The 57,671-nt window shown below is 60.4% G+C and carries 46 protein-coding genes and 2 pseudogenes (1 of these 48 running past the window's edge); 28 read left to right on the forward strand and 20 right to left on the reverse strand.

The genetic code is table 11. The features are described from left to right. Nucleotides 1–267: 267 nt before the first annotated feature. From ACM6IO_RS00010 to ACM6IO_RS00030, 5 genes are all read right to left on the reverse strand, one after another. Complete coding sequence (locus ACM6IO_RS00010) at nt 268–495, reverse strand: MbtH family protein (protein WP_008033724.1); 228 nt, start codon at nt 493–495, stop codon at nt 268–270. An 82-nt stretch (nt 496–577) separates the two neighbouring features. After that, the gene (locus ACM6IO_RS00015) at nt 578–1,990 is read right to left on the reverse strand and encodes an aspartate aminotransferase family protein (RefSeq protein WP_414910691.1); all 1,413 of its coding nucleotides are present in this window, start codon (nt 1,988–1,990) and stop codon (nt 578–580) included. A 77-nt stretch (nt 1,991–2,067) separates the two neighbouring features. Continuing rightward, nucleotides 2,068–2,553 carry a GNAT family N-acetyltransferase gene (locus ACM6IO_RS00020; protein WP_414910692.1) on the reverse strand — a complete coding sequence of 162 codons (486 nt, stop codon included), beginning with the start codon at nt 2,551–2,553 and terminating at the stop codon, nt 2,068–2,070. Nucleotides 2,554–2,762: 209 nt separating this feature from the next. Further along, nucleotides 2,763–4,088, reverse strand: a complete 1,326-nt coding sequence (locus ACM6IO_RS00025) for an ATP-binding protein (RefSeq protein WP_032829109.1) — start codon at nt 4,086–4,088, stop codon at nt 2,763–2,765. After that, nucleotides 4,085–4,768, reverse strand: a complete 684-nt coding sequence (locus tag ACM6IO_RS00030) for a response regulator (RefSeq protein WP_008033711.1) — start codon at nt 4,766–4,768, stop codon at nt 4,085–4,087. The genes ACM6IO_RS00025 and ACM6IO_RS00030 overlap by 4 nt, the downstream gene beginning before the upstream one ends. 155 nt (nt 4,769–4,923) lie before the next feature. Here ACM6IO_RS00030 and dsbD point away from each other — a divergent pair, with 155 nt between their 5' ends. Genes dsbD through dsbG form a run of 3 tightly spaced genes read left to right on the forward strand, consistent with a single transcriptional unit; the run spans nt 4,924 to nt 8,272 of the window. Then, on the forward strand, nt 4,924–6,660 hold the full coding sequence (gene dsbD / locus ACM6IO_RS00035) for a protein-disulfide reductase DsbD (protein WP_414910693.1): 1,737 nt from the start codon (nt 4,924–4,926) through the stop codon (nt 6,658–6,660). Further along, nucleotides 6,660–7,526, forward strand: a complete 867-nt coding sequence (locus tag ACM6IO_RS00040) for a TlpA disulfide reductase family protein (protein ID WP_192227844.1) — start codon at nt 6,660–6,662, stop codon at nt 7,524–7,526. The genes dsbD and ACM6IO_RS00040 overlap by 1 nt, the downstream gene beginning before the upstream one ends. Continuing rightward, complete coding sequence (dsbG, locus tag ACM6IO_RS00045) at nt 7,502–8,272, forward strand: thiol:disulfide interchange protein DsbG (RefSeq protein ID WP_008033705.1); 771 nt, start codon at nt 7,502–7,504, stop codon at nt 8,270–8,272. Before ACM6IO_RS00040 ends, dsbG begins: the two co-directional genes overlap by 25 nt. 121 nt (nt 8,273–8,393) lie before the next feature. On the opposite strand, the gene ACM6IO_RS00050 is transcribed toward dsbG, so the two are convergent. Beyond that, a complete protein-coding gene (locus ACM6IO_RS00050; RefSeq protein WP_414910694.1) occupies nt 8,394–9,206 on the reverse strand; it encodes an alpha/beta fold hydrolase in 813 nt (270 codons plus the stop codon). 201 nt (nt 9,207–9,407) lie between these two features. Then, entirely contained in the window at nt 9,408–22,406 is a 12,999-nt protein-coding gene (locus ACM6IO_RS00055; RefSeq protein WP_414910695.1) for a non-ribosomal peptide synthetase, read from the reverse strand. Between the two features lie 385 nt (nt 22,407–22,791). On the opposite strand from ACM6IO_RS00055, the gene ACM6IO_RS00060 reads away from it, so the two are divergent. Then, complete coding sequence (locus ACM6IO_RS00060; protein WP_008030278.1) at nt 22,792–23,340, forward strand: RNA polymerase factor sigma-70; 549 nt, start codon at nt 22,792–22,794, stop codon at nt 23,338–23,340. 125 nt (nt 23,341–23,465) lie between these two features. On the opposite strand, the gene ACM6IO_RS00065 is transcribed toward ACM6IO_RS00060, so the two are convergent. The 4 genes from ACM6IO_RS00065 to ACM6IO_RS00080 all read right to left on the reverse strand — a co-directional run bounded on the left by ACM6IO_RS00065 (nt 23,466) and on the right by ACM6IO_RS00080 (nt 27,089). Continuing rightward, on the reverse strand, nt 23,466–24,470 hold the full coding sequence (locus ACM6IO_RS00065; RefSeq protein ID WP_414910696.1) for a GNAT family N-acetyltransferase: 1,005 nt from the start codon (nt 24,468–24,470) through the stop codon (nt 23,466–23,468). A gap of 79 nt (nt 24,471–24,549) precedes the next feature. Further along, complete coding sequence (locus ACM6IO_RS00070; protein WP_414910697.1) at nt 24,550–25,398, reverse strand: sugar-binding protein; 849 nt, start codon at nt 25,396–25,398, stop codon at nt 24,550–24,552. A 176-nt stretch (nt 25,399–25,574) separates the two neighbouring features. Then, nucleotides 25,575–26,369, reverse strand: coding sequence for a substrate-binding periplasmic protein (locus ACM6IO_RS00075; RefSeq protein WP_008044437.1), 795 nt, complete (start codon nt 26,367–26,369; stop codon nt 25,575–25,577). 93 nt (nt 26,370–26,462) lie between these two features. Beyond that, entirely contained in the window at nt 26,463–27,089 is a 627-nt protein-coding gene (locus ACM6IO_RS00080; protein ID WP_008030281.1) for a TetR/AcrR family transcriptional regulator, read from the reverse strand. Nucleotides 27,090–27,264: 175 nt separating this feature from the next. Between ACM6IO_RS00080 and ACM6IO_RS00085 the strand changes: the two genes are divergently transcribed. The 9 genes and pseudogenes from ACM6IO_RS00085 (at nt 27,265) to ACM6IO_RS00125 (ending at nt 36,605) form a co-directional block, all read left to right on the forward strand. Beyond that, a complete protein-coding gene (locus ACM6IO_RS00085; protein WP_414910698.1) occupies nt 27,265–29,055 on the forward strand; it encodes an acyclic terpene utilization AtuA family protein in 1,791 nt (596 codons plus the stop codon). A 12-nt stretch (nt 29,056–29,067) separates the two neighbouring features. Next, nucleotides 29,068–29,937: an SDR family oxidoreductase gene (locus ACM6IO_RS00090; RefSeq protein ID WP_008030284.1), complete on the forward strand. Its 870-nt coding sequence runs from the start codon at nt 29,068–29,070 to the stop codon at nt 29,935–29,937. A 3-nt stretch (nt 29,938–29,940) separates the two neighbouring features. Next, complete coding sequence (gene atuC / locus ACM6IO_RS00095; protein ID WP_223480528.1) at nt 29,941–31,557, forward strand: geranyl-CoA carboxylase subunit beta; 1,617 nt, start codon at nt 29,941–29,943, stop codon at nt 31,555–31,557. A 24-nt stretch (nt 31,558–31,581) separates the two neighbouring features. Next, entirely contained in the window at nt 31,582–32,739 is a 1,158-nt protein-coding gene (gene atuD, locus ACM6IO_RS00100) for a citronellyl-CoA dehydrogenase (RefSeq protein ID WP_192227852.1), read from the forward strand. After that, nucleotides 32,736–33,533 (forward strand): enoyl-CoA hydratase/isomerase family protein, encoded by a 798-nt coding sequence (locus ACM6IO_RS00105; RefSeq protein ID WP_414910699.1) that lies wholly within the window; start codon nt 32,736–32,738, stop codon nt 33,531–33,533. The genes atuD and ACM6IO_RS00105 overlap by 4 nt, the downstream gene beginning before the upstream one ends. A 142-nt stretch (nt 33,534–33,675) precedes the next feature. Beyond that, nucleotides 33,676–35,143, forward strand: a pseudogene (locus ACM6IO_RS00110) (acetyl/propionyl/methylcrotonyl-CoA carboxylase subunit alpha); the annotation flags it as partial. A gap of 143 nt (nt 35,144–35,286) precedes the next feature. Further along, nucleotides 35,287–35,637: pseudogene (locus ACM6IO_RS00115) on the forward strand (acetyl-CoA carboxylase biotin carboxyl carrier protein subunit); the annotation flags it as partial. Between the two features lie 71 nt (nt 35,638–35,708). Further along, nucleotides 35,709–36,251, forward strand: coding sequence for an exonuclease domain-containing protein (locus tag ACM6IO_RS00120; protein ID WP_008030291.1), 543 nt, complete (start codon nt 35,709–35,711; stop codon nt 36,249–36,251). A 69-nt stretch (nt 36,252–36,320) separates the two neighbouring features. After that, on the forward strand, nt 36,321–36,605 hold the full coding sequence (locus tag ACM6IO_RS00125) for a pyrimidine/purine nucleoside phosphorylase (RefSeq protein WP_008030293.1): 285 nt from the start codon (nt 36,321–36,323) through the stop codon (nt 36,603–36,605). Between the two features lie 70 nt (nt 36,606–36,675). On the opposite strand, the gene ACM6IO_RS00130 is transcribed toward ACM6IO_RS00125, so the two are convergent. Then, the gene (locus ACM6IO_RS00130; RefSeq protein WP_192227855.1) at nt 36,676–37,482 is read right to left on the reverse strand and encodes an MOSC domain-containing protein; all 807 of its coding nucleotides are present in this window, start codon (nt 37,480–37,482) and stop codon (nt 36,676–36,678) included. Between the two features lie 200 nt (nt 37,483–37,682). Then, a complete protein-coding gene (locus ACM6IO_RS00135) occupies nt 37,683–38,618 on the reverse strand; it encodes a chemotaxis protein CheV (protein WP_008044401.1) in 936 nt (311 codons plus the stop codon). Between the two features lie 463 nt (nt 38,619–39,081). On the opposite strand from ACM6IO_RS00135, the gene ACM6IO_RS00140 reads away from it, so the two are divergent. The 3 genes from ACM6IO_RS00140 (at nt 39,082) to ACM6IO_RS00150 (ending at nt 41,447) form a co-directional block, all read left to right on the forward strand. Beyond that, nucleotides 39,082–39,552: a hypothetical protein gene (locus ACM6IO_RS00140; RefSeq protein ID WP_008030299.1), complete on the forward strand. Its 471-nt coding sequence runs from the start codon at nt 39,082–39,084 to the stop codon at nt 39,550–39,552. Between the two features lie 345 nt (nt 39,553–39,897). Continuing rightward, nucleotides 39,898–40,791, forward strand: coding sequence for a sensor histidine kinase (locus ACM6IO_RS00145; protein WP_414910737.1), 894 nt, complete (start codon nt 39,898–39,900; stop codon nt 40,789–40,791). Beyond that, a complete protein-coding gene (locus ACM6IO_RS00150; RefSeq protein WP_253404499.1) occupies nt 40,788–41,447 on the forward strand; it encodes a response regulator transcription factor in 660 nt (219 codons plus the stop codon). The genes ACM6IO_RS00145 and ACM6IO_RS00150 overlap by 4 nt, the downstream gene beginning before the upstream one ends. Here the strand turns inward: ACM6IO_RS00150 and yegS are convergent. After that, nucleotides 41,431–42,348, reverse strand: coding sequence for a lipid kinase YegS (yegS, locus tag ACM6IO_RS00155; RefSeq protein WP_414910738.1), 918 nt, complete (start codon nt 42,346–42,348; stop codon nt 41,431–41,433). The genes ACM6IO_RS00150 and yegS overlap by 17 nt on opposite strands. A gap of 228 nt (nt 42,349–42,576) precedes the next feature. Here yegS and ACM6IO_RS00160 point away from each other — a divergent pair, with 228 nt between their 5' ends. Beyond that, nucleotides 42,577–42,885, forward strand: a complete 309-nt coding sequence (locus ACM6IO_RS00160) for a hypothetical protein (protein WP_192227856.1) — start codon at nt 42,577–42,579, stop codon at nt 42,883–42,885. Nucleotides 42,886–42,951: 66 nt separating this feature from the next. On the opposite strand, the gene glp is transcribed toward ACM6IO_RS00160, so the two are convergent. Together glp and moaB are read right to left on the reverse strand one after the other, a co-directional pair. After that, nucleotides 42,952–44,139 carry a gephyrin-like molybdotransferase Glp gene (gene glp, locus ACM6IO_RS00165; RefSeq protein WP_414910700.1) on the reverse strand — a complete coding sequence of 396 codons (1,188 nt, stop codon included), beginning with the start codon at nt 44,137–44,139 and terminating at the stop codon, nt 42,952–42,954. A 22-nt stretch (nt 44,140–44,161) separates the two neighbouring features. Further along, entirely contained in the window at nt 44,162–44,701 is a 540-nt protein-coding gene (gene moaB / locus ACM6IO_RS00170) for a molybdenum cofactor biosynthesis protein B (RefSeq protein WP_008030315.1), read from the reverse strand. An 81-nt stretch (nt 44,702–44,782) separates the two neighbouring features. On the opposite strand from moaB, the gene mobA reads away from it, so the two are divergent. Together mobA and ACM6IO_RS00180 are read left to right on the forward strand one after the other, a co-directional pair. Then, nucleotides 44,783–45,385, forward strand: a complete 603-nt coding sequence (gene mobA, locus ACM6IO_RS00175; RefSeq protein ID WP_192227858.1) for a molybdenum cofactor guanylyltransferase MobA — start codon at nt 44,783–44,785, stop codon at nt 45,383–45,385. Nucleotides 45,386–45,461: 76 nt separating this feature from the next. After that, nucleotides 45,462–45,683 carry a YgdI/YgdR family lipoprotein gene (locus tag ACM6IO_RS00180; RefSeq protein WP_008030318.1) on the forward strand — a complete coding sequence of 74 codons (222 nt, stop codon included), beginning with the start codon at nt 45,462–45,464 and terminating at the stop codon, nt 45,681–45,683. 70 nt (nt 45,684–45,753) lie between these two features. On the opposite strand, the gene ACM6IO_RS00185 is transcribed toward ACM6IO_RS00180, so the two are convergent. From ACM6IO_RS00185 to ACM6IO_RS00195, 3 genes are all read right to left on the reverse strand, one after another. Beyond that, entirely contained in the window at nt 45,754–46,644 is an 891-nt protein-coding gene (locus ACM6IO_RS00185) for a pseudouridine synthase (protein WP_032828803.1), read from the reverse strand. Nucleotides 46,645–46,715: 71 nt separating this feature from the next. Further along, nucleotides 46,716–47,036 (reverse strand): hypothetical protein, encoded by a 321-nt coding sequence (locus ACM6IO_RS00190; RefSeq protein WP_008030323.1) that lies wholly within the window; start codon nt 47,034–47,036, stop codon nt 46,716–46,718. 165 nt (nt 47,037–47,201) lie between these two features. After that, entirely contained in the window at nt 47,202–47,438 is a 237-nt protein-coding gene (locus tag ACM6IO_RS00195; protein ID WP_414910701.1) for a glutaredoxin family protein, read from the reverse strand. 210 nt (nt 47,439–47,648) lie between these two features. On the opposite strand from ACM6IO_RS00195, the gene ACM6IO_RS00200 reads away from it, so the two are divergent. Further along, nucleotides 47,649–49,361 carry a cation:proton antiporter gene (locus ACM6IO_RS00200; protein ID WP_414910702.1) on the forward strand — a complete coding sequence of 571 codons (1,713 nt, stop codon included), beginning with the start codon at nt 47,649–47,651 and terminating at the stop codon, nt 49,359–49,361. A 1-nt stretch (nt 49,362) separates the two neighbouring features. Here ACM6IO_RS00200 and ACM6IO_RS00205 read toward each other — a convergent pair whose 3' ends face one another. Continuing rightward, nucleotides 49,363–50,571 carry an ammonium transporter gene (locus ACM6IO_RS00205; RefSeq protein ID WP_192227862.1) on the reverse strand — a complete coding sequence of 403 codons (1,209 nt, stop codon included), beginning with the start codon at nt 50,569–50,571 and terminating at the stop codon, nt 49,363–49,365. Nucleotides 50,572–50,876: 305 nt separating this feature from the next. Between ACM6IO_RS00205 and ACM6IO_RS00210 the strand changes: the two genes are divergently transcribed. From ACM6IO_RS00210 to ACM6IO_RS00245, 8 genes are all read left to right on the forward strand, one after another. After that, entirely contained in the window at nt 50,877–51,191 is a 315-nt protein-coding gene (locus ACM6IO_RS00210; RefSeq protein WP_008030332.1) for a DUF883 family protein, read from the forward strand. 2 nt (nt 51,192–51,193) lie between these two features. Then, nucleotides 51,194–51,583 (forward strand): phage holin family protein, encoded by a 390-nt coding sequence (locus ACM6IO_RS00215; protein ID WP_192227863.1) that lies wholly within the window; start codon nt 51,194–51,196, stop codon nt 51,581–51,583. Continuing rightward, nucleotides 51,580–51,921, forward strand: a complete 342-nt coding sequence (locus ACM6IO_RS00220) for a hypothetical protein (RefSeq protein ID WP_008044376.1) — start codon at nt 51,580–51,582, stop codon at nt 51,919–51,921. The genes ACM6IO_RS00215 and ACM6IO_RS00220 overlap by 4 nt, the downstream gene beginning before the upstream one ends. A 124-nt stretch (nt 51,922–52,045) precedes the next feature. Continuing rightward, nucleotides 52,046–53,209: an EAL domain-containing protein gene (locus ACM6IO_RS00225; RefSeq protein ID WP_008044374.1), complete on the forward strand. Its 1,164-nt coding sequence runs from the start codon at nt 52,046–52,048 to the stop codon at nt 53,207–53,209. A 69-nt stretch (nt 53,210–53,278) separates the two neighbouring features. After that, nucleotides 53,279–54,607, forward strand: a complete 1,329-nt coding sequence (locus tag ACM6IO_RS00230) for a deoxyguanosinetriphosphate triphosphohydrolase (protein WP_192227865.1) — start codon at nt 53,279–53,281, stop codon at nt 54,605–54,607. Nucleotides 54,608–54,782: 175 nt separating this feature from the next. Beyond that, nucleotides 54,783–55,175, forward strand: coding sequence for a response regulator (locus ACM6IO_RS00235; protein ID WP_414910703.1), 393 nt, complete (start codon nt 54,783–54,785; stop codon nt 55,173–55,175). A gap of 250 nt (nt 55,176–55,425) precedes the next feature. Continuing rightward, on the forward strand, nt 55,426–56,052 hold the full coding sequence (locus ACM6IO_RS00240) for a response regulator transcription factor (protein ID WP_008030344.1): 627 nt from the start codon (nt 55,426–55,428) through the stop codon (nt 56,050–56,052). 8 nt (nt 56,053–56,060) lie between these two features. Further along, nucleotides 56,061–57,671: the 5' portion of a transporter substrate-binding domain-containing protein gene (locus ACM6IO_RS00245; RefSeq protein ID WP_414910704.1), read on the forward strand. 1,689 nt of this gene lie beyond the right edge of the window; the window shows 1,611 of its 3,300 coding nt (coding positions 1–1,611); the start codon lies at nt 56,061–56,063; its stop codon lies off the right edge, out of view.

The raw sequence follows: 57,671 nt of genomic DNA on the forward strand, positions 1-57,671 counted from the left end.
CCCTGAGCCTAGGCGAAGGGCCGTACGTCAGGGGCAAAGCCTTTTGGTTCCTTTTTGGCGTTTGAAAAAGGGACTCGCCGTAAGGGCGAAACCATTAGCGGCCGTTACCGCAGGAATGGATATGTACACCCTCAAAAAAGGCGCCTGATACACAGCCATCGCCAGCAAGCCGGCTCCTACAGGTTCCGCGCTCGACGTCACAACATACAGGCGCAAAAAAGCCCGCTGACCTTCTCGGTCCAGCGGGCTTCTTTTTGCGCGAAGACTTCAGTGAGCCACAGCCGCCTGCTCTTCCATCTTCTTGCGCAAACTCAGCGGACGCATATCGGTCCAGGTTTCTTCGATGTAAGCCAGGCATTCCTTTTTCAAGCCACTCTTGCCCACGGTGCGCCAGCCCTCCGGCACGGCCTTGTAGTCGGGCCAGATCGAGTACTGCTCTTCGTGGTTGACCACGACCTGAAAGAGGATGTCCTCGCGGTCGAATACTGACGTCATGGTGTCTCTCCATCGCTGTAAGGGTGGGCTGCACTGCGTGCGCAGCCGTTATGTAGAAAGAACGTTGCGGGGCCCGGAAAATTTAGAGGCTGGCAGTGGCCGCAACCATCGCCCGGCCAAAAATCTCCGCCACCCGATCGATTTCCGCAGCGGTAATCACCAGCGGCGGCAGGAAGCGCACCACGCCGCCATGCCGACCACCCAGCTCAAGAATCAACCCACGCTTGAGGCATTCACGCTGCACCAGCGGCGCCAGCCGCGCGAAGATCGGTGGATGCCCCTGCACATCCGGCACGCCGGTCGGGTCAACCAGTTCGACGCCAAGCATCAAGCCACGACCGCGAATATCGCCCAGCTGCGGGAAGTCCCGCTGAAGAATGCGCAGGTGTTCGCTCAAGCGCTCGCCCATGGCGGCAGCGTGTTCGCAAACCTTGTGTTCGGTCAGGTAACGCATCACCGCAGAGCCTGCCGCCATGGCCATTTGGTTACCACGGAAGGTCCCGGCATGCGCGCCCGGCAACCAGGTGTCGAGCCAGTCGCGATACACCACCACCGCCAGCGGCAAGCTGCCGCCGATGGCCTTGGACATCACCACCACGTCCGGAATGATCCCGGCGTGCTCGAAAGCAAACATCTTGCCGGTGCGGGCGAAACCGCTCTGGATTTCGTCGACGATCAACGCCACACCCGCCTTTTCGGTGATGCGACGCAGACCGCGCAACCAATCGAGATCGGCCGGGATCACCCCGCCCTCGCCCTGAACAGCCTCGACAATCACAGCGGCCGGCAATTGCACACCCGCCTCGGGATCGTTCAGCAGGTTTTCCAGGTAGTTCAGGTTGACCTGCACGCCTTGCGCGCCGCCGAGGCCGAACGGGCAACGGTAATCGTAGGGATACGGCATGAACTGCACGCCACTGCTGAGCAATGCGCCCAACGGTTTTTTCGGCCCCAGGCTGCCCATCAGGCTCAGCGCGCCCTGGCTCATGCCGTGATAACCGCCCTGGAACGACAGCACGGTGCTGCGGCCGGTGGCGGTGCGCACCAGTTTCAGCGCGGCTTCCACGGCATCGGTGCCCGTCGGGCCGCAGAACTGGATTTTCGCTTGCGCAGCCAGGGCTGGCGGCAGCAGGCCGAACAGGTCCTGGACGAATTGATCCTTGACCGGGGTGGTCAGGTCGAGGGTGTGCAACGGCAGTTCATCGGTCAGCACTTGCTGGATCGCTTCGATCACCACCGGATGGTTATGCCCCAGGGCCAGCGTTCCGGCACCGGCAAGGCAGTCGATGAAGCTGCGGCCTTCGACGTCTTCGACATAAATGCCCTTTGCGCGCTTGAGTGCCAGGGGAATGCGTCGCGGGTAGCTGCGGGCATTCGACTCCTGCTGGCTCTGGCGCGCCAGCAATGGCGATTCGTTGAACTGATAAAGCGTTTCGGCCGGCGCCGGAGCGATCCGGGCCGACTGATCTTCCATAAGGCTGGTAGCGACTGACATCTCTCGACCCCTCAATAAGGTTTTCCTGTTCTGGAAACGCATCAGGGCGCCGAGGATTTAGACCCTTGCCCGGCTTTCTATGAAGGCGGGGTCAGGCCTTTGTGCATGGGGATGGCGCGAAGCCCGGCTACGGTGAAGGTTTCAGCACAGGGCTGATAACCCAGATGCCGGTAAAAGGCTTCGCTGGTCCGGGTGCTGTTGAGTCGTACCTGAGCCAGCCCGTTACCGATCAGCCAGCCTTCAAGGTCGCGCACCAGCGCTTGCCCGACGCCACGACGAAACCATTCCGGCTGCACGTAACAGAAAGCAAGCTTGCCGCTGATCGCCGCCATCGCGACGCCGACCGGTTTGTCCTGCAACAGGGCGATGTTCAGGTACAACCGTTGGTCGGTCAGCCACGGTTGAATGTGTTCGACGGTTTTGTTGTGGGTCCAGGTGGCGACGGTTTGCGGGTCGTTGCGATGGTCGAGCGCGCAGCCGACGCGGATGGAACGCTCGACGATCCGGCTGATGATCCCGGCGTCGGCGGGGGTTGCCTTGCAGATGTGTAGGGGGTTTTCCATGGCGCTGTAACCTCAATCCATTGAGAAAAAGCTGCCGGGGACGATAGCGCTGGTGGCCGTCGGAACGCCAATGGCGAGACGTTACATTTGATGTGCAACACAGCGACCTGTAGGAGCCGGCTTGCTGGCGATGCATACACCTCGGTGAGTCAGGCAGACCCAGTCGATGCAATCGCCAGCAAGCCGGCTCCTACAGGGGATTGTGCTGGTCAGATTTGTTGCAACGGCATCGTCAGCTCGACCCGCAAGCCATCCGGCCGGCTGTCGAAATGCAGCGTGCAGCCACAACGCTGAACAATCGCCTGGACAATCGCCAACCCCAGACCGCAGCCGGTGCTCTGTCCGTTGCGCCAGAAGCGTTGGGTCAGGTGTTGCATATCGTCCTCGGCAATGCCCGGTCCATGGTCGCGCACGACGAACTGCACGCGGTTGCCGGTGGTTACCAGGCTCAGTTCTACCGCACCGTCGTTCGGGGTATGGCGCAGCGCGTTGTCCAGCAGGTTGCGCAACGCCGCGATCGACAGCACCGCCGGCATTTGCACCGGCGCGTGGGAGAGCTTCGGTGGCAGCTTGAATTTGATCCGCTGACGATCACCGCTGGCGGCATCCTGAATCGCCAGTTTCGCCACTTGCTCGGCGCTGCATTGCACACCGTCGTCGAACGACAGACTGCCCTCGACCCTTGCCAGCAACAACAATTGCTCAAGCGTGCGGTGCAGACGGTCGGCGCCCTCTTCGGCCCGCGCCAGGGACTGATCCCGTGCCGCGCCATCGGTCATGCGCGCCACTTGCAGGTGGGTTTTGATGGCCGTCAGCGGGCTGCGCAGTTCGTGGGCCGCGTCGCCGGTCAATCGGCGTTCGCGCTCGATGGTCTTGCCGATGCGCTGGAACAGCTGGTTCTGAGTGTCCAGCAACGGTTGCAACTCACTGGGCAGCGGCTGAATCTGCAAGGGTTCCAGCGAGTCGGCGCTGCGTCGCATCAAGGCATCGCGCATGCGGTTCAGCGGCGCCAGGCCCTGGCCGATCCCCAGCCACAGCAGGCACAGGCAACCCAGCAACGCCACGCCCACCGGCACCGAAGCGGCCAGCAGGATCGACATGTTGAGCGCTTCACGTTCGATTTGCCGATCCGCCGTGGTGATGCGCAGATCGCCACGGGCCAGGGTGAAACTGCGCCACGGTGCACCGTCGATCATCTGATCGTGGAAGCCCATTTTCTCGGCTTGCAGTGTTTGTTGTGGATCGGTGTGGCTGCGGGCGAGGATTTCGCCGCGCAGCGAGCTGACCTGACACGCCATCCCGCCCGGAATATTCAGTTGTTCCGCACTGAAATGGGTGCCCTCGCCCTTGGTCGGCAACGGCGGCAGTTGCTCCATCAGGCCCGCGACCATGCGCGCCGATGCCACCAGCCGCTGGTCGAGGGAAAACATCATCTGGTTGCGCAGGTCGCTGAGCATCCAGGCCGCTGCCAGGGCCCAGATCAGCGCAAATGCGGCGCCGAGCGTCAGGCTCAGGCGCAAACGCAGGCTCATCACTTTTTCACTTCCTCTCCATCATCGGCCGGCCCCAGGCGATAGCCCAGGCCACGCACGGTCTCGACAATGCCATTACCCAGTTTGCGCCGCAGGTGATGGATATGCACGTTGAGGGCGTTGCTTTCCAGTTCGTCGTTGAACCCATAGACGCTGTCTTTCAACTGCTCCGTGGACAGCACCCGGCCACGGTTGTGCAGCAAGGCTTGCAACAGTGACTGTTCGCGACGGGAAAGATCCACCGGCTGACCGCCAAGCATGGTTTCGCGGCTGCTCGGGTCGTACGTCAAGCGGCCGTGTTCGATCAGGTTGACGCTACGCCCCGCCACCCGTCGCAACAACGTGTGCAGGCGTGCGGCGAGTTCGCGCAGGTCGAACGGCTTGAGCAGGTAATCGTCGGCCCCCGCTTGCAGGCCGTCGACGCGGTCGGTCACCGAATCCCGCGCGGTGAGGATCAGCACCGGAATCTCCAGGCCATGATGGCGCAACTGCTGCAATAGCTTGAGCCCGTCTTCATCCGGCAGACCGAGGTCGAGCACCATCACGTCGAACTCGGCGACCTTGAGCATGGCCCGGGCCTTCGAGGCAGTGTTGACGTGCTCCACCGTCAGGCCCTGGGCAGTGAGGCCGGCGACAATGCCGCTGGCGATCAGCTCATCGTCTTCGCAAACCAGTACGTGCATGGTGAGACCTGTTGAAAAAAAGGTGATTAGGCCGGCGGCCGATTAAGCGGACATTATGCCGCAAGTGCCTTTGTCACAAGGCCGTCACGGTTAATCATCGGTTAATCGCCGCCCCACATTGTGCACCTCACTTGCACAGGGACAAGGCTTACCCAATGCGTCGATTGTTTTTGTTTTTTGCACTCTTGATCTCGGGTCTGGCCCAGGCAGGGACCAATCCGTTCGAAACCAAACCTGAATTCCTGCCAGTGGAAAAAGCGTTCGTCTTCACGTCCGAGCGCCTTGAGTCGGGTGAAACGCAACTCTATTGGCAGATCACCGACGGTTATTACCTTTATCAGAAACGCCTGAAGTTCGATGGATTGCCCGCTGAGCTGCACCCTGTGTTGCCCGAAGGCGAGTCGCACAGTGATGAATTCTTCGGTGAACAGCCGGTTTATCGCCAGGGCCTGGAGCTGAAGATCCCGGCGGGCGCGACCGGCCAGATCAAGGTCGGCTTCCAGGGCTGCGCCGATGCCGGATTGTGCTATCCGCCGCAAACCCAGGTCGTGGATCTGGGCGGCAGTGTTGTCGCTTCGGCGGCCGATGAAGCGCCGGATCAAGCCTTGGCCAGCAGCCTGCAACAACGGGCGTTGGGCTGGAGCTTGTTGGTGTTCTTCGGTTTGGGCCTGCTGCTGGCCTTCACCCCTTGCTCGTTGCCGATGTTGCCGATTTTGGCCGGTATGATCGTCGGCAGTGGCGCGACGCCTAAACGCGGATTTGCCTTGGCCACCAGCTATGTCGTGAGCATGGCGCTGGTGTACGCGGCGATGGGCGTTCTGGCGGCGTTGCTCGGTGCGAATTTGCAGGCACTGCTGCAAAACCCTTGGTTGCTGGGCAGTTTCGCCGCCGTGTTTGTGCTGCTCGCGTTGCCGATGTTTGGCTTCTTCGAGCTGCAACTACCGGTCGCCGTGCGCGATCGGCTGGAAAACGTCTCGCGCAATCAGCGCGGTGGCAGCCTGATCGGCGCGGGTGTGCTGGGCGCGCTGTCCGGTCTGCTGGTCGGTCCGTGCATGACCGCCCCGCTGGCCGGCGCCCTGCTCTACATCGCACAAAGCGGCAATGCGCTGCACGGCGGGTTGATTCTGTTTGCCATGGGCATCGGCATCGGTGTGCCGCTGTTGTTGCTGGTGACCGTCGGCAACCGCTTCCTGCCCAAACCCGGGGCCTGGATGAACCTGCTCAAAGGCGTGTTCGGCTTCCTGTTCCTCGCCACCGCGTTGTTGATGTTGCGGCCGGTACTGGATGAATCGCTGTGGATCGGTCTGTGCGGTGCGTTGTTGCTGATTGCCGCCTACAGCGCCTGGAAACAGTCGCAAGGTTTCGGGCGGGTCGCGCATCTGTTCGGAGCCAGCTCATTGCTGCTTGGCCTGTGGGGCAGTCTGTTGATGATCGGTGCGGCGGGCGGCGGTGATGACCTGTTGAAACCGCTGCAGGTCTATAGCGCTGCCAATGCGGGCAATGTCGCCCGCCCGGTCGGCCACGAGGCGTTCACCACAATCAAGGACCCGGCCGCTCTGCAACGGGAACTCGATGCCGCACAAGCTCAGGGCCAATGGGTGCTGCTGGACTACTACGCCGACTGGTGTGTGTCGTGCAAGGTCATGGAAAAACAGGTGTTCGGCCAACCCCGCGTGCTCGACGCCTTGAGCGATGTGCGCTTGCTACGGCTGGACGTCACCGCCGACAATGCCGCCAGCCGCGAACTGCTTGGCCGTTATAAAGTGCCGGGGCCACCGAGTTTTCTGTGGATCGGCGCCGATGGCATCGAACGTCGCAGCCAGCGCATCACCGGCGAGGTCGATGCCGACACCTTCCTGCAACGCTGGACCACCACCCGAGACGCCCGTTAATGCTGACTTTTACCCTCGGCACGTTTGCCATCGCGCTTAACCACCTGCTGCTGATCAGTGCCCTGGCGCTGGCGACGTTTGTCGGCTGGCGGGCGGCCAAGCGTGGCGGTGAAAATCCCGAGTCGGCGCTGTTCAGCCTGTTCCTGCTAGGCATGCTGGCGGCCCGAATCAGTTTCGTCGTGCTGTACTGGAAGCACTATCGCGACGATCCGTGGCAAGTCATCGACCTGCGCGACGGTGGTTTTCTCGCCTGGCCGGGTGTGATCGCGCTGCTGCTGGCCGCGGTGTATCGAGGCTGGCGTCAACCGGGTTTACGTCGCCCACTGGGCTTTGGCGTGGCCAGTGGCCTGGCTTTCTGGCTGCTCGCGACGTTTTCCCTGAGCATTTACGAACAAGGCACGCGCCTGCCGGACATCACCCTGCGCAATGCCGCCGGTGAAACGGTGCAACTGACGGATTACAAGGGCGGGCCGCTGGTGATCAATCTCTGGGCCACCTGGTGCCCGCCGTGTCGCCGGGAAATGCCGGTGCTGGAAAACGCTCAGCAACACCGCCCGGACCTGACCTTCCTGTTCGTCAATCAGGCGGAAAGCATGCAAAGCGTCAGTACCTTTCTGGAAACCCAGGGCCTGAGCCTGTCCAACGTACTGTTCGACGGCAGCGGTCGATTGGGTCAGGCCGTCGGTTCGATGGCATTGCCGACTACGCTGTTCTATAGCCCTGACGGTCGCTTGCTGGGCAGTCATCTGGGCGAACTGTCGGACGCCAGCCTGGCCCGCGCCCTGGAAAACTTTGACACCCCGAATCCGGCCACACCGTCCACTTCTTCAAGGAAACTGCCATGCCCCGCCTCCGCCACCTGCTGACGCTGACCCTGGGCGCCGCCCTGCTGCACCTGCCGTCGGTACAGGCTGCCGAAGAGTTGCCCGAAGCAATCAAGAAGATCGAAGCCAAGGGCGCGAAAATCGTCGGCCAGTTCGATGCGCCCGATGGCTTGCGCGGTTATGCCGCGCAGTACCAGAACCGTGGCATGGCGCTGTACCTGACGCCGGATGGCAAACATGTGTTGCTGGGCAATTTGTACGACGCCGACGGCAAAGACCTGAGCAGCGCGCCGTTGCAGAAACTGGTGTACGCGCCGATGGCCAAGGAAATCTGGGGCAAGATGGAAGCGAGCAACTGGATCGGTGACGGCAACAAGGATGCGCCGCGCGTGGTGTACCTGTTCAGCGATCCGAACTGCCCTTACTGCAACGTGTTCTGGGAACAGGCGCGCCCGTGGGTGAAGGCCGGCAAGGTGCAGTTGCGGCACATCATGGTCGGCATCATTCGTGAAGACAGTCCGGGCAAATCCGCGGCATTGCTGGCTGCCAAGGATCCGCAAAAAGCCCTGCAAGACCACGAAGGGGCTGGCAAGGCCAGTACGCTCAAGGCGCTGAAAGAAGTACCGCCGGCGATTCAGGCGAAACTGGCGGCGAACATGCAATTGATGGAAGACCTGGAGTTGCAGGCCACGCCGGCGATTTTCTACATGGACGACAAGGGCGAGCTGCAACAGCAGCAAGGCGCGCCGTCGCCGGACAAGCTGGTGAAGATTCTCGGGCCGAAGTGAATTCACCGGCCCCTTCGCGGGCAAGCCTCGCTCCTACAGAAGTTGTGTCGTTCACAATAATCGCGACCGACACAACTTCTGTAGGAGCGAGGCTTGCCCGCGAAGGCGTCAGCATGACCTATTAATTTCTTTCGGCCAAAAACGCCAACAACACCTCGGTCACAAATGCCGGATTCTCCAGATTGGAGATATGCCCCGCCTCCGGCACCAGCACATACGGACAACCGATCAACTCGGCCATTTCAATGGTTTCCGACGGTGGTCGCGGCTTGTCCTGATCACCACACATCACCAGCGTGGCCTCAGCCTCCAGCTCGCCCAGGCGCGGCAACACATCATCGCGCCCAAATGTGATCCGCCCCATCGGCACGATACTTTCGCGCAGACGCTCTGGCGGCAGCGCAGCCAGTTTTGCGCGAAAATCCTGATACAGCGCCGACTGCGGGTCGATGCCCGGACGGAAGAAAATCGGCACGACGATGTCGAGCAGTTGCGGTGCAATCACCCCGCTGTTTTCAATCTGTTTGAACAGCGAGAAATAGTATTGGCGGGTGGGTTCAGGTTCGACGCCGACGTAGGTGTCCATCAGCACCAGGCCGTTGATCCGCTGTGGAACCGACAGCGCCAGACGCACGCCCCACATGCCACCGACGGAAAGACCGACCAGCGTGACACGGTCGATGTGCAGATGATCGAGCAAGGCCAGCGCCTGCCGTGCAATGTCATCCAGTGATTGCGTGCCTTCGGGTAGCGAGCCTGACTCACCGTGGCCCCACAGGTCCAAGGCGATGACCCGGTATTGCTGCGACAGGGCGGCGATCTGCGGCGCCCACATGGTTTGGTCCCAGAGGTAGCTGCCGGCGAGTAGTACGGCGGGGCCGGTGCCTTGATCGATGTAGTGAAGGGGTTGTCCGTCAATCGTAACGAAGGGCATCAAACTGTCTCCTCTGCCAAAAAGGGAGCGGGCAGACTGAGCCGCCAGCGATCCAGAGTCAACTTTGTGGTGGCTGAAATGACGCCTTCGCGGGCAAGCCTCGCTCCTACAGGATTTGTGTCGATTGCAATTATTATGAACGACACAAATCCTGTAGGAGCGAGGCTTGCCCGCGAAGGGGCCCTTACAGACGCTAGAGAATTACAGACCCTCCAACTCCGCCATCAAGTCATTCAACCGATCGACCTTGTCCTCGGTGATATCACTCGCCGCCAACCCGTCGATGTACTCCGCCAATTCCTCCACCGTGCTGCACTCGAACATCGCCCGCAGCGGCACATCCCGTTGCAGGGCTTTCTGCACCCGCGACGCAATCTGCGTCGCCAGCAGCGAGTGCCCGCCCAACTCGAAGAAGTTGTCGCGCACACCGACCTTTTCGACCTTCAACACCTCGGCCCAGATACCCGCCAACGTCTGCTCCAGTTCATTGCGCGGCGCCTGATAATCCTGGCTCTGCAACTGGCCGATCTCCAGCGCCGGCAGTGCCTTGCGGTCCAGTTTACCGTTGGCATTGAGCGGCATCCGCTCCAGCCACAACCAGTGCAGCGGCACCATGTATTCCGGCAGCTCGGCGCGCAGGCGTTGCTTGATGCGTTCCAGGCGTTCAGTCGGATTAAGTGACGAATCAGTCGCGACCAAATAGCCGACCAGATGCTTGCCGTTCACGCCTTCCTGCACACCAACCGCCGCTTCGCGCACTTCCGGCTGCTCATGCAGACGCGCTTCGATTTCACCCAGTTCGATGCGGTAGCCGCGAATCTTCACTTGATGGTCGATACGCCCAACGTACTCCAGCACGCCATCACTGCGACGACGAGCGAGGTCGCCGGTGCGATACAAACGATCGCCCGGCGCGCCAAACGGATTCGGCACAAACACCTGCGTGGTACGCAACGGATCGCTGACATAACCGCGCCCGACACCGGTGCCGGCCACGCACAGTTCGCCCACCGCACCCAACGGCACCAGGTCCAGCGCGCCATCGAGCAGGTACAAACGGTTGTTGTCGGTCGGCGTACCAATCGGCAAGTAACTGCCGCGAGTCGAGGCCATGTCGACACGGAAGAACGCCACGTCGTCCGAACATTCCGCCGGCCCGTAAGCATTCACCAGCCCGATGTCCGGGTAGCGCAGCAACCATTGATGGGCGAGTTCCGGCGGCATCGCTTCACCGGTCGGCAGCATCCAGCGCAGGCCGTCGAGGCTCATGCGTTCCTGGGCGAGCATGCCCTGAATCAGCGACGGCACGCTTTCCAGCACGGTGATGCCCTGGGCCGACACATGCGCCAGCAAGCCTTGCGGATCGTGGGCGATGGTGTTCGGCACGATGTCCACCCGTGCACCGAACAACGGTGCGGCAAGGAACTGCCAGACCGAAATGTCGAAGCTTTGCGAAGCGGTCTGGGCGATCACATCGGCATCGCTGAGGTTCAGGTACGGCAGCTTGCTCAATTGGTTGTTGAGCATGCCGCGTTGTTCGACCATCACACCTTTGGGCAGGCCGGTCGAACCCGAGGTGTAGATCACGTAGGCAAGGTTGTCCGGGCCGCTGTAGATGCCCGGATTCGCCACCGACACTTCGCTCGCCTGCACCTCTTCCCACACCAGCAACCGTGGCCGATTGGCGCAACCGAATTCCTCCAGCAACGCCACCGCCTGTTCGCGACAGGCCTGGGTGCAGACCAGCAACGGCGTGCGGCTCAGGTCGATGATCCGGCTCAGGCGCTGACTTGGCAGCCCCGGATCCAGCGGCAGATAACCCGCACCGGCCTTGAAGCTGCCGATGATCATTCCGAGCAGATCGAGGTTACGTTCGGCCAGCAACGCCACCGGCTGATCCAGCCCGACACCGGCCGCGATCAACGCATGGCCGAGACGGTTGCTGCGCTGGTTCAGTTCGGCGTAGCTGTGTTGCTGATCGAGGCAACTGGCGGCGATCCGTTGCGGATGCTGCGCAACCTGCGCTTCAAACAACGCAACGTAGCTCTGCTCCAACGGGTAATCGTGTTCGCTCTGGTTGCAGCCGTGGATCAGGAAATCCTGTTCCTCGGCACCCAGCAGCGGCAAGTCCGCCATGTCGCCATGGAAACCTTCGACCAGTGCCAGCAACAGGCGCTTGAACTCACCGAGCATCCGCTCAACGGTCGACTCATCGAAATAACGCTGGTCGTAAGACAGGTGCAAACCCAGGTCATCACCCGGATAGCACACCGCCGTCAGCGGGAAGTTGGTGTGGGTGCGGCCCGAATCCGAGGTCGCGTTGAGGCTCTGCGCACGGTCCAGTACCGAGACTTCCACCGGCGCGTTTTCAAACACGAACAGGCTGTCGAACAGCGGTTGGCCCTTCGGCAATTCGCTGTTTTCCTGAATGCTCACCAGCGGCAGGTATTCGTACTCGCGCAGTTGCATGTTGCTGTCGAGCAAGCCGCTCAGCCACCGGCGAACACTGCAACGCTGGTCGTCTTCCGGCATCTTCACCCGCAGCGCGATGCTGTTGATGAACAGCCCGACGGTGCGTTGCATCTCCGGCATTTCCACCGGGCGCCCGGCCACCGTGACGCCGAACAGCACGTCACGATCACCGCTCAAGCGCCGCAGCACCAGGGCCCACGCCGCTTGGGCAAAGGTGTTGATGGTCAACTGATGGGCCTGCGCCAGTTCACGCAGTTGCGCACCGTCGCGGGCATCGAGTCGGGTGTAGCGGTCGCCGACGATCATGCCGCCGCTGTCGCCGGCATGTTCACGCAGGAACGGCCGGTCGCTCGGGATCGGCGTGGTCCGTTCGAAGCCTTGCAGGTTGGTTTTCCACCACTGCCGCGCTTCGGCCAGGCTCTGGCGTTGCAGCCAGCCGATGTAGTCGCGGTAGCGCGGCGGCACAGCCAGTTGGGCTTCGCGACCTTCACCCAACGCGGTGTAGATCTCAAAGAAATCGTTCATCAGCAACGAGCGGCACCAGGCATCAATGAGGATGTGGTGGTTGCTCATCATGAACCAGTAGCGCGCTTCGCCAACCTTGATCAAACGCAGGTGGAACGGTGCCTGATTCAGCAGATCGAACCCGGCTTCACGCTCGCTTTTCAGCAACGCCTGCAACTTGGGCTCTTGCTCGGCCTCGGCGATTGCCGTCCAGTCGAGGGACTCGATCGGCGTGCTGCCCGGCTTGTGGATAACCTGCAGCATGTCTTCGCCAACGTTCCAGCAGAACGATGCACGCAAGGCTTCGTGACGGGCGATCACCGCTTGCCAGGCCTCGGCAAAACGTTGCGGATCGAGCGCACTGTTGATGCGGTAGCGGTCCTGCATGTAATAGAGGCCGGTGCCCGGTTCGAGCAAGGTGTGCAGCAGCATGCCTTCCTGCATCGGGGTCAGCGGGTAGACGTCTTCGATGGCGGCGGCCGGAATCGGCAGTGCATCGAGTTGCGGCTGGGTCAGCTTCGCCAACGGGAAGTCCGACGGCGTCAGGCCGCCCGCCTCGTCACGCAGGCAATGCACGATCAGGCTCTGCAATTCGCCGAGGTAGGCGTCCGCCAGTTCACTGATGGTTTGCGGATCGTGGCGCTCGGCGCTGAAGGTCCAGCGCAGCACCAATTCACCGCCGTAGACCTGACTGTCAACGCTCAACTCGTTAGGCAGCGGCGCTTTCGGATCGTGGGCGGCACCGACCGGCTCATCCAGTGGACGGAACAACGCGTCCGCGCCAAAGCTCTGGTCGAACTGGCCGAGGTAGTTGAAGGTGATCGGCGCCACCGGCAACGCGGCCATGGCTTCGCGGCACAGGTCGTCGGCGAGGTAACGCAACACGCCATAGCCCAGACCCTTGTGCGGCACGCCGCGCAGTTGTTCCTTGATCGCCTTGATCGAGGCGCCCTGGCCGGCGGCTCCTTCGATGTTCTGCGGGGTCAGGCGCAGCGGGTAGGCGCTGGTGAACCAGCCGACGGTGCGGGTCAGGTCGATCTCGTCGAACAGCGCCTCGCGACCGTGGCCTTCAAGTTGGATCAGCGCCGATTCATTCCCGCTCCAGCGGCACAGCACGCGGGCCAATGCCGTCAGCAACAGGTCGTTGACCTGGGTGCGATAGGCGCTCGGTGCCTGTTGCAGCAACTGGCGAGTGAACTCGCTGTCGAGGCGTACGCTGACAGTTTGCGCATGACGATTCTGCCGGCCACCCTCAGGGCGATCACACGGCAATCCGACGTTCGGTCCGGCCAGCTGCGACTGCCACCAGCTCAGTTCTTCACGCAGGGATTCGCTGCCGGCATACGCCTGCAAGCGGGCCGCCCAGTCCTTGAAGGCGCTGGTTTTCGCCGGCAGTTTCACCGACTGCCCAGCCGCCAGTTGGCGATACACCGTTTGCAGATCGTCCAGTAATACACGCCAGGAAACGCCGTCCACCACCAAGTGATGGATCGCGAAGAACAGCCGTTGCTGGCCCTCGGGACCATCGATCAGCAGCACCCGCATCAACGGCCCCTGTTCGAGGTCGAGGCTGCGCTGGGCATCGGCAAACAAAGCCGCGCATTTATCCATCGCCGGCACATGCACTTGCCACAACACGGGGGCGCCTCCCACCTTCTGGTGCGCCGCCGTCCATGCGCCGCCGGCCTCGGTGAAGCGCAGGCGCAAGGCGTCGTGCTGCTCGATCACCGCCAGCAGCGCTTGCTCCAGGCGATGAGGTTCCAGCGCAACGGTCGGCTCCAGCAACAACGCCTGGTTCCAGTGCTGACGCTCGGGCATGTCGGTGTCGAAGAACCAGTGCTGGATCGGGGTCAGACGCGATTCGCCGGTGAGCAAACCCTGCTCGGCTGTAACCTGCTCGGTGCGGCTGGCCACGGCGGCGAGTGTTTGAACAGTCTGGTGCTGGAACAGGTCACGCGGGCTGAAGTGAATGCCCTGCTGCCGAGCGCGGCTGACCACCTGGATCGACAGGATCGAGTCGCCACCCAGTTCGAAGAAGTTGTCGTTGAGGCCGACCTGCGCGACGTTCAGCACTTCGCACCAGATCTGCGCCAACGTCAGCTCCAGCTCGTTGCTTGGCGCCACATAGTCCTGACGATTCAGTTCCGGGTCCGGCGCCGGCAATGCACGACGGTCGAGTTTGCCGTTGGCAGTCAGCGGCATGCTCGCCAGCAGGATCAGGTGCGTCGGCACCATGTATTCCGGCAGTTGCGATTTCAGGTGAGCCTTGAGGGCTTCGCGCAATTGGGCTTGTTGTGTTTCGTCCTGCTCAGCCACTTCGGTGACCAGATAGCCGACCAGTTGTTTGCCGCTCGGGGCGTCCAGCGCCAGCACCACCGCTTCACGGATCGATTCATGGTCCAGCAGGCAGGTTTCGATCTCGCCCAGTTCGATGCGGAAACCGCGGATTTTCACTTGATGGTCGATGCGGCCGAGGTATTCCACCAGACCGTCGGCGCGCTGCCGCACCAGGTCGCCGGTGCGATAAATCCGCCCGCCATCGGCCACGAACGGGTTGGCCACGAAGCGTTCCGCCGTGATGCCCGGACGGTCGTGATAACCCTGGGCCAGACCGGCACCGCCAACGTACAACTCACCAGTCGCGCCTTGCGGCACCAGTGCCAGATCGGCATCGAGAATGTAGGCCACGCGAGCACCGATCACGCTGCCGATCGGCACACTGCCCAACCCTTCTTCAAGCTGCTGCGGTGCAAGACTGGCCAACGGCATGACCACCGTTTCGGTCGGGCCGTAGGCGTTGAAGAACAGGCTCGGTTTGAACGCTGCGCGAATGCGCTGCAAGTGCTCGCCGGTCAGGGCTTCGCCGCCGGTGATGCACATGCGCACCGGCAAGGTTTCGTCCTGAGTCGCCAGCCACTGCGCCAGTTGGCTGCCATAGCTTGGGGTGAAGCCGAGGATGTTGATGTGGTGGCGACGGATCAATCCGCAGATTTCTTCCGCGTCCCACTGCCCTTGAGCACGCAAGACCACTTGCGCACCGCTCAACAACGGCACCAGCAGACGCTCGGTCGCGGCGTCGAAGTTGATCGAATAGAAGTGCAGTTCGCAGTCGTCCGCACGCATGCCGAAACGCTCGATCACCGCGCGGCAGTGCATGGCGATTTCACCGTGGGACACCACCACGCCTTTCGGTTTGCCGGTGGAACCGGAGGTGTAAATCAGGTACGCCTGATGCTGCGGCAGGCTGATGAAAGGCAGCTCGGTGGCCGGGTAGTTGGCCAATTCGGCAGCGTCATCTTCGAGGCACCAGCGACTTACGGTTGTCGGCAGATCACCCAGGGCCTGGAACATCGCCGCATCGCTGAGCAGCAAACCGATGCCGCTGTCTTCGATCATGTAATGCAGGCGATCGAGCGGGTATTCCGGATCGAGCGGCACATAAGCGCCACCCGCCTTGAGGATCGCCAGCAGGCCGATGACCATTTCCAGCGACCGCTCAAGTGCCAGACCGACGCGAACCTGCGGCCCGACACCCCGCTCGCGAAGCATCCAGGCCAGGCGATTGGCGCGGCTGTCGAGTTCGGCGTAGCTCAGGGTTTGCCCGGCGAACGTCAGCGCCGGCGCATCCTTGCGCACCAGCGCCTGTTCGCTGAACAGGTGATGAATGCACTGATCCAGTCGATGTTCACCCGGTTCGATGCCCAGGCTGTCGAGCAGCTTTTGCTGTTCCGTGGATTCGAGCAACGGCAGTTCACTGAGGCGCTGTTGCGGATCGGCGAGCAACGCTTCCAGCAGATTGCGCCAGTGCCCGGCCATGCGCGCAATGCGCGGTTCATCGAACAGGTCGGTGCTGTACGTCAGGCAGCAACCCAACCGATGATCGAGGTCGGTCACTTCCAGATTGAGGTCGAATTTGGTCGCTCGCGCATCGTTTGCCAGATACTCGACCGTCATGCCGGCCAGCGTGCGGCTCTGCTGGAATTCCCAGCGCTGCACGTTGCACATCACCTGGAACAGCGGGTTGTACGCAGCGCTGCGCGGTGGCTGCAACGCTTCAACCAGATGATCGAACGGCAGGTCCTGATGGGACTGGCCTTCGATCACAGTGTGGCGCACCTGCTCGAACAGTTCGCCAACGGACATCTGCCCGTCGAGCTGGCAGCGCAGCACTTGGGTGTTGAGGAACGCACCGATCAGCCCTTCGCTTTCCGGGCGAATGCGGTTGGCCACCGGCGCGCCGATGCGCAGGTCGGTCTGGCCGCTGTAGCGGTAAAGCAGCACGGCCAGCGCGGCGGTCATGGTCATGAACAGGGTCAGGCCGTTTTGCGCGTTGAAGGCGCGGACCCGTGCCGCGAGATCATCGCTCAGGTCGAAACGGAACAGCTCGCCCTGATGGCTTTGCACCGCAGGACGCGGGCGGTCGGCGGGCAATTCCAGCAGCGGATGTTCGCGCCCCAGTTGCGCGGTCCAATAATCGAGCTGACGCTGACGCTCGCCGGACTCCAGCCACTGACGCTGCCAGACGCTGTAATCGAGGTATTGCACCGGCAGCGGCGCCAGTGGCGATTCGCGGTCATCGACGAACGCTTCGTAAAGCGCACTGAGTTCCCGGGCGAAAATGTCCATCGCCCAGCCTTCGGTGACGATGTGGTGCAGGGTCAGCACCAGGTAATGTTCCTGCTCGGCGGTCTTGACCAGGCAGGCGCGCAGCAGCGGTCCGGTTTCCAGATCGAAGGGTTGATGCGCTTCGCTGTCGGCCAGTGCCTGCACCCGCTGTTCGCGCAAGTCAGCGTCCAGCGCGGAAAAATCCTTCCAGTCCATGCGCATCCCGGTTTCCGGGTGCACGCGCTGTTGCGCCACGCCGTCGACGCTCGGGAACGTGGTGCGCAAGGTTTCGTGACGCATGATCAGCGCTTGCAACGCCGTCTCGAAGCGCCCGATGTCCAGCACCCCGCGCAACCGCGCCATGCCGCCGACGTTGTAGGCCGGGCTGTCCGGCTCCATCTGCCAGAGGAACCACATACGCTGCTGGGAATAGGACAGCGGCACCGGTTGGCTGCGGTCGACCTTTTCAATCGGCGGTTGTTTGTTGGTGTTGCCGCTGGCCTGAATCTGTTGAACCTGCCGGGAGAATGCCCCCAGCTCACTGTTTTCGAACAACGCGCGCAGCGGCAATTCGACGTCGCAGGCCTGACGGGTGCGGGAGATGATTTGCGTGGCCAGCAGCGAATGGCCGCCGAGGGCGAAGAAGTCATCGCGCAGACCGATCTGCTTCAAGCCCAGCACTTCGCGCCAGATCGCGGCGATCTGCTGTTCAAGTTCAGTCACCGGCTCGACGTGTTCGCGCACCTGCCATTGCGGCTCCGGCAAGGCACGGCGGTCGAGTTTACCGCTTGGGCTGAGGGGCATTTCGTCAAGGCGCATCAGCTGCGCCGGGACCATGTACTCCGGCAGCTCGGCCGCCAGCGCGGCTTTCAGGTGAGCGGTTTGAGTGTCTTCGGATTCACTGGTTTCGCTGGCCGTGTAGTAACCGATCAACTGCCCGCCAGCGCCGGTTTCGCGCACCAGCACCACGGCTTGCGCGACACCGTCCTGCGCCAGCAGACGCGCTTCGATTTCTTCCGGTTCGACGCGAAAGCCCCGCAGTTTGACCTGCTGATCGAGACGGCCGAGGTATTCGATCACGCCATCGGCGGTCCAACGGGCGCGGTCGCCGGTGCGATACAGACGTGCGCCCTGCTCGCCCAACGGGTCAACGACAAAACGTTCAGCCGTCAGCCCCGGACGCCCCAGATACCCCCGGGCCAGACCGATGCCGCTGATGCACAACTCACCGGGCACACCGGCCGGCACCGGGTAGAGCTCGCTGTCGAGCACGCGGCAAATCACGTTGCCCAACGGACGGCCAATCGGCGAGCGCTCGCCATCGGCCGTGCTGCAATGCCAATGAGTGACGTTGATCGCGGTTTCAGTCGGGCCATAACGGTTGTGCAGTTGCACGGCCGGCAGTTGCTCCAGCACGCGGTTGCGCAGTTCCGCCGGCAAGGCTTCGCCGCCCGAGAACACACGGCGCAGGCTGGTGCATTCGGCGGTGAGCGGCTCGTCGATAAACAATGAAAGCAGCGGCGGCACAAAGTGCAGCGTGGTCACCCCGTATTGCTGAACCAGTTGGGCAATGCGGTGCGGATCGCGGTGCTCACCGGGCCCGGCAATCAGCAAACGCGCCCCGGTGATCAGCGGCCAGAAGCATTCCCACACCGACACGTCAAAACTGATCGGCGCCTTTTGCATCAGCACGTCGGTGTCGTTCAGGCGATAGGTGTTCTGCATCCATTGCAGGCGTTCGGCGAGCGCCGCGTGGGTGTTGCCGACGCCCTTCGGCTGGCCGGTGGAACCGGAGGTGTAAATCACATACGCGAGGTTGTCGCCGTGCAGATGCAGGCCCGGCGCTTGGCTCGGCCAGTTCTCCAGGTGCAGTGCATCCATGGCAATCACGCTGACGCCATCGGTGGCCGGCAGCCGGTCGAGCAATTCGGTTTGGGTCAGCAGCAATTCGACGCCGCTGTCGCCGAGCATGTACGCCAGGCGCTCGGCCGGGTAATCCGGGTCCAGCGGCACGTAGGCACCACCGGCCTTGATGATCGCCAACAGGCCGATCAACAGTTGCGGCGAACGCTCGGCGGCGATGGCCACGCAAACGTCCGGGCCGACGCCTTTGTCGCGCAGGTAATGCGCGAGGCGGTTGGCCTTGGCGTGCAGTTCGGCGAAGTCCAGGCTGCCGCCGTCCCACAGCAGCGCGGTGCGCTCCGGGTTCAGGCGTGCCTGTTCGTTCAGCAGTTCCGGCAGCCATTGGCTGGCCGGTGTGCACGGTGCGACGCTCCACGAGGTTTGCTGATCGTGCTCGCTCGCGGTCAACAGTTGCAGGTCGCCGACGGTGGTGACCGGCTGCTCGCAAATGGCCCGCAGCAGGTTGCAGAAATGCTCGGCCAGACGCTCGATGGTGGTGGCGTCAAACAGCTCGCTGGCGTAGTCGAACGACAGGCTCAGGCGACCGTTACGGTCTTCCTCGCTGTGCAATTGCAAATCGAACTTGGCTTCGCGGCTGTGCCACGGCAGTTCTTCGGCGAGCAGCCCGGGCAAGCGACGCAGTGCGCTCAGGTCCCGTTGCTGATGGTTGAACATGACCTGGAACAAGCCTTGTTCACGGGCCTGCGGGAACGCTTCCAGCAGTTGTTCGAACGGCAGGTCCTGATGCGCCTGGGCGCCCAAGGCTGTCTGGCGGGTTTGCGCCAACAGTTCAACAAACGGCAACCGCGAATCCACCTCGGCACGCAGCACCTGAGTGTTGATGAAGAAGCCGATCAGGCCCTGGGTTTCCAGGCGCGGACGGTTGGCGTTCGGCACGCCGATGCGAATGTCGGTTTGGCCGCTGTAACGGTGCAACAGGCTCTGGAACGCCGCGAGCAACAGCATGAATGAGGTGGCGTCATGGGCCTGGGCGATCTGGCGAATCGCTTCGCTGAGGGGCGCAGCCAAACGCACGGTGTGGCGCGCGGCGCTGTGACGGTGTTGCGCCGAACGCGGGTGATCGGTGGCCAGGCTCAGGGTCGGATGCTCATCGCCCAACTGCGTTTTCCAGTAGGCTAGTTGCCGCTCGCCCTCACCTTGCGCCAGCCATTGACGCTGCCAGCTGCCGTAGTCGGCGTACTGGGTCGGCAATGGCGCGAGCGTTGCCGTTTGCCCTTGGGACGCAGCGGCATACAGGCGCGAGAACTCGTCGATCAGCACGTTCAGCGACCAACCATCGGCGATGATGTGGTGCAGCGTCACCAGCAACTGGTGATCCTCGTCATCGAGGCGCACCAGCGTCACCCACAGCAGCGGACCTTTCTCCAGGTCGAACTGGGTGTGCGCTTCGTCCTCGCGGATTTGCTGCGCGCGAGCTTCACGCTCGGCGACGGGCAAATCGCTGATGTCGATCCGTTGCAGGTTGAATTCGCCAGCGGCAATGACCTGTTGCAGCGCCACGCCGTCACGTTCGAAGAAGCGCGTGCGCAGGGATTCATGGCGCTCGATCAGTTGCTGGAAGCTGGCGCGCAGGGCGTCTTCATCCAGCTCGCCACGCAAACGCAAGGCGCCGGGAATGTTGTAGGCGCTGCTTTGCGGGTCGAGCTGCCAGGTAATCCACAAACGGTTTTGCGCGAGGGATTGCGGCATCGCTTCGCTGCGCGACAGCGTGCTGATCGCGCCTTGGGCCAGGCCGCCGTCCTGTTGTTGCTGCGCGACCACGGCGGTAAATGCACCAAGGGTCGGCGCTTCGAACAGCAAGCGCAGGTTCAGCTCCAGACCCAGCTCTTCGCGCAAACGCGCAACCACCTGAGTGGCGGCGATGGAGTTGCCACCGAGCAGGAAGAAGTGGTCATCGGCACCGATCTGTTTCACCTGCAACTGCTCGGCCCAGATCTGGCCGATCAGGCTTTGCAGCTCGGAACCCGACTCGGCTTTGGTCTGGTTTTCAGGGGCCGCCGATGGGAACACCGCATAGCTGTCGAGGCTGCCATCCGCCAGTCGATTGCGGCACGCCGAACGTTGCAGCTTGCCGCTGGAGGTTTTCGGCAATGCGCCCGGATTGAGCAACACCACCACGCTCGGTGCTTCCTGATACGCCTCGGCCACCGCCTGGCGGATGGCTTTGATCAGAGCCTCGGGCGGCAGGATTTTCTGCACGCTGCGGCTGATTTCCGCGGCGATGCCGATGCCTTCCTGACCGTCGATATTCACGGCGAACGCGGCGACGCGACCTTTGCGCACCACTTCCACTTCACGCTCGATGGTCTGCTCGATGTCCTGCGGGTACAGGTTGTGACCGCGAACGATCAGCATGTCTTTCAGGCGACCGGTGATGAACAGCTCGCCGTTGCGCATGAAACCCAGATCGCCGGTGCGCAGCCAGGTTTTGCCGTCGTGTTGAACGAAGGTCTTGGCGCTGGCCTCGGGGTTGCGCCAGTAGCCATGGGCGATGCTCGGCCCGGTGGCCCAGACTTCGCCGACTGCGTTGTCGGCCAGTTTGGTCAGCGCCAATGGGTCGATAATCAGCACCGCGTGATCCGGCTGGCTGCTGCCGCAACTCATGATCGCGCTGCCTTCACCCGCTTCGGCACGGTTTTGCGCCAACGCCTGATCATCCACGCGCAGGTTGCCGATGCCTTGACCACGGGGTGTGCCGGCGACGAACAGCGTGGCCTCGGCCAAGCCGTAAGACGCCATGAAACTGTCCGGGGTGAAACCGCAAGTCGCGAACTTCTCGGCGAAACGGTCGAGGGTGTCGAGGCGAATCGGTTCGGAACCGGAATACGCCACGCGCCAGCCGCTGAGGTCGAGGCGTTCCAGCGCCGATTCACTGACACGTTCGCTGCACAGACGGTAGGCAAAATCCGGCCCACCGCTGATGGTGCCGCCGTACTCGCTGATCGCTTCGAGCCAGCGCAGCGGCCGACCGAGGAAGTACGCCGGCGACATCAACACGCACGGCACGCCGCTGAAAATCGGCTGCAACAGACCGCCAATCAAACCCATGTCGTGGTACAGCGGCAGCCAGCTGACGATCACGTCGTCAGGGTTCAGGTCGATGCCGAAACCGTGACGAATCAGCAACTCATTGGCGACCAGGTTGCCATGGCTGACTTGCACGCCTTTCGGCAGCGCGGTGGAGCCCGAGGTGTATTGCAGGAAGGCAATGTGGTCGCCTTCGAGATTCGGTTCAGTCCACTTCGCGGCCAGTGCACCGTCGAGGGTGTCGACGCACAGCAGCGGCGGCGCGCCTTCGATTTGCAGCAACGCATCACGCAGGCCGGCACTGGTCAGCAGCAGGCGCGGTTCGGCGTCGCTGATGATCGACAACAGGCGCTCCTGATGATGACGCTTGGCCGACTCCGGCGGATAAGCCGGCACCGCGATCACGCCCGCATACAGGCAACCAAAAAACGCCGCGACGTAGTCCGGACCGCTGGGAAACAGCAGCACCGCGCGATCACCAAAGTCAGTTTCGGCCTGCAACGCGCCGGCAATGGTGCGCGCCCGCTGATCCAGTTCGCGATAACTGAGCACCACCGTCTGATCCGGGGTTTCGGCGAGAAAACGCAAGGCCACCCGATCCGGCGTCAGGGCCGCGCGGCGCTGAAGGGCTTGGACCAGTGTGCCAGGTATTTTGAACGCGTCGGTCATGAGGTTTCCTGCCTGAATTCGGCTTGCAAGTGGAATCGGTTTTCTGCTTTCACGCCCCATCAGGGGCATGCAGGACGCGGTCTTCGCCGACCACGCGAGGCATTGGGAATGCTGTTTTGGCCGGGGCTTGCGCCCGGAGCCATTCACCAATGAGAACGGATGACGTCTTGAAATAATTAGTCGGCAGGCTTGATCGCCAACGGGGGCTGGGTGTCGCAAGCGAGCGCAACAGCGTGTCGCAGTTCTCACTGCTCACTCAAGAGAAGGATTAGTTCTCTTTCTCAATTGACAATCATTATCATTCAGAATAATTTGTCGCTCGATGTGTAGGACGGCTCCGATATACCCGTCGTCCCACGACCCCATTTGCAGCAAGGTGATTTCCATGACGGAACAAGTATCCACAAGCAGGTGCGATTCACCGCTACTTCAGGCATTCGTGGACAATCGACTGATTCTGGTCAAGATTGCCGCCCGTATTACCGGCTGCCGCTCACGTGCCGAAGATGTGGTTCAGGATGCGTTCTTCCGCCTGCAATCGGCGCCGCAGATCACCTCCTCGATCAAGGCTCAGCTCAGTTACCTGTTCCAGATCGTGCGTAACCTGGCGATCGACCACTACCGCAAACAGGCGTTGGAGCAGAAGTATTCGGGGCCTGAAGAAGAAGGGCTGAACGTGGTGATTCAAGGCGCTTCGCCGGAAACCTCGCACATCAATTTTTCGACCCTGGAAAACATCGCCGACGCGCTGACGGAGCTGCCGAGCCGCACCCGTTACGCCTTCGAGATGTACCGCCTGCACGGCGTGCCGCAAAAGGACATCGCCAAGGAACTGGGTGTTTCGCCAACCCTGGTGAACTTCATGATTCGCGACGCGCTGGTGCATTGCCGCAAGGTGTCGGGCAGTCGCGCAGATACTTTCTCCCGCCGCTAAAAGCTTCGCGGGCAAGCCTCGCTCCTACAGGTCCGTGTCGCTCGCCAAAACGACACTAACCTGTAGGAGCGAGGCTTGCCCGCGAAGGCGGACTCAAGACCGCAACCGATCTTGAACCCTACCCATCAAGCCAACCCACACCGCTCAAAAAACCGCTCCCGCCCCAACACCATCAACGCCGCGCGCTTGTGCGGGAAGTCGAACTCTTTCTCGCAATGAAACCGCTGACCCTGCATGTACCCGATCATCTTCGCGTTGTCGGCACGCGGCTCTGCAACCACCCGCCGGGTACGCGGATCGTCGAGAAACAGGTAATGCGACAACGCCGATAACCAGCTCGCCACCTTGTGCGGACCGCGATGGTTTTCTTCGCCGACCAGCATGTGAATGCCACGGTCGTAATCATCGACATCGTAGAACGGCGCAATGCGGTCTTCCTTGGCCCAGTAGGCTTCGAAATAAGCAAACGGCTGATCATCGAAACAGCCGATCAACGTCACGGTGTGGGGGTCGGCGTCGAGTTTGCCCAGGTATTCGCGATGCTGTTCAAGGCTGCCCTCCTCCTGCCAGAAACTCGCCACCCGCGCACTGTTCTGCCAGCGATTGAAGCGCGCCAGGTCCAGGTCGATGTCCAGCGTACGCAGGGAAATCCACACCCCCAGCCGCGCATCGAAACGTCGATAAACTTCACCGCGCGGTTTCACTGGGCGCAATGGATGACGCTTGCCAGCGCTGATCACCATTTGCTGCGGGTAGCTGCTGGTCAGCGACGTCCCCAGCCAAGGCTGCGGCAACTGCCAGAACAGTGTGCGCTCGCAGCGATACTGGCCGGCGAGTTCGGTCGACACCAGCAACCCGCTGAGCAAGGCTTCGGCGGGAGCGTCATCGAGGTGCCAGGTCAGGCGCTGGCAAGCCGGGTCACGGGCAAACAGCCAATAACCGGCAGCCCACACGGCCTGAGTGTCGACGCGTGCCTCGACATGCAGGTGCAACTCGGGCTCACGCGTCAGCCGCAAGGTAATCAGCGGTTGCGCGTCCAGGCTCAGGCTCAGGCGGTTTTCGGTTTCATCCGCGACAAGGCGGTTGCCTGTCGGCAAAGCCAGGGCAGTCAGGTCATTCAGATTGGGCATGGGGCGGGCTCACGATCATCGACAGTTCACTTAGGAACGTGAGCCAGGCTTGGAAATTTAGCGACGTCCACCGCAAATCTCAGAGTGACTTCAGCCAGATTTTGCTGATGATGTAATCATTCCCTACACCTCTTTCGGTATGACTGACGATCTTGAGGACCATTTGCGGCGAGTCCGCCGTAAACGAACCCTCCAGGCGGTTTACCGCTGATGTAACCTCAGTGGGTGGGACAATGACACCGGTATTGGATTCAAGTGAAAGCACTGGAATTGCGTACTTGTGTATCCAACGGCGCACGTCAACCCCGAAGGTATACATCTGCCCCTTCTCTAAACCATGGAAGCTCTTGCTTAGCAAAACGCCTGCAGATCGGTTGGTGGACGTATGGTTGAATAACCCATAGCGAACCCCAACCCCATCACCATCCGGCCCGACAATGAGATCACGAAGGTCAGCCGCAGCCTCTCCCCTCATCCAACCGTTCCAGTTATCTGTCCCGTCCGTCGCACTGAACGTTGTTACATCTTCGTAGCGCAACAGAACCTCAAGACTCAGCGGCGGAAACAAATCCGGGCAACTACATTCGCCGTCCTCCAGCTGCGCCTGAAAAACAAACGTAAGGTGACTGCGGTCAAGCAGGCCTTGAAAATGCTCCCAACTAATGTCTCGAGACCAACCTTTCACATATTCGTCTTCGGTTACAGGCTCCTTATCAACGATGAGCTGCATCATTGTCGAGCCATCCCGATTGTACCCGCAGACATGCAAAGTAGTCGGTTGGCCGACCTCAATAGACCACCAAGGCGCAACAGAAACAGTGCATCTGGATTCTTCATCGGACGTCGGTACAGTCAGACACTTGCCGACAGCCTGCACCACAAATGGAGTTGGAAGACGCGGAAGAGTATTCGATTCGTTATTTGACATGGCGGATGCCTTTTCGTAATGAGGCTTCCCCCCCATTAAAGGGTTCAGCACCGGAAAGTCATCTAACCGCAAGGCAATGAGATCGACTACTGTCACATTTGACAGTGTGATCCTCGAAAAAAGGAATCTACGACGAATGGGCGCCTGCTGCTTTCAAGGGGGTTGAAGCCTTATCGTCAATCCTGGGGAACCGGCACCACGGCGATCTTGTACGGGTCGAAGATCTTCAGCATCTGGCCGTTGTCCCGCAACCCTTGCAGCAACTTGCCGAAGGCAACGCCGCTGATGGGCGCTGTCGGACGGAGAATGGCGTAATGGTGATAGACCTGATCGATGCGTTCGGACACCAGCAGTTGATCAGCGACTTTATCGTTACGCAGCAGGTAATCGCTCAGGTAGGAGCGTGTCACCAGGGCAATGTCGGCGCGCCCGCGCAGCACCATCAGCAGGTTGCTGTCATGGGAATAGGTCAGCGTGGCATTGTAGTTTTGCGCGAGGACCTTGGGGTCGGCATTGAAGTTGGCGAATTCGTAGTGATAGCCGCTGAACAGCGCCAGACGCTTGCCGGCAAGATCGGCGAAATAGTTCTGCTGACGATTGGGAATCCGTTGCGCGACAAAAATCTCGGCATCTTCCAGACCCATGTCTACGCTGACGTGGGGAATGTCCTTCCAGCCCCAGTTCGGGTTCTCGAAGATAGCCATGTCCACCCGGCTCTGCTTGAAGTCACCGAAGCGTCGCGGAATGGATGTCGGCACGAGCACAAACTGGTAGTCGGTTTGCAGGGCATTGAGCGCCTCGACCAACTGCGGCAGCAGGCCAGTGTCGGCACCGGATTCAGGGCGTACGGTGTAGGGCGGAAAATGCGCGGCACCGACCCGCACCAGTTGCGCCGCCGGAGACGGTAATACCCAAAGCGCTGCAAGCGCCGCCAGAAAAAGCCGCGAGGCCGTCCGAATTGGCGAAGACATCAAAACAACCCACTCCCCAAAAAAGTACGCATCAATTCATTCAAGCTAGGCGGTTTCGGCCACTTAGCCAGTTTCCTGCGGTTCCGGGCAACACTATTGTTTTTCTTCGAGCACCAGAATCAACGCCTCATCGGCCAATTGATCGAGGTTCACGCTGCCATCCGGGCGATACCAGGTCGTGGTCCAGGACAGCGCACCGGTCAGAAAACGCCGGGTGATGAACACATCCCCGCGAATGAATCCCGCGTCCTTGGCCTCCCCCAGCACCTGCAGCCAGAGGTCTTCATAGATGTCGCGCAACGCCAACACCTTCGCTTGCCCGTCTTCGGACAGCGAACGCCATTCGTACACCAACACCGCCATGGCCTCGCCGCTGCCGCCCATGATCGACTGCAACTCACAGCGAATCAGCGCCAGTACCCGTTCGCGCACGTTTTCGGCTTCGGCGATCGCCGCACGCATCAACGCGGTGTTGTAGCGAATGGTTTCCTCCATCACAGCCCGCAGGATCTCGTCCTTGCTTTTGAAGTGATGAAAAATGCTGCCCGACTGAATGCCCACCGCGCCGGCCAGATCACGCACCGTGGTGCGCTCATAGCCTTTGTTGCGGAACAGGTGAGCCGCCACTTGCAGCAATTTGCCACGGGCGCTGTCCGGGTCGGTCAACTGGCCGTTGTCGACCAATTCGCGCATTACCCTCAGGGCTTTTTGCTCGTCCACCCGTTCTCTCCTACAGTCGTACTCACCGCTAAAACAGCGGGGTTGCGCGGGCAATTTAAGCTGACGAAGGCAACCAAGCAAGCGCTCGGGCAGAAGATATTTAAGTCGTTTACAAACCAAGCGCTTGCTTGGTAGTCTCGATACACGTCTGAGGGAGGTGGCTATGGAAAGGGCTGTGCCTGAAACTGTTCGCATCGGTTGCGCCAGCGCCTTCTGGGGCGACACCTCGACCGCCGCCGCGCAACTGGTGGAAGGCGGACGCCTGGATTACCTGGTGTTCGATTATCTGGCCGAGATCACGATGTCGATCATGGCCGGTGCGCGGATGAAAGATCCCCAGGCCGGCTACGCCAGCGACTTCATCGAAGTGCTCAGCCCGCTGCTCACGCAGCTCGCCGCACAGAACATCCGCGTCATCAGCAACGCCGGCGGCGTCAACCCGCAGGCCTGCGCCGCTGCCCTGCAAGCGGCCTGCGACAAGGCCGGCGTGGCGCTGAAAATCGCCGTGTTGCTGGGTGATGACCTGCAACCGCAGTTCAAACACCTGAGCACCCGCGGCCTTCACGAAATGTTCAGCGGCGCGCCCTTGCCGCCGATGTGCGTCTCCACCAACGCCTACCTCGGTGCGCCCGGCATTGTCGAAGCCTTGCGCCTGGGCGCGGACATCGTCATTACCGGGCGCGTGGTCGACAGCGCCGTGGTCAGCGCTGCACTGGTGCATGAATTCGGCTGGTCCTGGCACGACTACGACAAACTCGCGCAAGCCGCACTCGCCGGTCACATCATCGAATGCGGCGCCCAGTGCACCGGCGGCAACTTCACCGATTGGCGCGACGTGCCCGACTACGAACACATCGGTTTCCCCATCGTCGAAGTCAGCGCCGACAGCCAGTTCATCGTCAGCAAACCCGAAGGCTCCGGCGGCCTGGTCACGCCACTCACAGTCGGCGAGCAGATGCTCTATGAAATCGGCGACCCGCAGGCCTATCTGCTGCCCGATGTGATCTGCGATTTCACCCAGGTCAAACTTCAGCAACAAGGCAAGAACGCAGTTCAGGTACACGGCGCCAAAGGCTTGCCGCCCACCGATCAGTACAAGGTCAGCGCGACGTATCCGGACGGTTTCCGCTGCACCGCCAGTTGCCTGATCGCCGGGATCGATGCGGTGGACAAGGCGCGGCGTGTCAGCGAAGCGATCATCAGCAAGACCTCGGAAATCTTCAGCCAGCGCGGTTGGGCGCCCTACAGCGAAGTCAATATTGAACTGCTCGGCAGCGAGGCCACGTACGGTCCCCATGGCCAGCGTCACGACAGCCGCGAAGTGGTGATCAAACTCGCCGTGCGCCACCCGGACAAACAGGCGCTGATCGTGTTCTCCCGGGAAATCGCCCAGGCCGCCACCGGCATGGCGCCGGGGTTGACCGGCATCGTCGGCGGACGGCCGACGGTGTATCCGCTGATCCGGCTGTTCTCGTTCCTCATCGACAAATCCGCCTGCACGCTGGACATTGATCTCAATGGTCAGCGTCATCCGTGCGCCCTGCCCGCCCTCGACGCGCTCACCACCGCGGACCTGCCGGTGCCGTACGACCCACCGAAACCCACCGGTCGCGCCGATGCCAGCGTGGCGCTGATCAAGCTCGCGGTCGCACGCTCGGGTGACAAGGGCAATCACAGCAACATCGGCGTCATGGCACGCGAGCCGGAGTACCTGCCGTGGATCGCCGAAGCCCTGACCCCGGAAGTGATGGTCGACTGGATGAGTCATGTGCTCGACCCGGTTCACGGGCGCGTCGAGCGCTGGTACCTGCCCGCGACCCACAGCCTGAATTTCTTGCTGGAAAACGCCCTTGGCGGTGGTGGCGTGGCCAGTCTGCGGATCGATCCGCAAGGCAAAGCCTTCGCCCAACAACTGCTGGACATCCAGATTCCGGTGCCGCAGCGCATCGCCGACCAGGTCAACTAGAGGACTGCCGCCGTGGCCTACGATTCGATTTTCAAAGCTGATCTGTTTGCCGGCCAAAACATCATCGTCACCGGTGGCGGCAGCGGCATCGGTCGCTGCACCGCCCATGAACTGGCGGCCCTCGGCGCCCATGTGCTGTTGATCGGGCGCAATGCCGACAAACTGAAATCCGTGGTTGCCGAGATTACCGAGGATGGCGGCAAGGCCGATTGGCAGACCTGCGATATTCGCGACGAAGAAGCGGTCAAGCATCTGGTCAGCGAACTGATCCGCAAGCACGGTCCGATCCACGGACTGGTCAACAATGCCGGCGGCCAATTCCCCTCACCACTGGCCTCGATCAACCAGAAGGGTTTCGAAACCGTGATGCGCACCAACCTGGTGGGCGGTTTCCTGATGGCGCGCGAAGTCTTCAACCAGTCCATGAGCCAACACGGCGGCGCCATCGTCAACATGCTCGCCGACATGTGGAACGGCATGCCCGGCATGGGCCACTCGGGCGCGGCGCGCTCAGGCATGGACAACCTGACCAAGACCGCTGCGTTCGAATGGGGTTACGCCGGGGTGCGGGTCAATGCAGTGGCGCCGGGCTGGATCGCCTCCAGCGGCATGGACACTTACGAAGGTGCGTTCAAAGCGGTGATTCCGACCTTGCGCGAGCACGTGCCGCTGAAACGCATCGGCACCGAATCGGAAGTCAGCGCCGCGATCGTCTTCCTGCTCAGTCCGGCCGCAGCGTTTGTCAGTGGCAGCACCTTGCGTATCGACGGCGCCGCCAGCCTTGGCGGTCGGGCGTGGCCGATCCACAAGGCCAAGATCAGTGAGTCGTACAACGGGTTCCACCGCGCGTACTTGCCGGACGTGCTCAAGGACAAGGAATAAGTCATGCCGGTGATTCAGTCGCAAGTCGACCCGTTCAGCGACCAGTTTGCCCAGAACCGTGCAGCGATGCTGGCCGGGATCGAGCAAGTCCGTCAGCTCGAACAGAACCTGCTGAACAAAGCGGCCGAAGCCAAACCCAGGTTCGACAAGCGCGGGCAATTGCTGCCCCGCGAACGCCTCAATCTTTTGCTCGACCCCGGTGCACCGTTCCTCGAACTGGCGAGCCTGGCCGGCTACAAATTGCATGACGACAAGGACGGCAGCTCAGCCGGCGGCGGTTTGATCGCCGGGATCGGTTACGTGTCCGGCGTGCGGGTTCTGGTCGTGGCGAACAACAGCGCGATCAAGGGCGGGACGATTTCCCCCAGCGGTTTGAAAAAGTCCCTGCGCCTGCAACAGATCGCCATGGAGAACAAACTGCCGGTGATCACCCTCGCCGAAAGCGGCGGCGCCAACCTCAATTACGCAGCGGAAATTTTCGTCGAAGGCGCGCGCAGTTTTGCCAATCAGGCGCGGATGTCGGCCATGGGGTTGCCGCAGATCACCGTGGTCCACGGTTCGGCCACGGCGGGCGGCGCTTATCAGCCAGGGCTCTCGGATTACACGGTAGTGGTGCGTGGCAAAGCCAAACTGTTTCTCGCCGGCCCACCGTTACTGAAAGCCGCGACCGGAGAAGTGGCGACCGACGAAGAACTGGGCGGTGCCGAGATGCACGCGCAAACTGCCGGCACCGCTGAATACCTGGCCGAGAACGATGCCGATGGCGTGCGCCTGGTGCGCGAGATTGTCAGCCTGTTGTCATGGAACGAGCAGCTGCAATGGTTGCCCGAACGGCAGTGGAAAGAACCCCTCTACCCTATCGACGAGCTGCTGGGACTGATCCCGGACGATCCGAAAAAGCCCTACGACGTGCGCGAAATCATTGCGCGGATTGCCGACGGCTCGAACTTCCTTGAGTTCAAGGGTGAGTTCGATCAGCAAACCATTTGCGGCCATTTGCACATTCAGGGACGCGCCTGCGGATTCATTGGCAATAACGGCCCGATCACCCCCAAAGGGGCGAGTAAAGCCGCGCAATTCATCCAGCTCTGCGATCAGAGCCAGACGCCGCTGCTGTTCTTTCACAACACCACCGGGTTCATGGTCGGCACCGAGTCGGAACAGCAAGGCGTGATCAAGCACGGCGCGAAGATGATTCAGGCGGTGGCCAACGCCCGCATACCGAAACTGACCATCGTCGTCGGCGGTTCCTATGGCGCCGGCAACTACGCCATGTGCGGTCGCGGCCTCGACCCGCGCTTCATCTTTGCCTGGCCCAACAGCCGCACGGCGGTGATGGGCGGCGCGCAGGCCGGCAAGGTGCTGCGCATTGTCACCGAAGCCAAACAACTCAAGGACGGCCTGGTGCCCGACCCGAAAATGCTCGACATGCTGGAGCAGGTCACCGCACAGAAACTCGACAGCCAGTCCACCGCGCTTTATGGCAGCGCCAGTCTGTGGGACGACGGGCTCATCGATCCGCGGGACACCCGGACCCTGCTCGGTTACTTGCTGGACATCTGTCATGAGGCCGATGTGCGGCCGCTGCAAACCAACAGTTTTGGCGTAGCCCGGTTCTGAACCGGCCAGAGGAGAACAATAAAAATGATCTTCACCCAGGAACACGAAGCACTGCGCCGCACCGTTCGCCAATTCGTCGAAAACGAGATCAACCCGAACGTCGAGGCATGGGAAAAGGCCGGGCGCTTTCCCATCCACGAAATCTTCCGCAAGGCCGGTGACCTGGGCCTGCTGGGAATTTCCAAACCGGAAAAATTCGGCGGCATGGGGCTCGATTACAGCTATTCGATTGTCGCCGCCGAGGAGTTCGGCACCATTCATTGCGGCGGCATTCCGATGTCCATCGGTGTGCAGACCGACATGTGCACTCCAGCGCTGGCGCGCTTCGGTTCCGATGAACTGCGTGAAGAGTTTCTGCGCCCTGCCATTACCGGCGAACAGGTCGGTTGCATCGGCGTTTCCGAAGTCGGCGCCGGTTCCGACGTGGCCGGGTTGAAAACCACCGCCCGCAAGGACGGCGACGACTACGTGATCAACGGCAGCAAGATGTGGATCACCAACTCGCCAAGCGCCGATTTCATTTGTCTGCTGGCCAACACCTCGGACGACAAACCGCACATCAACAAGTCGCTGATCATGGTGCCGATGAACACGCCGGGGATCAGCCTCAGTTCGCACCTGGACAAGCTCGGCATGCGCAGTTCGGAAACCGCCCAGGTGTTTTTCGACAACGTGCGCGTGCCGCAACGCAACCGCATCGGCCATGAAGGCGCGGGCTTCATGATGCAAATGCTGCAGTTTCAGGAAGAACGCCTGTTCGGCGCGGCGAACATGATCAAGGGCCTGGAATACTGCATCGACAGCACCATCGAGTATTGCAAGGAACGTAAAACCTTCGGCAATGCGCTGATCGACAATCAGGTCATCCACTTTCGCCTCGCCGAATTGCAAACCGAAATCGAATGCCTGCGGGCACTGGTCTATCAGGCCACCGAGCAGTACATCAAAGGTCAGGACGTCACGCGTCTGGCGTCGATGGCCAAACTCAAGGCCGGGCGACTGGGCCGTGAAGTCAGCGACAGTTGCCTGCAATATTGGGGCGGCATGGGCTTCATGTGGGACAACCCCGTGGCCCGCGCCTACCGCGATGTGCGGCTGGTGTCGATTGGCGGCGGCGCCGACGAAATCATGCTGGGGATCATCTGCAAACTCATGGGCATCCTGCCAGGGAAAAAGAAATGAGTACCCTGCCGGATTGCCAGACGTTATTGCTCGAACCGCATAACGGCGTGCTGCACATCACCCTCAACCGCCCGGAAAGCCGCAACGCCATGAACCTGCTGATGGTCGCCGAACTGCGTGCGGTGCTGTTGGCCGTGCGCGATGACCGTGCGATTCGGGCCCTGGTGATCGGCGGTGCCGGTGGACATTTCTGTGCCGGTGGCGACATCAAGGACATGGCCAACGCCCGTGCTCAAGGCGCGAACGCCTACCGTGATCTGAACCGTGTGTTCGGCGCGCTGCTGCAAGAGGTGCAACACGCGCCGCAAGTGGTGATCACCGTGTTGCAAGGCGCAGTGCTTGGCGGTGGTTTGGGTCTGGCCTGCGTCAGCGATGTCGCCCTGGCGGATCATCAGGCGCAATTCGGGCTGCCGGAAACCAGCCTCGGCGTGCTGCCCGCGCAGATCGCGCCGTTTGTGGTCCAGCGCATCGGCTTGACTCAGGCCCGGCGCCTGGCGCTGACGGCGGCGCGGTTCGACGGCAACCAGGCGCGGCGCATGGGGCTGGTGCATTTTGTCGAGCATGACGCGCAAGCCTTGGCCGAGCGTCTCGGTGAAGTTCTGGCCCACGTGCTGTGCTGCGCGCCGGGGGCCAATGCGACGACCAAAAAACTGTTGCTGGCGAGTGCAGGGCAACCGTCGGATGCGTTGCTGGATGAAGCGGCCGAGTGGTTCAGCGAAGCGGTGATCGGAGCGGAAGGGGTCGAGGGCACGATGGCTTTTGTGCAAAAACGCAAACCGGGATGGGCGCCTTAAAAGCTTCGCGGGCAAGTCGGATCGCCGCACCGCTCGCTCCTACAAGGTTTTTGGTGCCCCCTGTAGGAGCGAGCGGTGCGGCGATCCGACTTGCCCGCGAAGAGGCCATCACTTCCACCGCAAATACGAAGGGAATATCCCAATGCCCGCCCTGAAAAAAATACTGATCGCCAACCGCGGTGAAATCGCCTGCCGCATCCAGCGCACGGCCCAATCCTTGGGCTACCGCACCGTCGCCGTGTTCAGCGACGCAGATGCGGATGCCTTGCACGTACAAATCGCCGACGAAGCCGTCAACATCGGCCCGGCCCCGGTCCAGCAGTCGTACCTGAACATCCCGGCCATCCTCGACGCCGCCCGCCGCACCGGTGCCGATTCGATCCACCCCGGCTACGGCTTCCTCTCGGAAAATGCCGAATTCGCCCGCGCCTGCCAGCATGCCGGCCTTACTTTCATCGGCCCCAGCCCCGAAGCCATCGAACTGATGGGCAGCAAACGCCTGTCGAAACTCGCCATGCTCGACGCCAGTGTGCCCTGCATCAAAGGCTATCAAGGCACCGGGCAGGACGACGCAACCCTGAGCCTCGAAGCCGAACGCATCGGCTTTCCGCTGATGATCAAGGCCAGTGCCGGCGGTGGCGGGCGCGGCATGCGCCTGGTACACGATGCAGGGGATTTGCTCGCACAGATTCGCACCGCGCGCTCCGAGGCATTGAACGGGTTTGGCAGCGACGAACTGATCCTCGAACAAGCGCTGATCGATCCGCGTCACGTTGAGGTTCAGCTGTTCGGCGACCAACACGGCAACCTGATCTACCTCGGCGAACGCGACTGTTCGATCCAGCGCCGCCATCAGAAAGTCATCGAAGAAGCGCCCTGCCCGGTCATGACCGCCGAACTGCGCCAGGCCATGGGTGAAGCGGCGCTCAAGGCCGGTCGCGCGGTGAACTATGTGGGCGCTGGCACTGTGGAGTTTCTGCTGGACGCGCACGGGCAGTTCTACTTTCTGGAAATGAACACGCGGTTGCAGGTGGAACACCCGGTGACTGAATTGATCACCGGCCTCGATCTGGTGGCCTGGCAGTTGCACGTCGCCGAAGGACTACCGCTGCCATTGCGCCAGGAACAGGTGCAACTCAACGGCCACGCCATGGAAGTGCGGCTGTATGCCGAAGACCCGACCCAAGGGTTCCTCCCGCAGACCGGGCGCATCACCACCTGGGAACCGGCCTTGCAGAGTGGAGCGCGGATCGACCATGGGTTGATCGAAGGTCAACACGTCAGCCCGTTCTATGACCCGATGCTGGGCAAGATCATCGCCCACGGCGCTACCCGTGAAGAAGCCCGGCGCAAGTTGCTGCGCGCGGTGCAAGACAGTGTGCTGCTGGGCTTGCCGAGCAATCAGCGCTTGCTTGCCAGCCTGCTGGAACATCCACGCTTCATCAGTCGCGAGTTCAGCACCGGGTTCATCCCGACGCATTTCGCCGACCATCCTTGTTTGCATCCGCATAACCCGAGTGCTGAAGAACTGGCGATTGCGGCGACGCTGTTTTATCAGGCTTCGGCGCAGGTTCATCCCGCCGCGCTGGCCGGCTGGCGCAACAACGCCAGTGTGCCGCTGCACTATCGCATCGGCCTGGAGGATCGGGACTGGCCGGTGCAGTTGAACGCGGTACCGGGCGAACCGTACCGGATTGAAGTCGCCGCACAGGCCTTCGAACTGAACGTCATCCAGTGTGATGGACGCTGGGCCACCCTGGACATCAACGGCATCCGCCAGCGTCATGCCTATCGTCTGGAGGCCGGACAGCTCTGGCTGTTCACCCGCCCCGGCAGCCTGCGTCTGGAGGATCGCACGCAAGCGCTGGTCAGCGGCCAGGCCAGCGTCAGCTCCGGCACGCTCAAGGCGCCAATGGACGGCGCAATTGTCGACGTGCTGGTCGCACAAGGCAGCCCGGTCAGTAAAGGCCAACTGCTGGTGGTGCTGGAAGCGATGAAAATGGAGCATCCGCTCAAGTCCGGCATCGACGGCGTGCTCAAACGCTTGCAGGTCAAGGTCGGCGATCAGGTAAAAAATCGTCAGATTTTGTTGGAGGTCGAATAAGCCGCTAGGCGGATCCGTCGGGTTTGGCTACGCTCAAGCCCTATCAGGATGCGGATACCGGGAACCCTTCAATGCCTCACTGGCTGGTGATCGATCTGGAAGCCACCACCGACGAAGGTGGCTGGCCAGTTACGGAAATGGAAATCATCGAAATCGGCGCCACGCTGGTGGACCGCCAAGGGCGTGAGCAGGACCATTTCCAGCGCTTCGTGCGACCGCTGCGACGCCCCCTGCTCACGCCGTTTTGTCGCGAGCTGACTCGCATCACCCAGGCCAATATCGACAGCGCACAGGCGCTGACCGAGGTCTGGCCGGTCTTCGAGCGCTGGCTCGGCCAACATCATTCACGGCTGGAAGGCTGGGCCAGTTGGGGCGATTACGATCGCAGGCAACTGCTTCAGGAGTGGGAGCGCTTGCAACTCGACAGCCAACTGAGTCGCGTGCCGCACATGAACCTCAAGCAGCGCTTTGCCAAGGCCCGACGGCTGGAACGCCCGCTGGGACTCAACGGCGCCCTGCAACTGGCCGGCATGCAGTTCACCGGCCAGCAGCACCGGGCACTGGAAGATGCGCGCAATACAGCGCGTCTGTTACCGCTGATTCTCCCGCTCTAGAGAGGTGACGGCGCCAAGGGCCTTGTGCATACTGGCCGGCCCTTTTTAGCCCTTTTCGAGGAATCGCCCATGTTTAAAGTCAACGAGTACTTCGACGGCACCGTCAAGTCGATCGCCTTTGGCACCGCTGAAGGTCCGGCGACCATTGGCGTCATGGCTCCGGGCGAATACGAATTCGGCACCAGCCAGCGTGAAATCATGCACGTGGTGACCGGCGCCCTGACCGTCAAACTGCCAGACAGCACCAACTGGGAAACCTTCGCCGCCGGCAGCCAGTTCAACGTGCCAGCCAACAGCAAATTCCAGCTGAAAGTGGCCGTCGACACCGCTTACCTGTGCGAATACCGCGGCTAAAACCCCGGGTTTTCACAGCGCAAAAAAATGCCCGTGTCCTTGGACACGGGCATTTTTCATTCAGGGTCGCTTATTCCAGGATCGTGACCGGCATGCCGACTTCGAGCTGGCCATTGCCGTCATTGACCAGATTCTGGCCAAACATCGCACCGTCTTCCTGGGCACGGTATTTCTGCAAGGTCGCGAGCGGTTCACGGTCATCGCTGCGCTCGCCGGTCTGCGGATCGATGGTGGTCAGAATGCAGCGCGAACACGGCTTGACCACACGAAACTCGACGTCGCCGATACGGATACGCTTCCAGCCGTCCTCGGCATACGCCTCGCTGCCCTCGATCACCAGATTCGGTCGAAAACGCAGCATCTCCAACGAACGCCCGACCTTCTGCGACAGATCCTCAAGGGACGCCTGCCCGATCAGCAGCAACGGGAAGCCATCGGCGAAGGCCACCTGATCGTCGTCCTTGCCATAACCGGCCTGTGTGGTCCGAGCGCGATCAACCGGCACTTGCACCAGGCGAGTCGGCTTGCCAATGAATCTACTGACCCAGGCCCCCGCCTCGTCACCGGCATCAGGCACACGCAAGGTGTCGCGCCAGATAGTCACGCCACGCAACTCAGCGTCGTTGGCAGGCAAGGCAATATCGATCGGCGTGTGGCCGGGAGCGCTGAGGGTCAAACCGCCCTGGGCATTCCACAACGCCGACAGCTGACTCATCTGCGCCACCGCACGCTGGGTCAGGAAGCGCCCGCTGGCCTCGTCCACCAGCATCCAGCGTCGATCCCCGTCCAGCCCCAGTTTGTCGAGACTGACCTGTTGCAGGATCTCGCCCTTGCCGGATTTCAACGGATAACGATAAAGCGCACTCAGACGCAGCATGACCAGCTCCCTGGAGGACAAAAATGCCACCCTATACGAGCTTGCTCATTGAATCAAAGACTGTGAACTGAACACTGCATACCCTGTGGGAGCGGGCTTGCTCGCGAAGGCGGTGTGACAGTCGACATAAATAATGTTAAACCGCCTTCGCGAGCAAGCCCGCTCCCACAGGTAAGCAGAGTGCAGCCTTTACATCGTGATCAGGCAGGCACTTCGTCGAGCATCAGGCGCTGACGCACCACATCGACCAGTTTGTCCGGCTGGAATTTGGAGAGGAAGTTGTCACAGCCAACCTTCTTGACCATCGAGTCGTTGAAACTGCCGGACAACGAGGTGTGCAGAACCACGTAGAGGCCGCGCAGACGCGGATCGTTACGGATCTCGGTGGTCAGGCGATAGCCGTCCATTTCCGGCATCTCGGCGTCGGTAAAGATCATCAGCAATTTGTCGGTCATGTTCACGCCGGTATCCGCCCAGCCCTTGAGCATGTTCAGCGCTTTCAAGCCATCGCTGGCAATGTGCATCTTCACGCCCAACTGGCCGAGGGTGTCGCGCAACTGCGAGAGCGCCACGTTGGAGTCGTCCACCAGCAGCACTTCACGGCCACGGGCGCGCTCCAGTATTGGATCGTCGAGCTTGTCGCGGGATACCTTGGCGTTGTACGGAACGATTTCGGCGAGGACTTTTTCGACGTCGATAATCTCCACCAACTGATCATCGACCTTGCTGATGGCAGTCAGGTAATGCTGACGGCCGGCGCTGGTCGGCGGCGGCAGAATGGCTTCCCAGTTCATGTTGACGATGCGGTCCACACCGCCAACCAGGAAAGCCTGCACGGAGCGGTTATACTCGGTGACGATGATCGTGCTGGTAGGGCTCGGCACCAGCGGACGCATGCCGATGGCCTGGGACAGGTCGATCACCGGCAACGTCTGGCCACGCAGGTTGACCACGCCGCAGACAAACGGATGGCGCTGGGGCATCAGGGTCAGTTTCGGCAGTTGCAGCACTTCCTGCACTTTGAAAACGTTGATCGCGAACAATTGCCGCCCAGCCAGGCGGAACATGAGAATTTCCAGGCGATTCTCACCCACCAGTTGCGTGCGTTGGTCTACCGTGTCGAGAATGCCGGCCATCAATGACTCCTGGTACTTGTTCTGATGAATTCACTAAAGAGGGTTATCGGCTGTTTTTTCAGGACCTTGACCCCGATGCAAAATGCCATGCCCAGGCATTGATGTCACATTAACATCATGCTTTACTGGCGCCATCACTTCATCTGCTTCACTCCCTGCGGCGCGACCCTGTTTCGTCCATTAGGTTCCCGTGCGTAAGGGATTCCCCTAGTAACAATCAGGCCCAACCTGATATTCGCAATATCCAATAGCCATTAATGTGACGCCATTCTCATTGCATGAACGGAGTCAGGCTTTTGTGTGCGATCGCAGGTCAGTGGCCATCCACCCTCTTGAACTCCTCCGCCTGCAGACAGCCCGGCTGGAGCGCGATCTCACGACGGCACGGCAACGCCATGGCGCAGATCATTCTCGCTGACACACACGACATTCCCTCATTTGACATGACGTTGTGGAGATAAGCATGCCGAACGACCGTAACGAGTGGGCCAAGCGGTTCCCGGAGTTTCTCGCCGAAGCTGAAACACTCCTGGCCAAATCCGAGGAGTGCCTGAGTCATTTGCAACTGATCAGCAATGACAAGGACGCCATCGAATGCATGCTCAGTACCCTGCTCAAGCTGGCCAACAAGGCCGATGCCCTCGCCCTGGTCGCCGTTTCGGAGTTTTCGCTGCACATTCATGGCCTGCTGAACCATGCCCAAAATCACGTCGACCTGCATGCTCAGGCGCTGGATGCGTTGAAAGACTGCTTCACATTGATGGCCTGGCAACTCGAACTGATCGATCAGACCACCGGCCAACTCAGCCTCGACGACAGTGAACAAACCTCATTGATCGAAGCCTTTGCCTACCAGGTCGGGCAAAACCAGTTTCAGCCACCGGTTAATTCCAAACCGTTCCGGCTCGTTTCCTTTACGGAACGGCAGGCTTAATTTCACCCGATAATTACTCCGTGGTTTGTATTCATATTGCCAAGATGTCACTCTGTAACTTGATCACGCTCATGTCGCAATTGAATATTTCATGCCTGTCAACGACAGCCCGATACAAGTAACTATTCCCTTCCTGCCGATAAACTTTTCCATTGTGGAACTATCGTCCAAAACCTTTATTTCCTGACTCTATAGACATATATACCGAACGCGACCAACGGTATGTTAAGTGGTATTATGCCGACCATTAGTTGACGTCAATTAATGGCAGAGTGACTCAGACAGAGACCCGTCAGTCCATTAGACCGGTCTGCCCGCAGCGAACATCCATTGGCTCCATCCGTTATGTACGCCAGCCTCAAGTCAATCACCATGTGGCCCCCCTCCCGAGTAAACGCGCGTCGGTTCACGCTTTTGTTGTGTACCTGCTCGGCGCTCGGCAGCCTGCTGATCTATGGCCTGTCCACACGCTTGCCGCTAAGTCTGCTGCTGCTCAATATTGCAGCGCTGGCGTGCGTCTGGGTACAGCATCGCCTGTCGCGCAAGTCGATAAAGTTCGAGCCTCAAGAGCTCGCCGACCGTTTATTGAAGGTTCAGGAGAACGAACGCCACCGGCTCAGTCGTGAACTGCATGACGATATTGGCCAGTTATTGACCGCGGCAAAACTTCAAAGTGAATGGCTCAAACGCCGAATGCCCGAAGAACTGCAAGAGCAATGCGCGGTGCTCTGCGGCACGCTGGAAGAAACCCTGACCAAAGTGCGTGACGTATCGGCCATCCTCAACCCCAGACAGTTGACCAGCCTGGGGCTGGAAGCCAGCCTGCGAGCGCATTTGCTCAAGACACTGGGCAATACGACGGTGAACTGGAGCCTGGAATGCCATTCACGCTTGACCGGCATCCCTGAAGAAATGGCGGTGGCCGCCTTTCGAATCACCCAGGAAGCGGTGACCAACATACTGCGCCACGCCGAGGCGAAAAATCTGTTGGTCCGCCTGCAACGCCAGCCTCAAGGCTTGACGCTGTTGATCAGCGACGACGGCCTGGGTTTCGCGCCGGCGACGGATCCGGGTCGTGAGGGGCAGCGCGGAATGGCCGGAATGTCGGAACGTATCGATCAACTGGGCGGTACATTGACCGTCACCAGCGAACCGGGCAAAGGTACTCAAATCGAAGCTCTCTTCCCCTGGGCGCCACGTGCGCTCGAACGGGCCAGTACGAATAAGGTTATGCGTTGACTTGTAACTTACTTCTGGTGGATGACCACTCGCTTATCAGGGCTGGCGTGCGCGCTCTGGTGCTGGATATTCCCGGCTACGCCGTCATCGGCGAGGCCAATGACGGCTCGCAGCTGCTCGAAATGGTCGAGCATCTGTCCCCGGACATCGTGCTGCTGGATATTTCCATGAAGGAAACCGGTGGCCTTGAAGCCTTGCAGCGCCTCAAGCGCGTACGCCCGCAAAGCAAGGTACTGATTCTGTCGATGCACACCGACCCGGCGCTCATCATGCAGGCACTGGAATCCGGCGCCCACGGTTACCTGCTCAAGGACACCACGGCCACCGAACTCGAACACGCCCTGGATGCCCTGCGCAACAACGAGCGCTACCTGAGCCCGGCCATCGCCCATACGGTCATCAACCAGGCGCTGACCCGTAACCAGAAACATCAGCCGGAACCCGCGGACTCGCACAACCTGACGGCACGTCAGCTGGAAATCCTGCGGCTGATTGTTCGCGGAAAATCCACCCGGGAAATCGCCAATGGCCTGGGTTTGAGTATCAAGACGGTCGAAACCCACCGCTCGCAAATCATGAAGCGCTTGCAGATTTACGACGTGGCGGGCCTGGTGCTGTTCGCCGTGCGCGAGCAGATCATCAGTCTGGACGATTGATCATTGCCGGAACGCTCAGCAGCGGCGAGTCCTCGGGCAAATGCACCCGCAGTGCTGCCGGGCGCGCCGAGAAACGCAAGCTGTCGCCTTCCAGTGGTTCACCATCGAGATTGATGTAAAGACCTTCCGAGACCTTGATCTCGACCCATGGCAGACGGGCGCGCACAAACATGCTGTCGATACCGAAGCCGTCGGAGAGCAAACTTTTCAACGTACCCACCACTTCCTGCGGTGCAGGCAGAATACTGATATCCAGCAGACCGTCATCCGCCAGCGCCTGTGGGCACAGCACGTGACCACCACCCGCCTGGCGGCCATTGCCGATGCCCAGTGCCAGCAGCTCGCCACTCCACTGAAAATCCGGGCCATGCAGCTCGCCATAGGCCGCATGCAACTCGCTGAAACGTGACAACCCCGTGAACAGGTAGGCCGCACCTCCGAGCACTTTCTTCAATTCCTCTGACGTGTTGGCCGTGACCTGACTGCCGAAGCCGCCCGTGGCCATATTCAGAAACACCTGCCCGCCGACCTCTCCCAGGTCGATGGCACACGGTTCAGTTTCCAGAAGATTCAAGGCTTGGGCGGGCTCCAGAGGCACACCGGCAGCGCGCGCGAAATCGTTGGCGGTTCCCAACGGCATCAGCACCAGGCTGGCCTGCGTCGACTGCGCAGCCATGGCCTCGGCAATATCACGCAACGTTCCGTCACCGCCCCCAGCGATGACCTGCCTGTAGCCTGCCGCAAGCGCCTCATCCACCAGGCGCCGTGCGTCGCCGGCCTCCCAGGTCAATCGAACAGCCAACTCCCAACCTTGTGCGCGTTTACCCTCGACCGCCGCACGAACCTCCTCGTTGAGCGCCTGCTTGCCATGCAGAATCAACTGTGCCTTGCGTTCGCTCATTGTGATCACCCCCATGTTTGCATTCCGTATGGGAGATGTTGACCGCGATGCGCACCATAAAAGTCGCAGGAAACCGAATTATTTCAAGGAGTCCGGGATTGAGGTCCTACAAGGCGGGATTTTTTCTTACAAAACCTGAGGAATCGGCTCAATTGACCCACCCGTTTGATTGGTACACCTTGGTGGCTGCGGTTTATCAGTCATCAGCAGGAATTACAGGGAAGTACCATGCAAAGCCATGACATCAGGTTACCGGGCATCCCGGTTGCACCACTCGCGGAAAGACGGGCCAAACAGCAAGCCGAATTCAATAAAAGTACAAAACCCACTGGAGAAGCCGAAATGGAACCTCGCGTCGTCGAACTGGAAACTCACCTCGAATACATCCGAAGAGACATGGATGAAGTCCGCAGTGACGTGAAGTCGATCAAACACCGGCTTGCCTATTCAGCCGGTGGCACAGCCGTGGTGCTCGGCCTTCTGGGCTGGATCGCCAACAGTCGTTTCGACCAGGTCGTGGCACTCGTCGCGCATTAAGCGTCAGCCATCAACGCAAAACCCGGTTCGATCAACCGGGTTTGCGTGGCCAGCGTGAGGCAGGTATCAGCCCAGAACTTCGCTCAGCGGGATGAAATACACGCTGTCACCTTCGATCAGCGTGTGATCCTCCAGCACTTCAACCAGACCATCGGCCCAGGCTGCGCTGCGCAGTACACCTGAACTCTGATTTTTGTAGATGATCGCCCGGCCGTTTTCCAGACGTCCACGCAAGTACTCGCGTCGACTGCCGGCTTTGGACCAGTTAAACCCTGCCGGCACCTGAAATTTCAGCGGCTCAACCACTTTTACGCCTTGGCGGCGTAATAGATAGGGCCTTGCCAACAAGGCAAAGGTCACCAGGGTCGACGCCGGGTTACCGGGTAAACCAATGACCGGAACCCCACGGAAATGTCCGAAGGTCAGCGGTTTGCCCGGTTTGATAGCGAGTTTCCACAATGTCAGCTCGCCCTCCTCCCGTAAGGCAATGCCCAGAAAATCCGCCTCACCCACCGATACACCACCGGTCGAGAGGATCAGATCGACGCTTGCCAAACTGGCAAGACGGGCACGAGTGGTCTCGAGGTCATCTGGAAGAATACCGGCGTCGATCACCTCACAACCCAATCGCTGCAACCAGCTGCAGAGCAGCACACGATTGCTGTTGTAGATCTGGCCAGGTCCCAGCGGCTTACCCGGTTCAACCAATTCATCACCGGTGGACAAAACGGCGACGCGAACTTTGCGAATCACCTCCAGCTCTGCGCATCCCAGTGAAGCAGCCAGGCCCTGCTCAATTGGCCCAAGCCGCGTGCCAGCTGGCAGAATCATTTCACCGACGGTAGTTTCCTGGCCTTGTGGCCGGATGTTTTGTCCTGGCGCCAGGGCTTCGGTGAAACGGACTCGTTCATCCGCCTGGATTTCGGCGTTTTCCTGCATCTCTACGCAGTCGGCCCCAGCAGGAACCGGCGCACCGGTGAAGATTCGCGCACAGGTGCCGGGCGTCAAAGGCGGCGGAGCGTTGCCTGCAAAAATCTTCTGGCTGACCACCAACGGCTCTCCCGCCCAGTCGGCCGCGCGCAACGCATAACCATCCATTGCACTGTTGGGCCACGGAGGAAGATCAAGCGTCGAGATCAGGTCATCGGCCAGAACACGACCCTCAAGCTGCGCCAGGGGCAGGCACTCACGCTCACGAATCGGCGTGGCTTCAGCCATTTCCAGCAAGCGCGCCAGTGCGACTTCGACAGCCATCAGGCTGCCTGTCTTGCCTGGCTTACCCACGGGATTCACAGGGCTGCGCCTGTTTCAGATGAGGCACGAAATTGCATGGGCGGTGCCGCGAATCCAGTTGCTCAGCGAGAATACCGTCCCAACCGGTTCGCACAGCGTTGGTCGAGCCGGGCAAGCAGCAGACCAGCGTGCCATTGGCCAAACCGGCCAAGGCGCGGGACTGAACAGTGGAGGAGCCAATATCCGCCACCGATATCTGCCGGAAAAGCTCGCCAAATCCATCGACCTGCTTGTCCAGCAGGCAGCTCACCGCTTCGGGCGTGCTGTCGCGCCCGGTGAATCCCGTACCACCCGTGATCAGGACAACCTGCACCACATCGTCGGCAATCCAGTTGGCGACTTGCGCGCGGATTTTGTAGAGGTCATCTTTGAGCAGAACCCGAGAGGCCAGGTTATGGCCAGCAGCGATCAAGCGGTCAACGAAGACCTGGCCTGACGTGTCGGTTTCCAGAGTACGGGTATCGCTGACAGTCAGCACCGCGATGTTGAGCGGTGCGAAAGGTACATCAGCCTTGGCTTTCATAGGCTCGTCCAGTTGTAGGAGAAACAGCCCGGTGTTATATCACAGCGCCTCCTTTTTTCGCCGCCCCCATGGAGACCTGCCATGACCTCGAATACACATTTGCCACCCTGTTCCATTCTGCTCCTGGCAGGGGGGCGCGGCCAACGCATGGGCGGCCAGGACAAAGGGCTGATCGAATGGCACGGCGCGCCACTGATCGCGCATTTGCATCGCAAGACCCGTCCGTTGAGCGATGACCTGATCATCTCCTGCAACAGGAACCTGGAAAAGTATGCGCCCTACGCCGACCAGTTGGTCCATGACGACGAAGGCGATTTCCCCGGTCCGCTGGCTGGCATGCGTGCAGGCCTGAAGGCCGCTCGTCATGCGTATCTGCTGGTATTGCCTTGTGACGTACCGCGCATCGATGCCGCGCTGCTCCACAGCATGCGCGAAACCGCCAGCCAGCATCCGGACAAACCGCTGATGCTGCGCCATGACGGACACTGGGAACCCTTGCTGTGCATCATTCCGGTTGCCCTGCGAGAAGCGTTCGAAAGTGCCTGGAATGACGGCGAACGCAGCCCGGGGCGCCTCATGCGCAAACTGGGCGCCACGGCGTTGCAATGCCCCGACAACGATCCTCGCCTGGCCAACCTCAATACACCGGAACTGTTAAGTGCCCACAACACTGTGTCAGACTGACACGAGAATGAACTTGCACGTGTCGCGAACGTCTCAAGCTCAGTTACCAAAAGAATTCATATTCGGAGACACACTCATGACTCAACGGACCCTCGCCGCTTTCATGCTCGCACTCGGCCTCGCTACCCTTGCCGGTTGCGCATCGCCTGCAGTGATCACCTTGAATGACGGTCGCGAAATCCAGGCTGTCGACTCGCCAAAATACGATAAGGAATCGGGTTTCTACGAATTTGAACAGTTGGACGGCAAACAAACCCGCGTCAACAAGGATCAAGTTCGTACCGTCAAAGAGCTGTAATCTTTGCGGCACCAACCGGATACAGAAAAGCCCGCTTTATGCGGGCTTTTTCGTGGCTGAAAAACAGCCATCACCATTGCAGGGTGATAGCGCTCTCGAAGTCTCTTTCCTCACCCGTGACCGGGTCCACAAACCGAAGCCCTTGTGCGAGCAACTTCAACGGATTGGCATAGTCGTCTTCGACATCCTTGAGCACTTGCGGATAGAACGGGTCATTGCAGATGCTGGCCCCCAAAGCCGTCATGTGCACCCGCAACTGATGCTTCTTGCCTGTCACCGGGTAAAGCGCATATCGCCAGAGATCGCCGTTCTTCTCCCTGACCTCGACGGCCGTCTCGGTATTGCTGGCGCCCGGCCCCTCTTGCATACGAAAGAAAGGCTCGCCATCAACGAGCCGACTCTTGTGGACCAAGGGAAAGGTCAGTTCCGGCAATGCCCTGGCAATAGCCTCGTAGCGCTTTTCGATCTGCCGCGTTGGAAACAACGACTGATACGCGGAACGGCTCTGAGGATTGGCTGAAAACAGCACCAGCCCCGCCGTATGCCGATCAATGCGATGCAACGGTACCAGGTGCGGGTTATCCAGCCGACGGATCAACCGTCGTAGCAGCGTCTGCTCGACATATTCACCCGCTGGCGTCACAGGCAGGAAATGCGGCTTGTCTGCCACCACCAGGTGCTCGTCCGCGTACAGAATCGACTCGACCACAGGGATCGGCTTTTCGTCCGGCACTTCCCGAAAGTAGTGAATCCGCAGGCCTTCCTTGTAAGGAAGATCAAGGGCGATTGGCGCACCGTGCCCGTCGAGGACCCGACCACGGGCGATTCGGTCCAGCCATTGCTCGCGACCGATGGCACTGAAGTGCTCGCACAGGCATTCAAGTACGGTCTGCCACGGGCCAGGCGGCAAGTAGAGCGTACTGGCCTGGCTGTGCGCAGCAGAAAAAGATGAAGTGGACATACGGAAGTTCTGACCCTCAATGCAGGACGGCATTATCCAACAGAGGCCGGACCGAACCTAGCAGAGAATCCTCAGGCCGGAATCGACTGCGTGCGCGCCGCCGCTTCAGTGAACTCCTTGAGCCAGCGCAACACATCGACCGCCTCCCAGCGACCCGGATCGTAAAGTGCGTACAACAAGCCCTGATAGCCCACGACGTCCAGCTGCCGGTGATAACCCGCGCGCTGGAACAGTGCTTCGATTTCAGCGAAACAGGTATTGAAATGCAGCTTGTTGAACGGTGTTTTTCCTTCCGTGACCAGGCCATCCAGACGCAACTCGTGGACGGCCTCACGCACTACGTCCACCGACATCCGGTTCACGCTGTTCTTCAACTGTTCGACATTGACCAAGATTCATCCCTCTGACTTCCGGGATCGCCTGCCTGAATCCGCAATAAAGAGAACACGACAGGTGATCGGAATAACTGTATGCACATACAGTAACCGAATAACCTCAATTTCGCCAATGACCGAAACGAGAACAGCGACAGATGGGAATCGAGAAAATTATCGAGGTCAGCGCAGGAACGCCACGACCTGGTCGGCACTGAATGGCCAACCCAGCTCAGCGCCGGTATCGATTCGCCGTAACACCGGAATGCGCAAACTGTAAGCTTCGAACCATGATTCGTTCTCTGCGATATCCACCAGCTCGACCAGCAGACCGCGCTCGACAAATTCCATCAGCATGGCTTCCGCCACTTCACAAAGATGGCACCCAAGGGTGCCGAAAAGCTGACATTCAGGAGGCATGAGCACACAACCCGGTAAAGTGAGCGTTTATTCTAGGCCCGCTATCAGAAGCAGTCGAGCCAATGACTCAGGCACCTTGGCAGCGGCGCATTTCCAAAGTTTTCGGCAACTCCCTGACTCAAATCACTCAAGCGCAATGTCACTTGCGCGATGCTCGCGGCTTTTTTTGCCTCTACGCTTGAGTAACTCGCACCTTGACCGGAGTTTTTTGTGTTCGCCAACCTGTTGATCATCCTCGCCTCCTCTCTGGTGGTTATTGCACTGTTCCAGCGCCTGCGCCTGCCACCGGTGCTGGGCTATTTGTGCGTGGGGTTGATGATCGGGCCGACTGCGTTCAACTGGGTCAATGAAAGCGAGGAGTTGCCCGACCTCGCCGAGCTGGGCGTGGTGTTCCTGCTGTTCTCCCTCGGGCTGGAGTTTTCCCTGACGAAAATGCTCGCGTTGCGCCACGTGGTGTTCCGGCTGGGCGGCCTGCAAGTACTGGTCACCGCGACACTGCTTGGGGGGGTGCTGATGTTGCTCGGCATGTCGGTAACCCCTGCACTGCTGCTCGGTGCCGGTCTGTCGCTGTCGTCCACCGCCATTGTCAGCAAGGAGCTGAGCAGTCTCGGCGAGATTTTCAGCAGCCACGGCCAGAACGCCATTGCGGTGCTGCTGTTCCAGGACGTCGTGGCGGTGTTGCTGCTGACCCTGGTGCCGGTGTTCGCCGGGAACAGCGATCAGGCCTGGTACTGGGCGTTACCTGTGACGCTCGGCAAGACCGTTGTGCTGTTCGTCGGGCTGTTGCTGACCAGTCGCTGGTTGCTGCCGCGGCTGTTCCATGAAGTGGCGGCGGCCCGCTCCGCCGAGCTGTTTGTGCTGCTGGCGCTGGTCATTGTGCTGCTGACCGCCTGGCTGACTCACCTGCTCGGTCTCTCCCCTGCCCTGGGGGCGTTTCTCGCCGGCATGCTGCTGGGGGAAAGTCATTACCGCCATCAAATCGAGGCCGATATCCGTCCGTTCCGCGACATTCTGCTCGGGGTGTTTTTCGTCAGCATCGGCATGTTGATCGACCTGCAGTTGTTTGCCAGCCACGGCCTGCTGATCCTCGGTCTGACCCTCGGTTTGCTGCTGATCAAAGGCTGCGTGGTCGCGCTGCTGGTCAAATGGCGCGGCAGCGATGTCGAAACCGCCTGGCGCAGCGGCCTGGCTTTGGCCCAGGGCGGCGAGTTCTGTTTTGCGCTGATGGCCCTGATGCAACAAAACAAAATGATGCCCGCCGACCTCGGCGGGCTGCTGCTGGCCGCGACCTTCTGCTCGATGCTGCTGACGCCACTGTTGCTGCGTTCGGCGCCCCGCATCGCAACGCGTCTGCACCGCAAGCCCAACGAAGAAGCCAAGCTCGACGAAATAAGCGCGCTGAACGCCGGACTGCACAGCCATGTGGTGATCTGTGGCTATGGTCGCGTCGGTCAGTCGATCGGGCGAGCGCTGCGCAATGCGCTGCAGCCCTATATCGCGCTGGACACCGATCCGGTGCGTGTCCAGGAAGCCGCCGTGGGTGAAACCTGTGTGCACTATGGCGACTCACGACGCGGTGAACTGCTGCTGGCGGTAGGACTGGCGCGCGCCAGGCTGCTGGTGATTGCCGTGGACCAGGCCGATATCGCGTTACTGATTCTCCAGGAGGCGCGCCGATTAAACTCGACCGTTCCAATCCTGGTACGCACTCGGGACGACAGCCAACTGGCCGAGTTGAAAGCAGCCGGCGCCAGCGAAGTCGTGCCCGAATTGCTGGAGTCGAGCCTGATGCTCGCCTCCCACGCGTTGATCATGCTGGGTATACCCGCGCATCAGGTCCAAGAGCGGGCCGACCAGATACGGCATGACCGCTATCGCCTGCTGCACGGTTTTTATCCCGGTGCCGACGATGAAGAAACCTGACTCAGTCCTGGCTCACGGCGCCGATCTTGTGCACCGACAGGTCCGCGCCGTAATACTCTTCTTCCTGACTCAGGCGCAGGCCATGGAACGCCTTGATCACGCCATACACGGTGAAGCCGCCGGCCAGCGCCACGACCACCCCGAGGGAGGTTCCGATCAACTGACTGACCAGGCTCACCCCACCCAGGCCACCCAGTGCGCTCTGACCGAAAATGCCACAGGCGATCCCGCCCCAGACACCGCACAGACCGTGCAACGGCCAGACACCCAATACGTCATCGATGTGCCATTTGCCTTGCGCAGCGGTAAAGCACCAGACAAACAGCGCCCCGGCGATGGCGCCGGTCACCAGCGCGCCGACCGGGTGCATCAGATCGGAACCGGCGCAAATCGCCACCAGCCCGGCCAACGGGCCGTTATGCAGAAAGCCCGGGTCATTGCGCCCAACGATCAGCGCCGCCACGGTGCCGCCCACCATGGCCATCAGCGAGTTCACCGCGACCAACCCGCTAACGCCCTGCAAGGTTTGCGCGCTCATCACGTTAAAACCGAACCAGCCCACGATGAGAATCCACGAGCCCAGGGCCAGGAAAGGAATGCTCGACGGTGCGAACGCCACCAGGCGTCCCTCGCGATAGCGACCTTGCCTCGGCCCGAGCAACAACACCGCTGCCAGCGCCAGCCAGCCGCCCATGGCATGGACTACCACCGAACCGGCGAAATCATGGAAGCTGGCACCAAAGCGCGCGAGCAACCAGGCCTGCAAGCCAAAGTTGCCATTCCAGATCATGCCCTCGAAAAAGGGATAGATGAACGCCACGATCAACGCCGTCGCACACAACTGCGGAACGAACCGGGCGCGCTCGGCGATGCCGCCGGAAATGATTGCCGGTATGGCTGCGGCGAACGTCAGCAGAAAGAAAAACTTCACCAGGCCATAGCCATGATCGGCATTGATCACCGCCGCCGGTTGCATGAAGGTGACCCCGTAGGAAATCCAATAGCCTATAAAGAAGTAGGCAAGGGTCGAAATGGCGAAGTCGCTGAGGATCTTCGACAAGGCGTTAACCTGATTCTTCTGTCGAACCGTGCCGACTTCGAGAAAGGCAAAACCGGCGTGCATGGCCAAGACCATGACTGCACCGATCAGAATGAACAACGTGTTGGAGCTATGGACCAGACTGTCCACAGCGCTTTGCAGATTTTCCATGGAGTTGGCAGACCTGAAGGCTAAAAAAGCACCAAAGCAGTTCGCGCAGACAATTCATGCACCAAGTTGCAACTTCGCCGGATCAGTCCATTGATCCCGATGAGTCACTTTGGCGCACAAGGTTGGAACCTTTGCGCGAGGTTTCATTATTTGAGATAAGGTTTTGCTCGATTCTTGCCCAGCAACAGCGCAAACACGCGGGCTGACGCACCACGACATAGCAAAAGTTGTACCAGTCATTTGTACTGAACCTTCGCGCAAGGCTCATACTCGAACGCAACAGAAGCCACTTACGGAGATCACCAATGGCCAGCATCAAGGCAAAGACTGCTCAAGAAATCCTGATGAACGACTTCCAGACCCTGGTCAGCGACACCGAGCGGTTGCTGGAACACACCGCCACATTGGCCGGTGATCAGGCGGATGAGTTGCGCGAACAGATCCACGACAGCCTGCTGCGTGCACGCGAAACCTTGAAACTGACTGAAGACTCCCTGCGCGAACGCGGCAAGGCCGCCGTCACCGCCACTGAAGACTATGTTCAGGCCAACCCATGGCAATCGGTCGGGATCGCGGCCGGCGTGGGTTTCCTGATCGGTCTGCTGGCAACACGGCGCTGATTATGGCGATCGGTGAATCCGGCTCGTCCGCGACGGGCCCAAGCTCCTCATCGCGGCGCCTGGGTGCCGCTTTCCTTGGACTGCTGCACAGCCATGTCGAACTGTTCGGCATCGAATTGCAGGAACAAAAAGCCCGCACCGTCAGCCTGCTGCTGTTCGCAGGCCTGGCGCTGGTGTTTGCCTTGCTGTTGCTGGTGGGGTTGTCGACGCTGGTGTTGATCCTGTTTTGGGACACCTATCGCCTGCCCGCCATCATCGGGCTCTGCGTGTTCTACACCCTCGCGGCCATCTTCTGCGCGATGCGCTTGAGAGCAGCGATTTTCGATGAGTCCTCGCCCTTCAATGGCACCCTGGAAGAACTGGCCAACGATCGGGAGCGTCTGCTGCCATGAGCCTGCCTGAACTGCCTCACAACAGCTCGCGCACGGAAATGCGCAAGGCGCTGATCCGTCTGCGCATGGAAATGCATCGCCAGGAAATCCGTCACGAATCCGCGCAACTGCTGCAACCCTTGCAACGTGTGCGCGGGATGACGCAAAACCTGCAAGACGGCTTCGGCATCAAGCACGCCCCGCTCTGGGGCGTAGCGGCCGTGACCCTGCTGGGCTTTTTGACCGGCAAGGGCGCCAAGAGCGGTGGCGTCAGCAGCCTGACTCGACTGGTTCGGCTAGGCACCACGCTGGGGCCGCTGATCAAGCTGATCCTGCAAGGCAACTCGCCCAAACACTGAAGCCACTAGCTGGCTGCATTCTTGCAACATCACCGGGATGAACCTCTTTATCGAGGGGTTCAAACCTGCACGCCTACCCGGCATCAGGTTCAATCCAAAAACAAGACCTTACTAAGGAGGCCTCGTGATCGACGGGCAACCGCTCGCCTGCTTTCAGCCGTTCATCGATACCGCCACCGGCCGTATCGCCGGCGTCGAAGCACTGGGCCGACTGCGTCAGGCCGACGGTCAATTGGCCTCGGTGGGTCCACTGTTCGCCGACCCGAGAACACCCGCCATCGCCCTGCGTCGCCTGGACCGCCAGATCCGCGATAACGCCCTGAGCCGTTTGCATGAAGCGCCCCCGGAGTGGTTTCTCAGCCTGAACATGTCACCGCGCTGGATCAGTCGCTTGCGTGCAGACCAGGCACTGCCGAGCCTCAAGCAATTGAGCCGGCACGGCGTCGACCCGCAGCGAATCGTGTTCGAGATCACTGAACTGGGCGGTGACATTCAGCGTCTGGCCGACGTGGTGGCGCGATACCGACACGCCGGCGCGCGAATCGCCATCGATGATTTCGGTGCCGGTTACTCACAGCTTGATCGCGTGCTGGCCCTGCAACCGGACATTCTCAAGCTCGACATGCGACTGTTCCAGGCCGCGGCGTTGGGCGGCCCCAGCAGCGACGTGGTCAAGGCCCTGGCGCAAATGGCGGAGAAAACCGGGTGCTGGATCATTGCCGAAGGGGTGGAAACCGAGGCTCAACTGAATTTTGCCCTGGAGTGCGGATCGCGTTATGTGCAGGGTTTTCTGTTTGCCCGCGCGCAAGCAGACTTCTTCGCCACAGACGCCTTCGTCGAGCGCTTCGCCCAGCTGCGTCAGCGCTATGTACAGCAAAAACTGACTGAGCGCGGTCGCCTGATGAGCATGCGCCAGCAACTTTGCGAGCTGATGGCGATTCTGCAAGCCTGGGCCCAGGCCAGCGCACCGCTCAGCGCATTGCCACAATTGGACGCCTTTCCCTGGCTCTTGCGTTTCTATCAATGCGACCGCCACGGCACCCAACTGACACCCAACCTCGAATGGCGCAACAGCGGCTGGGAGGCCGACGATCGCTACCTGGGCCATAACTGGTCATGGCGTCCGTACTTTTATCATTTGCTGGCGGAGGGTTGGGATGAGCGCCGGCTGACGCTTTCCAACACTTACCGCGACGCCACCAGCAACCAGTACTGCCTCACCGCCGGGCAATTTTTCGCCAACGGCGAGCGACTGCTGCTCATCGACATCGACGCTGCGGGGCTGTAGTTCCGCTTGCAGGTCCTGACGCGAACCGGGAAGCTTAAGGCATCAGTCACCTGACGGAGAGAATCAGCCTTGGATTGGCAAACCCTGCTTACCCGCGAACGCCTCGGAAAGCCGCTGCACAGCCCGGAAGAACTCGGCCGCAGCCCTTTCCACAAAGACCACGACCGCATCATTTTCTCGGGAGCGTTTCGCCGCCTCGGACGCAAGACCCAGGTGCATCCGGTCACCAGCAACGATCACATCCACACGCGCCTGACCCACTCGCTGGAAGTCAGTTGCGTCGGCCGCTCGCTGGGCATGCGTGTCGGTGAAACCATCCGCAGCGCCCTGCCCGACTGGTGCGAACCCAGTGACCTGGGCATGGTGGTGCAATCCGCTTGCCTGGCCCACGACATCGGCAACCCGCCCTTCGGCCACTCCGGCGAAGACGCGATCCGTCACTGGTTCCAACAGGCCGCCGGCCGCGGCTGGCTGGATGCAATGAGCGAAGCCGAACGCAATGACTTCCTCAACTTCGAAGGCAACGCCCAAGGTTTCCGGGTGCTCACGCAGCTTGAGTACCATCAGTTCGATGGCGGTACCCGGCTGACCTACGCCACGCTGGGCACTTACCTGAAATACCCATGGACGGCCATGCACGCCGATTCGCTGGGTTACAAAAAGCACAAATTCGGCTGTTATCAGAGTGAGCTGCCGCTGCTGGAGCAGATCGCCCATAAACTCGGCCTGCCGCAGCTCGAAGATCAGCGCTGGGCCCGCCATCCGCTGGTCTATCTGATGGAGGCCGCCGATGACATCTGCTACGCGCTGATCGATCTGGAAGACGGTCTGGAAATGGAGTTGCTGGAGTACGCTGAAGTCGAGTCCCTGTTGCTGGACCTGGTCGGCGACGATCTGCCGGAAACCTATCGCCTGCTCGGCCCGCGTGATTCGCGCCGACGCAAACTGGCGATCCTGCGCGGCAAAGCCATCGAACACCTGACCAACGCCGCCGCCCGCGCTTTTGTCGAGCAACAGGATGCATTGCTGGCCGGTACACTGCCCGGTGATCTGGTGGAGCACATGCACGGTCCGGCCAAGCGTTGCGTACTGAATGCCAAGGACATGGCGCGCAAGAAAATCTTTCAGGACAAGCGCAAGACCCTGCACGAAATCGGTGCCTATACCACGCTGGAAATCCTGCTCAACGCCTTCTGCGGCGCAGCCCTGGAACAGCACAACGGGCGGGCGCCTTCGTTCAAGAGTCGTCGCATCCTCGATTTGCTGGGTAACAACGCGCCAGACCCTCACGGGCCATTGCACACGTCGTTCCTGCGCATGATTGACTTCATCGCCGGCATGACCGACAGCTATGCCAGCGAAATGGCCCTGGAGATGACCGGTCGTTCGAGCCACTGACGAGAGCAGGTTGATCAGCCATTACGCCGCCTGAAATGGCTGATCAGCCTCCCAACGCCCAAGTGCACTCAACGTTCGCTGAATCGCCCTACACCTCACGTCGAGCAAGCTGATCGATTACTCGGAATACTCGCGAAATAATCACGCGTCCCAGAGACGAAGCGTGAGTAACTCCATGTTCAAAGACGACCTGCGCATCCTGCTGGTGGAAGATCATCCCTTTCAACTCAGGGCAACTCAGTACCTGCTTGAAAGTTACGGCTTCACTCAAGTGACCACCACCGACAGTGCCAAAGATGCGTTGCAGCAAATGCTCAGGGCTGTGCAACCGTTCGATATTCTATTGTGCGATCAATGTTTGCCCGACCTTCCCGGACTTGATCTTGTCCAGTTTGCCAGTCAGCGAGGAATGATCAGGCAGGCCATACTGTTAAGCAGTCTGAGTTGTACAGAGCTTGATGAAATTGAGAAAACAGCCAACGAGCGGGGGCTCCCCTTACTTGGTTATTTAATCAAACCCTTGAAACAATCCGAATTCAGAAACTTATTGACCTTGGCCTCATTATAATAACAGCACAAGTGCGATAACTGCTTTTCGATACACAACTTGAAAACAACAAACAAAAACTCCCAACAGACTGACTGATCACACACAACTTCCAGCCATCTTCATTAAAAACCTAGTTGATTCGTAGCCCCTTTCCTATTCGTTTGTAGGATTATTCCTATATTGCTGCTTGAGGTCCGTCAGTTCATGCGTCCCCTCAACTATCTGAGCTAAGGTGCGCGCTTTATTAGAGCTCGTATGGGATTTGATTATGAACTCCGTTTTTATTGTCGACGATCACCCCGTCATCCGTCTTGCCGTCCGAATGTTGCTGGAGCACGAAGGCTACAAAGTCGTCGGCGAAACCGACAATGGGGTCGATGCCATGCAGATGGTTCGCGAATGCATGCCCGACCTGGTCATTCTCGATATCAGCATTCCGAAACTGGATGGCCTCGAAGTTCTCGCCCGCTTCAACGCAATGAGTACCCCCCTGAAAACACTGGTATTAACTGCACAGTGCCCGACACTTTTCGGTATTCGCTGCATGCAGTCCGGTGCTTCAGGTTATGTATGTAAACAGGAAGACCTGAGTGAACTGGTGAGTGCTATCAAAGCAGTATTGTCCGGTTACAACTACTTCCCGAGCCAGGCCCTGAATCCTGTTCGCGGCGATGAGGTGCGCTGTGCAGAACTGGAACTGTTCAAGTCAGTCAACGACCGAGAGCTGATGGTGTTGCAACTTTTTGCCCAGGGCCGCACCAACAAGGAAATTGCCAAAGGCATGTTTCTCAGCAACAAGACTGTGAGCACCTACAAAAAAAGACTCATGCAAAAACTCAGAGCCAAATCCCTGGTTGAACTCATCGAGATGGCAAAACGTAACGCATTGGTGTGAGACACAGGATGCCCAGTCGCATAAAGGATTATCTGCTACTCATGGCCGCCGTATGCCTGACCTCTTCGGTGCTTGCCGCACAGCCTGCCAGCGAGCACTACAACCTGCTCAGTCGCTCAACGGCCGGACACCTGGACGTCCAACTGGATCAAGCACAACAACAATGGATCACCGGTAAACGGCAACTGATTCTCGGCACGTCAGCGCCGGACTACCCACCTTTCGACCTGACCGTCAGCGGCCAGGATTACGAAGGTTTCACCGCCGATTACGCGGGCCTCCTCGGCAAGGCCATCGGTTTGCCGATCAAGGTGCAGCGCTTCGCGTCCCGAGGGGCTGCGATCAAGGCGCTCGAAAAAGGCGAGGTCGATCTGCTCGGCACCGCCAATGGCTTCGAAGCTCACAACGCCGATATTGTGCTTTCAACCCCCTACGCCGTGGACCAGCCGGTTCTGGTGACACGGGAAGGAGAAACCCGATCCCTGACCGACGGCCTCGCCGGTCTGCGGTTGAGCATGGTGTATCACTATTTGCCGCTGGAGGAAGTCCGGGCCCTGTATCCCAAAGCCGTTATCACGTCTTATCCGTCCTATCAGAATGCAATCAATGCCGTGGCTTTCGACCAGGCTGACGTCTTCCTCGGCGACACCATCTCGACCCACTACATGATCAACAAGGGTTACCTGAACAATATCCGCATGGCCAACTTCGGCAAACACGAGGCCCACGGATTCAGTTTTGCCGTGCATAAAGACAACCCGGAACTGCTCGCAATCATCAACGCGATGCTCATGGCCATCCCCGCCAGCGAACGGGAAAACATTGCCGAACGCTGGAGTGCCGGCAGCGACATCCTGCTCACCGACCAGAAACTGCAGCTCACCCACCTCGAAGAACGCTGGCTCGCGCAACATCCGGTGGTGCGCGTGGTGGTCAATGAAGCCTATGCACCGCTGACGTTTTTCGACAGCGATGGCAACTTTCGCGGCGTTACCGCAGACCTGCTCGAACTGATCAGATTGCGTACCGGCCTGCGCTTCGACATCCGACGCAGCCGAAGCGATGACGAGATGATCAAACAGATCAAAGACCATCAGGCCGACGTGATCGCTGCCCTGCTCCCCAGCGATGAACGTGAAACGATCCTGAACTTCACCCGTCCCTATCTGCAAAACTCCTTTGTGTTGCTGACGCGCAAAGCCGCCGACAGCCCGACCAACCTTGAGCAACTGCAAGGCAAGCGCCTGACCATCGCCCAAGGCAATCCACTGGTGGATTACCTGCGTCGCGAGTTCCCGCGGATCAAGCTCATAGAGACGCCAGACACGTTCAGCGCGGTTGAGTTGCTCGCCGAAGGCAAAGCGGAAGGTGCGGTGAACTCTCTGGTAATCGCCAACTACTTCATGTCATCGCGTCTCTTTGAACACACGCTTCAGATCAGCACCACCATCGGCACCCGCCAAGCCGCGTTCGCCCTGGCGACCGGGCAAGACGCCAAAGAACTCAACGCCATCCTCAACAAGGCGCTGCTGAGCATCGCGCCGGAAGAACTCGGCATCATCAACAGCCGCTGGCGTGGCTATTCGGCGTCGTCGCAAAGTACCTGGCGCAACTACCAG

The organism is Pseudomonas sp. IT-P44 (assembly GCF_949768225.1).
Classification (GTDB): Bacteria; Pseudomonadota; Gammaproteobacteria; order Pseudomonadales; family Pseudomonadaceae; genus Aquipseudomonas; species Aquipseudomonas migulae.

Bases quoted from the DNA above. Each gene is read 5' to 3' on its own strand.
- dsbD (WP_414910693.1), top strand. From the start codon at position 4,924: ATGCGTCGATTGTTTTTGTTTTTTGCACTCTTGATCTCGGGTCTGGCC.
- ACM6IO_RS00130 (WP_192227855.1), bottom strand. From the start codon at position 37,482: ATGCTGCGTCTGAGTGCGCTTTATCGTTATCCGTTGAAATCCGGCAAG.
- ACM6IO_RS00235 (WP_414910703.1), top strand. From the start codon at position 54,783: ATGTTCAAAGACGACCTGCGCATCCTGCTGGTGGAAGATCATCCCTTT.
- ACM6IO_RS00065 (WP_414910696.1), bottom strand. From the start codon at position 24,470: ATGCCCAATCTGAATGACCTGACTGCCCTGGCTTTGCCGACAGGCAAC.
- ACM6IO_RS00125 (WP_008030293.1), top strand. From the start codon at position 36,321: ATGTTTAAAGTCAACGAGTACTTCGACGGCACCGTCAAGTCGATCGCC.
- ACM6IO_RS00015 (WP_414910691.1), bottom strand. From the start codon at position 1,990: ATGTCAGTCGCTACCAGCCTTATGGAAGATCAGTCGGCCCGGATCGCT.
- ACM6IO_RS00120 (WP_008030291.1), top strand. From the start codon at position 35,709: ATGCCTCACTGGCTGGTGATCGATCTGGAAGCCACCACCGACGAAGGT.
- ACM6IO_RS00075 (WP_008044437.1), bottom strand. From the start codon at position 26,369: ATGTCTTCGCCAATTCGGACGGCCTCGCGGCTTTTTCTGGCGGCGCTT.
- ACM6IO_RS00180 (WP_008030318.1), top strand. From the start codon at position 45,462: ATGACTCAACGGACCCTCGCCGCTTTCATGCTCGCACTCGGCCTCGCT.
- ACM6IO_RS00195 (WP_414910701.1), bottom strand. From the start codon at position 47,438: ATGCCTCCTGAATGTCAGCTTTTCGGCACCCTTGGGTGCCATCTTTGT.
- dsbG (WP_008033705.1), top strand. From the start codon at position 7,502: ATGCCCCGCCTCCGCCACCTGCTGACGCTGACCCTGGGCGCCGCCCTG.
- ACM6IO_RS00030 (WP_008033711.1), bottom strand. From the start codon at position 4,768: ATGCACGTACTGGTTTGCGAAGACGATGAGCTGATCGCCAGCGGCATT.
- ACM6IO_RS00160 (WP_192227856.1), top strand. From the start codon at position 42,577: ATGCAAAGCCATGACATCAGGTTACCGGGCATCCCGGTTGCACCACTC.
- ACM6IO_RS00135 (WP_008044401.1), bottom strand. From the start codon at position 38,618: ATGGCCGGCATTCTCGACACGGTAGACCAACGCACGCAACTGGTGGGT.
- ACM6IO_RS00220 (WP_008044376.1), top strand. From the start codon at position 51,580: ATGAGCCTGCCTGAACTGCCTCACAACAGCTCGCGCACGGAAATGCGC.
- ACM6IO_RS00105 (WP_414910699.1), top strand. From the start codon at position 32,736: ATGAGTACCCTGCCGGATTGCCAGACGTTATTGCTCGAACCGCATAAC.
- ACM6IO_RS00185 (WP_032828803.1), bottom strand. From the start codon at position 46,644: ATGTCCACTTCATCTTTTTCTGCTGCGCACAGCCAGGCCAGTACGCTC.
- ACM6IO_RS00010 (WP_008033724.1), bottom strand. From the start codon at position 495: ATGACGTCAGTATTCGACCGCGAGGACATCCTCTTTCAGGTCGTGGTC.
- ACM6IO_RS00210 (WP_008030332.1), top strand. From the start codon at position 50,877: ATGGCCAGCATCAAGGCAAAGACTGCTCAAGAAATCCTGATGAACGAC.
- ACM6IO_RS00050 (WP_414910694.1), bottom strand. From the start codon at position 9,206: ATGCCCTTCGTTACGATTGACGGACAACCCCTTCACTACATCGATCAA.
- atuD (WP_192227852.1), top strand. From the start codon at position 31,582: ATGATCTTCACCCAGGAACACGAAGCACTGCGCCGCACCGTTCGCCAA.
- ACM6IO_RS00205 (WP_192227862.1), bottom strand. From the start codon at position 50,571: ATGGAAAATCTGCAAAGCGCTGTGGACAGTCTGGTCCATAGCTCCAAC.
- ACM6IO_RS00040 (WP_192227844.1), top strand. From the start codon at position 6,660: ATGCTGACTTTTACCCTCGGCACGTTTGCCATCGCGCTTAACCACCTG.
- mobA (WP_192227858.1), top strand. From the start codon at position 44,783: ATGACCTCGAATACACATTTGCCACCCTGTTCCATTCTGCTCCTGGCA.
- moaB (WP_008030315.1), bottom strand. From the start codon at position 44,701: ATGAAAGCCAAGGCTGATGTACCTTTCGCACCGCTCAACATCGCGGTG.
- ACM6IO_RS00055 (WP_414910695.1), bottom strand. From the start codon at position 22,406: ATGACCGACGCGTTCAAAATACCTGGCACACTGGTCCAAGCCCTTCAG.
- atuC (WP_223480528.1), top strand. From the start codon at position 29,941: ATGCCGGTGATTCAGTCGCAAGTCGACCCGTTCAGCGACCAGTTTGCC.
- ACM6IO_RS00145 (WP_414910737.1), top strand. From the start codon at position 39,898: ATGTACGCCAGCCTCAAGTCAATCACCATGTGGCCCCCCTCCCGAGTA.
- ACM6IO_RS00140 (WP_008030299.1), top strand. From the start codon at position 39,082: ATGCCGAACGACCGTAACGAGTGGGCCAAGCGGTTCCCGGAGTTTCTC.
- ACM6IO_RS00060 (WP_008030278.1), top strand. From the start codon at position 22,792: ATGACGGAACAAGTATCCACAAGCAGGTGCGATTCACCGCTACTTCAG.
- ACM6IO_RS00215 (WP_192227863.1), top strand. From the start codon at position 51,194: ATGGCGATCGGTGAATCCGGCTCGTCCGCGACGGGCCCAAGCTCCTCA.
- ACM6IO_RS00240 (WP_008030344.1), top strand. From the start codon at position 55,426: ATGAACTCCGTTTTTATTGTCGACGATCACCCCGTCATCCGTCTTGCC.
- ACM6IO_RS00020 (WP_414910692.1), bottom strand. From the start codon at position 2,553: ATGGAAAACCCCCTACACATCTGCAAGGCAACCCCCGCCGACGCCGGG.
- glp (WP_414910700.1), bottom strand. From the start codon at position 44,139: ATGGCTGTCGAAGTCGCACTGGCGCGCTTGCTGGAAATGGCTGAAGCC.
- yegS (WP_414910738.1), bottom strand. From the start codon at position 42,348: ATGAGCGAACGCAAGGCACAGTTGATTCTGCATGGCAAGCAGGCGCTC.
- ACM6IO_RS00070 (WP_414910697.1), bottom strand. From the start codon at position 25,398: ATGTCAAATAACGAATCGAATACTCTTCCGCGTCTTCCAACTCCATTT.